The sequence below is a fragment of the Amycolatopsis anabasis genome (assembly GCF_009765355.1).
Lineage (GTDB): Bacteria > Actinomycetota > Actinomycetes > Mycobacteriales > Pseudonocardiaceae > Amycolatopsis > Amycolatopsis anabasis.
Window position 1 is genome coordinate 1 of record NZ_VTHK01000047.1, and the last position, 57,671, is coordinate 57,671.

A 57,671-nucleotide genomic window follows, 5' to 3' on the forward strand; every position below is an offset into this window, starting at 1 on the left:
ATCTCCCCACGGGCATCCACCGTGATCTTCTGCGACAGATCACCCTTCGCCACCGCGGTCGCCACCTGCGCGATCGACCGCACCTGCGCGGTGAGGTTGCCCGCCATGAAGTTCACCGAGGTCGTCAGGTCCCGCCAGGTGCCCGCGACCCCGGGCACCTGGGCCTGCCCGCCGAGGATCCCCTCGGTGCCCACTTCCTTCGCGACGCGGGTGACCTCGTCGGCGAACGAGGAGAGCTGATCCACCATCGTGTTGATGGTGTTCTTCAACTCCAGGATCTCCCCACGGGCATCCACCGTGATCTTCTGCGACAGATCACCCTTCGCCACCGCGGTGGTCACCTGGGCGATGTTGCGCACCTGGCCGGTGAGGTTTCCGGCCATGAGGTTCACCGAAGTGGTCAGGTCCCGCCAGGTGCCGCCGACGCCGGGCACCTCGGCCTGACCGCCCAGCCGCCCCTCGTTGCCGACCTCCCGGGCGACCCGGGTGACCTCGTCCGCGAACGAGGAGAGCTGATCCACCATCGTGTTGATGGTGTTCTTCAGCTCGAGCATCTCGCCCTTGACGTCCACGGTGATCTTCTGGGACAGATCGCCCTTCGCCACAGCGGTCGCGACCTCGGCGATGTCGCGGACCTGGCCGGTCAGGTTCCCGGCCATCGCGTTCACCGAATCGGTGAGGTCCTTCCAGGTGCCGGAAACCGCGGGCACCGCGGCCTGACCGCCGAGTTTGCCGTCCGTGCCGACCTCGCGCGCGACCCGGGTGACCTCGGAGGTGAACAGGGCGAGCTGGTCCACCATGCCGTTGAACACGGCGGCCATCTCGTCCATCAGCACGTCGCCCACCTGGGGCAGCCGGGTGCTGAAATCGCCGTCGCGCACCGCCTTCAGGCCCTGCAGGAGCTGCTCCAGCGGCGCGTCACCCAGTGCCGTCGTTCGATCAGGCATCGGCGCACTCTCCTTCACTCGCCACTTCGCCCAGGGGGTCCGGTTCGGGCAGCGGGGCGCGCAACCGCGCCACCAGCGCCCGCAACCGCTGAACCGCGTCCTGCACCGCCGCGCCGAGCTCGAGCACCTGCGCCCGGTCCGGTTCGGGAATCCGCCCGGCCAGCAGCTGCAGGCGCATCCCGGTGGCGACCATGGTCTGGACCGGATCGTCGTGCAGTTCGTCGGCGATCGCCCGGCGCTCGGTCTCCCGGGTCCGCCGCTCCCCGGTCAGCTCCCGGATGAGCACGCCGAAACCGTGCGGCGCGCCCCGCTCGTCGGTCACTGCGGTGAACGCGACGGCCGCCGCGAACCGGGTGCCGTCCTTGCGGACGATCCAGTCCGCCGCTTCCGGCCCGGCCTCGATCCGCTCGGCCCAGGGCGCGCACACCGAGAAGGGGCGGCCGACGATGTCGCCGGGCGGGTACCCGGTGAGCCGCTCGGCTCCGGAGTTCCAGCTGAGGACCTTCCCGTCCGGGTCGAGCAGGCAGATCCCGTACTCGGTCAGGCCCTGCACGAGGAGCCGGTAGGTGCGATCGTCGGCGTGCACTAGTCGATCAGCCCTCTCCCTCTGGCGAGGGCGACCGCCTCGGTATCCGAATGCGCGCCCAGTTTGGCGAAGATTCGCTGAAGGTAATGCCGCACGATGGGCCGGGCCAGTTGCAGTTCCTCCGCGATGCGGTCGGTGTCCGCGCCGCCCGCGATCAGGCCGAGCACCTCGCGTTCCCGGGTGGTGAACAGCGGATCGGTCTCGCCCCGCCGGGCCGGTTGCTCGTCGCCCCCGGCCAGCAGGCTGGATTCGAACGTCATATGGCCCGCGGCGACCACCCGGATCGCCTGCACCAGATCCTCGAACATGCCGGATTTGAGCAGGAGCCCGGCGCCTCCGGCCTCGATGACCCGTGCGACGATCGCGCTGCTCGCGTCCCCGGTGAAGACCAGCACCCGGCTGCCCGGCGAGACGGCGCGCAACCGCCCGATCGCCGCGATGCCGTCACCGTCGGGCAGCCTGCGGTCCAGCAGGATCACGTCGGGGCGGTGCGTCCCGGTGGCCGCGAGGGCTTCCGCGATCGACCGGGCGCACGCGAGGAGCTTGATGTCGCGGACCTCGTCGAAGGCCAGCCGGAGCGCCTCGGCGACCATGTCGTGGTCCTCGACGAGCAGTACGCGCACCGGGTTCACCGCAAAACTGTCATCCGACGGGGGCGTCACCGCCTCATTCTTGAACCTTCCGCGTGCTCCGGCTAGCGCCATTGGCGTGCTGCAATTCCGTCGTTACGGGTGGCGGGATGATCCGGAAAAGGCAGAATGACGTTCATGTCGTTGCCTGTGGAACCGCCGGTCAAGCCGATGCTCGCGCGTGCGGTGAAGAAGATCCCGGACAGCACCGAGCTGCTGTTCGAGCCGAAATGGGACGGGTTCCGCTGCCTGGTGTTCCGCGACGGCGACGAGCTGACCCTGCAGTCGCGTTCACTCAAACCGCTGAACCGCTACTTCCCCGAGGTCCTCGACCGGCTGCGCGCGACGCTGCCCGAACGGATCGTGCTGGACGGCGAGCTGGTCGTCGGGCGCGACGGCAAGCTCGACTTCGACGCGCTCACCGAGCGGATCCACCCGGCCGACAGCCGGGTTCAGCTGCTGGCCGAGCAGACCCCGGCCAGCTACGTGGCCTTCGACGTGCTCGCCCTGGGCGATCGGTCCTTCCTGGACGAACCGACCGGCGTCCGCCGGAACCACCTGGAGAAACTCGGCTCCGAGGGCGTGCACCTCACCCCGGCCACCGGCGACCCGGAAACCGCGCGGCACTGGTTCACCCTGTTCGAGGGGGCCGGGCTGGACGGGGTGATCGGCAAACCGCTGAACGAGCCGTACTCCCCGGGCAAGCGGATCATGTTCAAGTACAAGCACTCGCGCACCGCGGACTGCGTGCTGGCCGGGCTGCGCTGGCATGTGGAAGCCCCGGACGGCGGGGCCGTCGGGTCGATCATGCTCGGGCTCTACGACGAGGCGGGCGTGCTGCACCACGTGGGCGTGGTCGGCTCGTTCCCCGCGGAGCGGCGGCGCGAACTGGCGACCGAGCTGTCCGAGCTGATCACCGACGGCGAGCATCCGTGGCTCGGCGACGCGACGGTCGAGGGCCAGCGGCTGCCCGGCGGGATCAACCGGTGGCGGTCGACCGAGCAGGCGTGGGTGCCGTTGCGGCCGGAACGGGTCGTCGAGGTCTCCTACGAGCACACCGAGGGCGGCGTTCCCACGAGGTTCCGGCACAACGCGCAGTTCGTGCGGTGGCGGCCGGACCGCGAACCGGGTTCGTGCGGCTACGCGCAGCTGGAGGAACCCGCCCGCTACGACCTGGACGCGGTCTTCCACGGCGAGGTCCGCCGCACGCGGTGACCCCCGTTCACCCGCCTCATACCCACGGCATGCGAGGGTCACGGGGTCCGTACGCAGAAAGTGAGGCCCCCGCCGTGCCCCGCCGTGGTCCCGCCCGCCGACGCGGGTGGCTCGTGCTCGCCGCCCTGGTTCCCGTCGTGCTCGCCGGGTGCACCGCGGGGCCGTCGATCCGCCCACCGGTCGTGGAGAACGACGGTCCGCCGCCGCAGCAGCAGGCAAGCGCCGGCCAGACCGCGCCGCTGCCGCCGCTGGCCGAGCCGCGGGATCCCGCGATCGAGTGGAGCGACTGCGACGAGGAGACCCGCACCCGGCTGGGTTCCCCCGGGGTGCCGGACTCGCTGCGGTTCTCCTGCGCCAAGGTGGCGTCCCGACTCGACGCGCCGGACCTGCCGGGCCGGGGCATCACCCGGATCTCGGTGCTCAAGGTGGGCACCGGCACCGTCCCGCTGGTGGTGGTCAACGACATCGACGGCGAACCCGGGACCCTGTACGCCGCCCGCCTGGCCGCGACGCTGCCGCCGCAACTGCTGGAGCGGTTCTTCCTGGTGGGAGTGGATCGCCGGGGCAGCGGGCAGTCGTCCGCGGTGAGCTGCATCCCCCAGGACATCCGGCAGCAGCTGGTCGGCCTCGACCCGGCGGCGCCGGACACCGAGCCGTTGCTGGACGCGGCCCGGAAGGCGGGCCAGCAGTGCACGATCGACCTGGCGAACCAGCAGCAGGCGCTGGACAGCTGGCGCGCCGCGGGGGATCTCGAGGAGATCCGGGACCAGCTCGGCGTGCCCAAGCTGAACGCGCTGTCCCGCGGTGAGGGATCGAAGGTGCTCACCGCGTACGAGGTCCGGTACACCGGGCAGGTCGGCCGGTTCGTGCTGGACGGGATCCCCGACCCGTCCCCGGACGCCGCCACCGCGCTGGACGGCGTCGCCGCCGGACTCCAGTCCACATTGGACGCATTCGGCGCGGACTGCGCCCGGCGCGGCTGCCCGCTCGGCGGCGACGCGCGGGCCGCGGTGACCACGCTCGCCGACCGGCTCCGCACCGCGCCGCGGGTGCTCCCGGACGGCACGACGTTCGGCCCCGCGCTGGCGATGTACGCGGTGGCGGGCGGGCTCGCCCAGCGGGACCGCTGGCCGGAACTCGCCGACGGCATCGCCGCCGCGCGCGACGGCGATCCGGCGAAGCTCGCCGCCTTCGCGACCCCGCTGTTCAGCGGCACCAAACTCACCCCGGCCCGGATCGACGGGATCATCGCGACCAAGTGCAACGACACCGCCACCCGCCTGCCCGCCGACCAGATCAACGCGGTGACCGCCGCCCTGCGGTCGAAGTACCCGGTGTTCGGCGGCCTGGTCGGGCAGCAGCTCGCGTGGTGCGGCCCGTGGCCGGTGCGCCGCGAGCCGGTGCCGCCGCTCGGCGCGGGCGGGGGGCCGCCGATCATGGTGGCCAGCACCGCGGTCGACCCGGTGACCCCGGAACAGGGCACCATCCGCTCGGCGCAGCAGTTGCCCGGCGCGGTGCGCGTCGCCTGGCAGGGCTCCGGCCACGGCGCCCTCGGCTCACCGTGCGTCGCCGAAGCGGTCCGCGCCTTCCTCGCCGACGGCAAACCCCCGGTCGACGGCCAACTCTGCCCCGCCTAGCCCCTTCCATGAGGGGACCCCTCCGGACAAATTTCGTCATGAGGGGACCCCTCCTAACAGCCGGTGTTAGGAGGGGTCCCCTCATGACACCTCGGCTCGGGGGTCAGGTCGTGGCGGCGGAAACCTTTTCCGAGGCGGCGCGCAGGGCGTCGACGCAGGCCCGGATCGCGCCGTGCTCGGCGTCCGCCCGCCACACCGCGTAGATCGTCCGCCGCAGCACCGGCCGGGTCGCCAGGATTCGCACGCCGTCGGGCACCACCTCCCGGGCCAGCCGCGGCACCAGGGCGGCGACCAGGTTCCCCGCCACCAGGGCCAGCTGGGTCGGGTACCCGGCGACCGTGCAACTCACCTGCGGCCGCATGCCCTGCCCCCGCAGGACCTGCAACAGCCATTCGTGGCAACCCGAACCCGCCGTCCAGCCCACCCACGGGATGTCGTCCACTTCGGACAGATCGACCACCTTGCGGTGCGCCAGCCGGTGGCTCACCGGCAACGCCAGATCGGCGATGTCGGAGAACAGCGCGGCCCGCGCGGTGGAATCGGGGAACGTGGTGGGCAGATCGTCCCAGCTCTCGATGACCGCCAGGTCCAGATCTCCCCCGGCGACCCGGGGCAGGGTCTGCTCGGCCTCCCCCTCGGCCAGGTTCACGGTCAGCCGCGGATGCTGCACGGCGAGGGTGGCGAGCGCCCGCGGCAGCAGCGCGTGCACGGTCGTCGGGATCGCGCCCACGTGCACCGGGCCGATGAGGTCCTCGCGCAGCAGGTCGAGATCGGCGCGGGCCGCGGCGACCTGCGCGAGGATGCGTTCGGCGTGCTCGGCGAGCACGTGCCCGGCGCTGGTGAGCCGGACCCCTCGGCCGCGCGGTTCGAGCAGCCGCTGCCCCGCCTCCCGTTCCAGCTTCGCGAGTTGCTGCGACACCCCGGACGGCGTCACGTGCAACGCGGTCGCGGCGGCCGCGACCGATCCGTGCACGGCGACCGCGTGCAGCGCGCGCATCCGCTCCAATCCGAACACGGTAGAAATGCTACCGAATCATACGCAGAAACATTCGCTTGTCGTTGACAGTCGCGCCGCCCAAGCTGGAGTGTGTGACCACGACCGAAGCTCCCGCCCAGCCTGCCACCGCACCGGCGAACCCGCTGTCCGCGCTCGCCGACCGGATCGACGCCCGCGTGCTGGCCGCCGTGGGGAGCCTGTGCATCTCGGCGTCGTCGATGTTCGTCAAGCTCTCCGGGACGAGCGCCGGGACGAGCGTGTTCTACCGGTGCCTGCTCGCCCTGCCGATCCTGATCCCGCTCGCCTGGTGGGAACGGCGGCGTGCTGCCTCGGGAATTCGGCGGCGCGTCGCGTTGCCGCTGATCGCCGGGGCGCTGCTCGGCGTGGATCTGGTGCTGTGGTGCGAAGCGATCGGCACCGTCGGCGCGGGCATCGCGACCGTGCTGGTGGCGGTGCAGGTGGTGATCGTGCCGGGCCTGGCCTTCCTGTTCTTCCGCGAACGCCCGCACGCGCGCTACCTGCTCGCGGTGCCGGTGATGCTGGGCGGGATCGTGCTGGCCGGCGGTATCGCGGACACGAACGCGTTCGGGCCGGATCCGGTCTACGGCACGGTGACCGGCGTCCTCGCGGGGGCCGCGTACGCCGGATACCTGCTGCTGTTGCGCGTCGGCACCGGTCCGGGCACGCAGGTGCACTCGGTGTGCCTGGCGACCGTGTCCGCCGGGGCGGTGGCCCTCGCGCTCGGCCTGCCGTGGCACGGGATCGACTTCGCGCCGGGCTGGCCCGCGTTCGGCTGGCTGATCGCGCTCGCCGTGGCCGGGCAGGCGGTCGGCTGGCTGCTGATCGCCGCCGCGCTGCCCCGGCTGTCCGCGAGCACCGGCGCCACCCTGCTGCTGCTCCAGCCGATCGGCGCGGTCCTGCTCGGGGTCGGCCTGCTCGGCGAGGCGCCGAGCTGGCTGCAGCTCACCGGCTGCGCCGCGGTGATCGCCGCCGTGTGCTTCGCCACCGGCCGGGCTAGGGACAGGTGAACTCGGCGAGCACCGGCCGGTGATCGGACGCCCGCGTGTCCGGGACCCCGGCCGTTGCGACGGGCCACCGGCCGGTCACGTAGTCGATCCGCTTCACCGGCGCCTCCGCCGGATAGGTGCGGCCGCCGTTCCCCGGACCGTGCGCCGCCGACCACGCGTCCGGCATGCGCGCGAACAGCGGGGCGAGTTCGGGGGCGCCGGGTTCGGCGTTGAAGTCGCCGAGCAGGAGCTGCCGGGCGCCCGGCCGGTCCGGGCCCAGGATGCGCACGGTCTCGGCGACCTGCCGCTGACGGATGGCCGGATCCGGGCGGAAATCCAGGTGGGTGACGTAAACGTGCACCGGAATGCCGCGCACGGCGAGCACGGCCTCCCCGAACCCGGGCGCGGGCTTCGGCACCGGACCCGGGTCCACTGTGGACAGCCGGGTGAGCCGGTGGTTCCCGGTGCGCAGGATCGGGTACCGGCTCAGCACGGCGACGCCGTACTGGCGGCGCCGGTCGTGGCCCGGTTCGGGGTCCAGGTCGTAGATCGGGGCGAAGAACACCGACATCCCGGTCAGCCGGGCCAGCTCCGCGGCCTGATCGGCGTACCCGCTGCGCGCGCTCCAGTGCACGTCGACTTCTTGCAGGCCAACGATTTCCGCTCGGCTCTCGGTGATCACCCGGGCCGTTCGGGCGAGATCAAGCCGCCCGTCGGCGCCGATCCCGGCGTGGATGTTGTAACTGAGCACGCGCGGCGACCGCGGCCACGAGGCCCGCGCTCCGCCGGTCAACAGGGCCGAGAACACCAGCACGACGAGCAGGACGGCACCGGATCCGCGGAAACGCCTCACGCCGGACGAGCGTAGTGGGCGCGGCGGTTACTGGCGGTAGGACTCCACCTGGTCGATCGGGCGGGCCTTCGCGGCGTTCGGGTCCTGGTTGAACTCGGCGTTCGCCCGGCGCTGCCGGAGCAGGTCCCAGCACTGGTCGAGCCGCTGCTCGAGCAGGCCGAGGCGGCCCTGCTCCTCGACGGTCAGGCCGTTGCCGACGGCTCTTTTGCGCAGCTCGCGCTCTTCCTCGACGAGTTCGTCGATGCGGCTGATGATCTCTTCGTCTGCCATGTCCCGCACGGTACGCGCTCCGGCCGGGGAATGCGGGACGGCGACGGGGACGTTGGGATGGGTGGCAGATCGCCCGCGAAAGGACGCCATGAGCACTCTCGAGCTGACCAAGGACAACTTCGACGAGATCGTTTCCGGCAACGATTTCGTCGTGATCGACTTCTGGGCAGGCTGGTGCGGGCCGTGCCGGATGTTCGCGCCGGTCTTCGAGGAGGTCTCGGAACGGCACGACGACGTGGTCTTCGCGACCGTGGACACCGAGAGCCAGCAGGAGCTGGCCGCCGCGTTCGAGGTCCGGTCGATCCCGACGCTGGCGATCATCCGGGACCAGGTGCTGGTCTACGCCCAGTCCGGCGCGCTGCCCGAGCCCGCGCTGGAAAGCCTGCTGACCCAGGCGAAGGAACTCGACATGGAGCAGGTCCGCGCCGAGGCGACCTGACCGCTTCCGGGCAGGCGGTCAGGGGGCGAGCAGGGCGGTGAACCGGGCGAGGGCTTCGTCGGTGCGCCGCACGTCGCCGGAGAGGAACCGGTCCAGCAGCAGCCCGCGCAGGGTCGCGACGACCAGCGTCGCGGCCGCCGGGTCGAGCCGGTCCGGGCGAGCCTGGTCGCCGAAGAAGTCCAGCCAATCGGTGACCAGGGCGCGGCCACCGTCCGCATACGCCTCCGGATGCGTCAACGCGTGCGCCTGCACCTCGAAGAACAGCCGCAGATACGGCGTGTTCTCCGCATCCGTCAACCACTCCCAGATGGCACCCAGCATGCCCGCCCGGGACGCGTCTTCCACGGTGTCCAGGTACTCCGCGAGCTGCGCCGACAGCCGCCGCCGCGCCTCGGCGAGCACCTCGGAGACCAGCTTCTCCTTGCTGCCGAAGTCGTAGAGCAGCATGCGCGTGCTGGTCCCCAGGGCGGCGGCGAGGGGCCGCAGGCTGAGCCCGGACAGCCCCTGGCCCAGCACGTAGTCGGTGGCCTTCGCCAGCGTCACCGCGCGGCGCCCGGGTTCCGGCGGCCTGGCCATGGCACTCTCCTCGACAATCAGATCTCGACAAGTGGACCCCCACCTGCCACCCTATTACTGACACAGTTGTTTCATTAACGGGGGTGGGGGACCATGATCGATGTGCCGGTGGACCGCTCGACCCGCCGGATGCGCGTCATCCTGGGCGTGGACGCCGTCTGGGAGGTCGTGCTGGCCGCCGCGCACCTCGCGATCCCGTGGGGACCGCTGGGGCTGCCCCCGGCCAGACCGTGGTGGCTGTTCGTGACGATCGGCGTCGGCTCCCTGGCCTTCGCGCTGGTGCTGGCCGCGGCCGCGCGCGGGCGGGACACCGTCGCGGTCTGCGTCGCCGCCGCGATCGGCAACGCGCTGACCGCGCTGGCTTTCCTGATCGTGCTGGTGTTCCTGCCGAACCTGCACTTCGCCTGGTTCGTCGGGGTGGCGGTCACGGCGGTCTGCTGCGCCGCCTTCGCCGCACTCGAATGGCAGGCCCTGAGCTAGGCGAGTTGTTCCCGACTGGGCAGTGGTCGTAGGCGATCGGGTGGCGGGCTCGCCGGTGGCGCTTCGGCCGAATGGGCTTCGTCGCGCATGCGAGTGCGGTGGACACTTTGGGAAGGAGTGCCCTCGTTACGTGGGCAAGTACCGCAATTCGCCGCCGAATTGACGTGGTGCTGGGGCCTGCCTGTGGGGCGAGGGAACCGGGCGCTGGGGGGGCGTGAGTGTTCAGACACCGCCAGGATTGGGGACTCACTCGTCCAGGTGTCAGTGCCCGTCTGAGAACTCGCTCCGCGAGTTACCCGGCGCAAGTTCCAGTTTCAGACGTCTCTGTCAGGACGCGCCCGGCTGGGCTGCACGCGTTTCGGCTCGCCTGGCATCTTCGGGTAGTCCGGCGGATACGGCATGTCGCCCAGCCCGTGCTCCCGTTCGTCGCGGGCGTACCACTCGAGCGCGGTCTCCAGCCCGAACGCCTGCTCGTCCATCGCCGCGTGCGGATCCCCGTGCTCGGCGAACCAGTCCGGCACGGTCAGCACGTCGAAGTCGTCGGGCTGCACCTCGCCGAGCTGTTCCCAGGTCAGCGGCGTGGACACGGTGGCCCGCGCGGTGCCGCGGACCGACCAGGTCGAGGCGACGGTCCGGTCCCGGGCGGCCTGGTTGTAGTCCAGGAAGACCCGGCCGTTCCGTTCCTCCTTCCACCAGGCGATGGTCGCCTTCTCCGGCAGGCGGCGCTCGACCTCCCGCCCGAGCGCGATCACCGCGTGGCGGAAGTCGATGAAGTCCCATTCCGGCCGGATCCGCACCAGCACGTGGATGCCGCGGCCGCCCGAGGTCTTCGGATAACCGGTCAGCCCCGCGTCGGCGAGCACCGCGCGGACCGTCCCGGCCACCTCGACCGCGTCCGCGTACCCGGTCGAATCGGACGGGTCGATGTCGATGCGCAGTTCGTCCGGGTGATCGACCCGGGGCCGCCGCACCGGCCAGGGGTGGAAGTCCAGCGTGCCCAGATTGGCCGCCCAGGCGAACACCGCGGGTTCGGTCGGGCAGACCTCCTCGGCCTTGCGTCCCGACGGGAACGTGATCTCGACCTTGTCCACCCAGTCCGGGGCGCCCTTGGGCACGCGCTTGGCGTAGAAGAACTCGCCCGCCACGCCGTCCACGAACCGCTTCAGCGTGGTCGGCCGCTCACCGATCGCCCGCAGCAGCGGTTCGCCGACCGCGATGTAGTACTCGACCACCTGCCGCTTGGTGATCCCGCGCTCGGGGAAGTACACCTTGTCCGGACTGGACACCCGGACCGTGCGCTCGCCTACCCGGTATTCGACCGCTTCGCCGTGTTTGGGCACGAAGTCACCCTAGCGCGCGGCCGGTCGCCGGCCGGGCAACCTTGATCGCGGCCCGGCTCGCGCGTCACCCGGATCCCCGGGTGCCTTACCGTGGAACGTGTGTCTCGCCGGACCAAACTGATCGTCGCGCTCGCGTTGCTCACCGTGCTCGTGGTGGCGGCGTTCGTCCTGCCGGTGCCCAGCCCGGCCGAGTTGCGCGACTGGGCGTCGGACGCCGGGCCCGCGACCGCCGTGGTCTTCCTGGCCGCCTACTCGGTGCTCACCGTGGCGCCGATCCCACGCACCGTGTTCAACCTCGCCGCGGGGCTGCTGCTGGGAAATCCGGTGGGCATTCTGGTGGCGATCGTGGCGACGGGGATCTCCGGCGCGCTCGGTTTCGGGCTGGCCCGGTTGCTCGGCCGCGATCTGGTCGCCCGGCACCTGCACCGCACCTCGGTCCGCGCGGTGAACGAACACCTGTCCGGCGGCGGGGTGCTCGCCGTCGCCTCGCTGCGCCTCATCCCGCTCGTTCCGTTCGCGCCGCTGGGCTACTGCTGCGGCGTCTCCAGTTTGCGGCTGCCGCCGTACCTGCTCGGCACCGTGCTCGGCAGCCTGCCCGGCACGATCGCGGTCGTGGTCCTCGGCGACGCCCTCACCGGCACCACACCGCCCGCCCTGCTCGCCTGTTACGCCGGATTCGCACTGGTCGGCGCGATCGGGTTGTACCGGGTCATCCGTAAAGCCGGACTACGGCCTGGAGAACCGGCCGCCGCGGAGTCCTGACAGGCGCGGCGACCGGCGACCGCGATCCCGCGCCCGCTACACTCGTCCGGGTGCGCGAGGGGAGTTCGCGCGCGGGTCTTGCCAACGAATGCGGGTAGTTTCGTCAGGAGTAGGCGTCATCGACACCGGTCAGCTGATCGCAGGGCATTATCGCCTTGTCGAGCACATTGGAACGGGCGCCATGGGCGTCGTCTGGCGTGCCATCGACGAGCGCCTGGAACGGTCCGTGGCCGTCAAGCAGATCCTGGCGCAGCCCGGGCTCTCCCCCGCCGAACGCGACAACGTCCGCCAGCGCGCCATGCGGGAAGCCAAGAACGCAGCGCGTTTCCAGCACCCCAACGCGATCGTGGTGTTCGACATCGCCGAGCACGAGGGCGATCCGTGCCTGGTGATGGAGTACCTGCCCTCGCGCAGCCTGTCCGCGGTGCTGGCCGAGCGGCCCACCCTGGACCTGCCGCACGTGGCCAGCATCGGCAAGCAGGTCGCGTCCGCGCTCGTGGTCGCGCACCGGGCCGGGATCGTGCACCGCGACATCAAACCGGGCAACATCCTCATCGACGAGAACGGCACCGCGAAGATCACCGACTTCGGGATCTCCCGGGCGGCGGGTGACCTCACTCTCACCCAGACCGGCCTGATCGGCGGCACGCCCGCGTACCTCGCGCCGGAACTAGCCCGGGGTTCGGATCCCACTCCCGCGTCCGATGTGTTCTCGCTCGGCGCCACGCTGTACCACGCGCTCGAAGGCCAGCCGCCGTACGGCAACAGCGCCAACCAGCTCGCCCTGCTGTACACCGCGGCGAACGGACAGGTGATCCCGCCGAAGCAGGCCGGTCAGGCGACCGCGCTGCTGATGAGCCTGCTGCGCAGCGAGCCGGAGGAAAGACCGAGCATGCTCGAGGCCCGCCAGCGGCTGGCCTCGCTCGCCTACGACCACCCGAGTTCACCGGGGACCCTGGCCTCCCCGCCGCTCTACCAGCCGGGCCGCCAGCCCGCCGCGGTCGACTCCGCACCGGCCGAGCCGCCGCCGTGGAAGCGCACCGAGAACAACGGCGCGGCCACCCCGCCGCCGCGGACGCCGACCGCGGCCTTCGTGCCCTCCGCGGCGAAGAGCGCCGCCCCGGCACCGGCGGCGAAGAGTTCGAACGGCATGGACGGGAAGCGCAAGGCCATCCTGGGCGGTTCGGTGGCGGCGGTGGTGGCCGTCGTAGCCGTGGTGGTGTTCCTGATCCTGAACTCCTCCGGGGGCGGCGACACCCCGCCCCAGGAGACGACCGGCCCGTCTTACTCGGCCGCCCCATCCCAGTCGCAGAGCAGTCCGAGCAGCAAGCCGCCCGCCGCGCTGGGGAAGACCCCGAGCAGCGGTTCGGTGATCCCGTGGGGGGCCGCGGGACAGACGGTCGAGAAGTTCTACGACCTGCCCCAGAGCGCGTCCGCCTCGTGGAACCTGCTCACCCCGGCGGCACAGCAGGTGTACGGCAGCTTTGCGGAATTCCAGCAGTACTGGTCGGCGCGCCCGGTGGATGGCTTCCGGGGCATCGCGGCGGCCAACAACAGCAACAATCCGGACGGCTCGGTCGATATGCGGCTCGCCAGCCTGACCTACGGCGGTCAGACCAAGCAGGTGATCCTGCGCGTGATCGACGCCGGGGGCGGCAAGCTGCTCATCGACAGCGACACCAAGTAATTACGCCAGCAGGCGCGCATGCCTTACCGTGGTTCCATGGCCGATATCGGACGTTCCGGACCCGGTCGAAACCCGCGCTTCGACGACGACCTGATCGGGCTCGATCCCAACGATCCGGAGGCCCGGGCTTTCGCCGAGCACCTGGACCGCATGCAGAAGTGTGAACCGACGTTCACCGTCGAGGCGTCCATCAGCGGGGTGGCCGATTTCGCCGACTCCAGCAACCGCCTGGGCGGCATCCGCTGGTGGGGTGCCGCGCTGCTGGTGGTGCTCATCCTGGTCGGCGTGATCGTCGCCTCGTGGGACATCGTGGTGCGCGCTTTGGAGTGGCTCGCCGAGTAGCGTGGGACGTATGAAACCCGGCATGAAGCCCGTTACCGGGGCGACACCGCGCGTGGTGAAGTCCGAGCAGGAGTGGCGGGAGCAGCTAGGCCCGAAGGAGTACGCCGTCCTCCGGCAGGCCGCCACCGAACGGCCCTTCACCGGCGAGTACAACGACACCAAGACCGAAGGCGTCTACGAGTGCCGCGCCTGCGGCACCGAACTCTTCCGGAGCCAGGAGAAGTTCGAAAGCCACTGCGGCTGGCCGTCGTTCTTCGATCCGGCCGACTCCGATGCCGTGCTGCTGCGCGAGGACCGCACCATGGGCATGGTGCGCATCGAGGTGCTGTGCGCGAACTGCCACAGCCACCTCGGCCACGTCTTCGAGGGCGAGGGCTATCCGACGCCCACCGACCAGCGGTACTGCATCAACTCGATCGCGCTCAAACTGGTGCCCAAGCCGTAATCCGAACCGGCCCGAACCGCCTCTTTCCGCCGCTAGCCTGGCGAAGCAACTCAGCGGGGGCGGAGGTCGTGGCGATGGACCAGCCCGGGGACCTGGCCGACCCGGTCTTCCTGGTGGTCTACGGCATCCTGCTCGCCCTGCCGGTGGTGCTCGGCGTGCTGTGGTCGCGGTTCCTGCTGCGCGCTCCCCGCGCGGACACGCCCCGATCCCCCACGCCGTACCAGCTCGCCTACCTCGCGGGCGACTCGGAACGGGTCGCGGACACGGCACTCGCCGCGGCCCTGGCGAACGAGCAGGTGCGGCTGGACCCTGCGGGTGTGCTGTCCGCGACGACCCGCCCGGCGACCGGGCCGTTCGAGCGCCATGTGCAGTCGTGCGCACGGCACGGGGTCACCCCGTACGTGATCAAACTGCTCCTCGTCCGCTCGGAACCGATGCGAGCCCTGAAACGGGACCTCGTCGGGCGCGGCCTGCTCGTCGACGCGGGCCCGTGGCGGCGCGTCTGCTGGACGGTTTACGCCTGTTACGCCGTCGTGTTCCTCTTCGGCCTGACTCAGACCAGCACCGGGGTGCCGATCGGGGACCTGGCCGCGGTCCTCGTCCTGGCCGCCGTGGCCGCGATCGTGGCGCTGGCGTGGGCGACCGGAACCGGGCCCACCCGCCCGAGCCGGGCCGGGAAGCGGCTGCTGCGGCAGGCCCGGCGAGACGAGCCCGCGGACACGGCCACCCGGGTCGCCCTCGGCGGGCTCACCCGGCATCCGGAGCCCGCGACGGGACGTGCCCTCGCGTGGCCGTCCCGGTCGTGCGCACGCGCGGAGCATCGCGATGGATGAGGCCGTGCTCGTGGGGCGCCCGGGTGGGGAACCCGCCTACCGAAATGGGGAACTCGGCAGACCGGAACGGGGAACTCGCACGTCCGAAACGGGGGACTCGCGTTGGCGGCGGTGCGCGAGTCGCGCGGGTTACCAGGCGGCGGGGTCCGTGCCGGGGCGGTGCGAGCCGTGTGTCCATTGTGGATTGGCGGCGGGGAGGGTGCCGGGGACGCGGACGTGGGTGAGCGTGCCGAACTGGCTCTCGGTCTGCGTCAGCAGGTCGGTTATGTCCGCTTCGGCGTGTCCGGGATCCTTGCGCCCCAAGGAGTCCAGCCACTGGCCGGTGCGGGCGAGGGCGAGCCGGGCGTGCCAGCTGCCGCCTTCGGTGGCGCGGCGGCGGAGCGCGGTCATCGCCACCGCGGCGGCGAGCCAGCCGGTGGCGTGGTCGAGGGCCTGCACCGGCAACGCCCGCGGCTCGTCGACGCCCGCCACCCGCGCGCCCTCGTCGGCGATCCCGGTGGCCATCTGCACCAGGCTGTCGAATCCGCGCCGCCGGGCCCACGGGCCCGCCCAGCCGTACGCGTTCAGGTCCACGACCACGATCCCGGGCCGCGCCGCCGCCAGTTCCGCGGGGCCGAAACCTCGGCGGGCCAAGGAATCCGGGCGGAAGGACTGGATGAGCACGTCCGCCTGCGCGATCAGTTCCCAGAGCCGGTCCCGGCCGGATTCGGTGCGCAGGTCCACGAAGGCCGAGCGCTTCCCCATGCCGGTGTCGACCACCAGCGGGGCGACGGTCGGCAGGTGCGCGGCCCCGATGTGCAGCACGTCCGCGCCGTGCGCGGCCAGGGTCCGGCCGGCGACCGGCCCGGCGATCACGTGGGTCAGCTCCAGCACCCGGACCCCGCCCAGCGGCCGATCGGCGCCGGGCAGGTCCCGGGGCGGCGCCGAACCGATCGGGGTGAGTTCCGCCAGCGGAAGCCCGGCGAGCGCCGCGCCCGGCGGACTCGCGAGCCAGTCCGCCCGGCTCCGCATGGCCGCGGCCGCGCCGCCCGCCGCGATGACGGCTTCCTGGACGTCCCAGGAATCACGGCCTGCGACGGCTTCGGCCACCGCCGCCTTGTCCTCGGGCACCCCGAGCGCGCGGGCCACCGCGGTCGCGTGGTGCGGGTAGTTGCAGTGCAGCCGCACCCAGCCGTCGGCGGCCCGGTAGTCGCCCGACACCGACGACCACACCGATCCCGGTGACCCACCGTCCACGCGCAGGTACCGTTCGCTGCCGAACGCGGCCGCGGCGTGCCGCGCGTCCACCGACACCACCCCGGGGTCGATTCCCCGCAGCCGCAACAGTTCCGCCGCCGCGAGCGTGGTCGCCGCGACGCTCGCCGAGGCCGCGGCGGCCACCCGGAACGGCCCCGGCAGCACGGACTCGTTCCCGGTGACGGCGACCACTCCCGGATCGAGCGCCTCCCCGGTCAACGACCCCCACAATCCGGCAAGCTCGCTGTCGATCTTCATGACTTCACGCTATCCCCGCCCCGCCTTAGTACGCTCTCACGCCATGGGGTGCGCCACACACGACGACGATCACACGCCGTGGTGGCCCCGCACCCCCGCTCCGCCCCTGGCGTACCCGGTGCCAGACTGCGAACCGCCCTCGTAGACCGTCGCTACAGGAGCATCGATGTTGTTGCAGGCCGTCGCCCCGCCGGGACCGCTCACGCTGGTCCCCGGTCGCAGCCTGGACGGCCAGTTGCGGCGCCAGGCACACGACTACCCCGGTCTGCCCGGTGACCTCGGGCAGCTCCTGACCGAGCTGAACGCCCGGACGGACGGGATCGCGGCGACGATCCGCCCGGCGCGCGCCGAGGGCGGCGACCCGAGCCTGCAGCTCTACGCGCCGAGCTACCTCGTCCAGCTGTTCCCGACCCGGCGGGGCGACGCCTACACGCTCGGCTCGATCTCCCCGCTGCGGCTGTACGACTACCACCGCCTCACCCAGGGTTACCTCCTGCTGCGCCCGGCCGGCTGGCGGATGGCGCCGGAGGCCGGACCGCTCCCCGCGGGTTCGGACGCGCACTGGTCCGCCGTCGCGGCCGCCTGGCAGCGGCTCACCGAGCAGATCGCCAACCGGGCGGCGCCCGCCGCCGCGAACACGGCTTTCCCGGACACCCTGGACCGCCTGATCGACGCGACCGAGCGGATCACCGCGGACGCCGCCGCCGCGACCCCGCCGTTCCCCTACCGCGAGGTCCGCGCCCCCGGCGCGCCGAGGACGTACGAGTTCCAGGTCACCGGCGACCGCATGCCCGGGCACGGCACGTTCGTCCGGGTGCGCGGCGAGCGCGGCCGGGTCACCGCGGTCACCGGTGGCTGGGCCACGGTCCGGTTCGACCTGCCGGTCGACTGGAAAAGCCTGCCCCCGCAAGGCGAGCTGGCGGTGACCCCGGACGACGCCGTGTTCGCGCGGCAACGGGACGCGGTCGAACCGCTGCGCACCGGGGCCGCCGCCGGAAGCCCGCTGTCCCTGCTCGCGGGCGGCCAGGTGCGGGCGATCCCGCCGATCCCCGACGAACCCGCCGAGCACCTGGACAGCGACCAGCTCAACGCGTTCCGCAAGGCGCTGGCCGTACCGGACCTGCTGCTGGTGCTCGGGCCGCCCGGCACCGGCAAGACCCGCACGATCGGTCAGCTCGTCCGGGCCAACGCGCGCGGCCGGGGCCGGGTGCTGCTCACCGCGCGCACGGAGCAAGCCGTGGACGACATAGTGTCCCGCCTGCCGCGCGAGCAGGTGGCCGTCCGGATCGGCACCGAGGGCAAGGTGACCGCCGAGGGCGAACCGCGGCTGCTGGAACGCCGGGCGGCGGAACTGCGCGAGGGGATCCTCAAGACCACCGAACGGTCGCTCGCCGCGTTCGAGGACATCGAGGTCACCGCGGGCTGGGCCCGCGAACTGGAGACCCGGACCGACACCCTGCTCCAGCTGGTCGCCGAGGAGGGCCGGGCCCGCGCCGAACTGCTCGCGGCGCGGCGCGCGGCCGGTGGCGCGGTCCAGGCCCGGCTGGACGAGCTCGCGGCGCGCTCCCGCCAGAACGAGCAGGCCCTGGGCCTCAGCCTGGCCCGGGTGGAGCGGCTCACCCAGCGCTGCCAGGCGGCCCGCACGAACGCCGAGCGGCCGGGGCTCGGCCCGGTGTACCGCATGGTGGCCCAGCTCGAGGACCGGCGGCTCGCGGCCGAACGCCGCAACGGTGAGCGCCTGCATTCCTCGGGGGTGCGGATCCGGGCCGAACTGGACGCCGCCACGCGGGAACTGGAGGCGGTCACCCGCGACGCCCCGGCGGTGCGGGTGGTGCACGACGCGATCATCGAGATCGTCCGGCGCCGCGACGAAGCCCGGATCGGCGCGCTCAAGGCGGCGCGTGCGGTGCACACCGCGGTCAACGGGATGGACACCCCGCCGCCGGTCGCCGAGGGCGCCGATCTGTCGGCCACGGCGCGCGATCTGACCGCCCTGCGCGACTGGGTGCGGCAGCGGATGCCGCTGCTCGCGGCGCGCGCGAAACTGCTCACCGACTGGCGCGCCGAGGTTTCCGGGCCGTCGCGGCGGCTGCATCCCGAGCTGATCCGGTACGCGGACGTGGTCGCCACGACCGCCACCGACGCCGCGTCCCGGCCCGAACTGTCCGAAGTGGACTTCGATCTGTCCGTGGTGGACGAGGCCGGGCAGCTCGGGCTGACCGAGGTGCTGGTGCCGCTGACCCGGGCCCGCCGCGGCGTGCTGGTGGGCGATCCGCAACAGCTCCCGCCCCTCCCGGAGGCCGAATCGGCGGCCTGGGGCCCGCACGCCGAGGACCCGGAACTGCGGCGGTTGCTGGCGAAGAGCGCCTTCACCTTGTTCGCGGAGGCGCTCCCGGCGAGCCACCTCGTCCGGCTCACCCGGCAGCGGCGGATGCCCGCGGTGATCGCCGATTTCGTCTCGGCGGCCTTCTACGACCTCAAGCTGCGCACCGATGTCGTGCGCTCGCACCGCGATCCGCTGTTCGGCAGCCCGCTGGCCTTCATCGACACCGCCGAACTCCCACCGGCCAAGCGGTACGAACAGGACGCGGGCGATCGCGAACGGTTCCGCCAGCGCGGTTTCACCAACCTGGCCGAGGCGAAGGTGCTCGCCGAGCTCGCCGCCTTCTACCACCGGCGGCGGGCCGAATGGGCGCTGCTCGTCCCCTATCGCGCGCAGGTCGACCGGATCGGCGCGATCCTGACCCGGCTCACCGGCGACCCGGCGGCGGTAAGGTCCAATGTGGACACCGTGGATTCCTTCTCCGGCGGGGAACGCGACGTGATCCTCTACGGCTTCACCCGGGCCAACGCCGAGGGCGCGGTCGGTTTCCTCGGCGAGCTCCGCCGGGTGAACGCGGCGATCACCCGGGCCCGCCACCAGCTCGTGCTGGCCGGTGACCTGAGCACGTTGACCGGTGCGGACGACGAGGGTTTCCGCGCGCTGGCGAAATCCCTGCGCGACTACGTCGCCGAGCGCGGCGAGCTCCGCGGTTACGTGGAGATCCGGGACCGGCTGGCCGAATCCGGTGCGGAGATGGATCACGTATGACCGGCCTGATCCCGTACCCGGTGGAACGCGCGCTCGAGGACGCGGCATACGCGCAGGGGATCGCGCCCACCCGGATCTTCGCGCTGCTGCTCCCGGTCTGGCGGATCGAATTCCGGGCCACGATCACCGAAGCGGCGCCCTACGCACTCGTCGACCGGTACCTCGAGCGCGGGATCGCCGAAGCCGGGCTGAACACCACCGCCGAGCTGGCCGGGTTCTTCGCCCTGGACGAACCGCTGGTCGACCGCGCGCTACGCGCCCTGGTCGCGGCCGGGCACGTCACCGAGTCGAGCGGGCGGTTCGCGCTGACCGCGCTCGGCGAGCGGTCGCTGCGCGATCAGGTGCGGTACGTGGTCACCCCGGGCGCCCGCCGCGAGCTGTACTTCGACGGCTTCGGCTCGCGCCCGCTGCCCCGGGCCTACTACGATCGGAAGGCGGTGACCCTGCTCGACCAGGACGGCCTCGCCGCGGCCCTGGCTCGCCGGGACGGCCCGCGGTTCCAGCCGCTGCCGGTGCTGCGAAGTTTCCGCCCGGAGGTCCTCACCGAACTCAACGCCCATCCCGAACGCGAGCGCTACCACCTGCCCGCGCGGATCGACCAGCCGGAAGGCCTCGGCCAGGCGATCGCGCACCTGCCGCTGTACGTCGTGCGCGGGACCGGGGCGGACGGGCGCGCCCGCCACCTCGCGTACTCCCAGCTCGGCCCGCGGGCCGATGCGGACCTCACCGCGCTGTGCGAACAGACCCCGGAAATCGTGGCCGCGTGCGAGAACGAGGAACGCGACGCCCTGCGGGACGCCGATCAGCGGTGGATCCACGACTGGTTGAGCCGGCACGACCTCGAGCGGCACCGCCCGGTCGCGCTGCCCGGCGGCGCCTGGCGGGTCACGCTGCCCGGCGCGAGCTTCGGCGGCGCGGTGCCGATCGGCAAACTCGGCTCGTTCGTGGTACGAGGCAGCAACGTCTGCCACGTCTGGTGCACCGACGAGCAGGTTCGCCGCCGCGCGCTGCTGCAACGCATCGACCACTACCTCGGCACGCGGTCCCGGGTCGAACCGGCGGACGTCCTGGACCACATCGCGCGCGTCGCCCGGCAGCTCGAACTCGGCGCGATGAACATCGCGACGCTGCACCAGATCGCCATGAAGAACGGCAAACCGGAACTGGCCGCCGCCCTCACCCGCCTCGACACCTGACGTCGTGCGATACCGGGTTACGGGAGGTTGGTGATGAGTTCGGCGGGCGGGACGCGGGTGCCGGTGTAGAACGGGATCTCCTCGCGGACGTGCAGCCGCGCCTCGGTGCCGCGCAGGTGCCGCATCAGGTCGACGATCCGGTGCAGCTCGTCGGCTTCGAAGGCCAGGATCCACTCGTAGTCGCCGAGCGCGAACGAGGCCACCGTGTTCGCCCGCACGTCCGGGTAGTCGCGGGCCTCCCTGCCGTGGTCGGCGAGCATCTTGCGCCGCTCGTCGTCCGGCAGCAGGTACCACTCGTAGGACCGCACGAACGGGTACACGCAGATGTACTTGCGCGCTTCCTCCCCCGCCAGGAAGGCCGGGATGTGGCTCTTGTTGAACTCGGCCGGCCGGTGCAGCGCGACCTGGCTCCACACCGGAGCGGACGCGCGGCCCAGCGGCGTGCGGCGGAACCCGGTGTAGGCCGCCTGGACCTGTTCGATCTCCTCGGCGTGCCACCAGATCAGGTAGTCGGCGTCGGCCCGCAATCCGGCCACGTCGTACACGCCGCGGACGACGACCCCCTTGCTCTCCAGGGCATCGAGGTACTCGACGGTCTCCCGCACGGCGGGACCGCGATCCTCGCCGAGCCGCCCCGGTTCGACCCGGAACACCGACCAGGCGGTGTAGCGAATGGTGTCGTTGAGCTCGTTGTAATTCAGCCGTGCCATATCGCCATCCTCCCACCCGCGCGACCGGACGGGCCACGAGGTGGAAGCTCTCTTTGGGACGAATGGAGCACGTTTTGGGACTGGTGCGCCAGTTTCTCACCCATTAACCCAGGCGGCGGTTCCTCACGTGGTTCCGGTCACGCTACGTTGCGCGACACATCACTTACTTGGGGGAGGTCGCAATGCCCGTCCCGTATGGCAGAACCCTGGGTAGATCCACCGTCCTCGGCGTCGCCGCCGCGCTGGTCGCGGCGAGCGTGAGCACCTCCGCGGTGGCCGCGCCCGCCACCGCTCCACCACCGGGGGCCGGGAAGCAGGCGGTCACCCTGATCACCGGCGACCGGGTGTTCCTCGAAGCGGGCCGCCCGTCCGGCTACCTGCGGGCCGGTCCGGGGCGCGACGGAGTCGGCTTCACGACCTTCTCCGCGCGCGGCCACAACTACGTGGTGCCCGCCGACGCCGGGCCGCTGGTCGCCAAGGGCGTGCTCGACGTGCGCCTGTTCGACATCACCGAGTTGCTCGCCGCCGGGTACGGCGACGCGAGCCGGAACACCCTGCCCCTCATCGTGACCTACTCCGGCGCCGCGCCCCGCGCGCTGAGCGGCCACGTCACGCGCGAGCTGCCGAGCATCGGCGGGGCCGCGGTGACCGCGGACAAGGGTTCGGCGACCGCGCTGTGGGCGGGGATCACCCAACCCGGCCCATCCGCCACCACCTTCGGCGCGGGCGTGCGAAAGGTCTGGCTGGACGGAAAACGGAAGTCCACTTTGGACCGAAGCGTGGCGCAGATCGGCGCGCCGGCCGCGTGGCAGGCCGGGTACACCGGGGCGGGCACCAAGGTCGCGGTGCTGGACACCGGCGTCGACCAGACCCATCCGGACCTGGCCGACCGGGAAGTCGCGGAAAAGAACTTCTCCGAGGCGCCGGATGCCGTCGACCGGTTCGGCCACGGCACGCACGTCGCCTCGATCGTCGCCGGGACCGGCGCGAAATCCGGCGGCAAGTACCGCGGCGTGGCCCACGGCGCGAAGATCCTGGACGGCAAGGTCCTCGACGACAACGGCTTCGGCAACGAGTCCGGGATCATCGCCGGGCTGCAGTGGGCGGCCGAACAGGGCGCGAACGTGGCCAACCTGAGCCTGGGCGGCGGGGACACCCCGCAACTCGATCCGCTGGAAGAGGCGGTCAATTCGCTGTCCGCCAAGTACCGCACCCTGTTCGTCATCGCGGCCGGGAACTCCGGGCCGGGCAAGGCATCCGTGAATTCCCCGGGCAGTGCCGACGCGGCGCTCACCGTCGGCGCGGTGGATCGGGAGAACAAGATCGCGCCGTTCTCCAGCCGGGGCCCGCGCATCGGCGACGGCGCGGTCAAACCGGACATCACCGCACCCGGCGTGGGCATCGTGGCCGCGCTGCACTCGGTCGGCACGATCGGCGAACCGGTCGAGCCCGGGTACACGGCGCTGTCCGGCACCTCGATGGCCACCCCGCACGTCGCCGGGGCCGCGGCCCTGCTGGCGCAGCAGCATCCCGACCTTTCCGGTCAGCAGCTCAAATCCCTGCTGACCGCCTCGGCGACGCCGACTCCCGGGCTCACCGCCTTCGACCAGGGCTCCGGCCGGGTCGATTCGGCGAAGGCGCTCGGCCAGGTGCTGACCAGCGAGCCGACCAGCGTGAGCCTCGGCATCCAGCAGTGGCCGCACGACGACGACCAGGCGGTGGCCAAGGAGGTCACCTACGCCAACCCCGGCCAGGAACCGGTGACGTTCACCCTGGGCATCGACGCGATCGGCCCGGACGGAAAGCCCGCACCGGCAGGGCTGTTCGCGGTGTCCCCGGCCTCGATCACGGTGCCCGCGGGTGGCAAGGCGACCGCGACGGTCACCGGTGACACCCGGGCCGCCCACCTCGACGGCGTGTACAGCGGAACGCTGACCGCCACCGCGGGCGAAGCCACCGTGCGAACCCCGCTGGCGATCGACCGCGAGGTGGAGAGCTACGACCTCACCCTGAACACCCTCGACCGCCGGGGAGCGCCGACCGCCAACGGTTTCACCACACTGGTCAATGTGGACACCGGCGAGTTCCTCATGCCGCGCGGGGACAACGGAAGCGCCAAGATCCGCGTGCCGAAGGGCCGGTACGTCCTGCAGGGCACCGTGGTCGCGGCGCCCGGCACGCCGCCGGCCTTCGACGTGCTCAGCTACCCGAACCTGACCGTCGACGGCGATGTCACCATCGACCTCGACGCGCGGCTGGCCAAACCGGTCCAGGTCACCCCGCCGAACAAGGACGCGCGGCTGTCGCTCGGCGAACTGTCGTTCCAGCGGAACCTCGGCGACCGAACGTTCTCGATCGGGTTCGTCCTGCTCGGCGGGAGCCTCACCGGGCTGGCGAGCGCGCACCTCGGCCCCGATCTGCCCCCGGCCGCGCTGACCGCCCAGGTCAACACGCAGTGGACCGCGGGCACCGAGTTCTTCGGCCTCGCGTGGTTCCGCTACGGCTCGCTGTTCACCGGGTTCACCCGGGACGTCGGACCGGGTGACGTGGCGACCGTACGGGCCGATTTCGGCCCGATCCGGGCGGAGCGGACGGGTTACTCGGGAGCGGCGCCCTCGCCGCACCTGCAGAACTCCTTCGCCTGGGGGTCCTTGCCGCGGGTCGAAATGCCCGGTACCCGCACGGAGTACTACAACGGCGAAGGCGCCGACTGGAACCGCATGCTGTTCGTCGCCGACGACAAGACCTTCGGGCTGGACGCGGTCGTCTCGTCCCCGCCGAAGACCTACGATCCCGGCCGTACCTACGCGGAATCCTTCCACCGCGCGGTCTTTGGCCCGGTGCTCCCGGTCTCCCACGCGACCGGTGGCTGGGTGTTCCGGGACTCCGACGTGGTGGTCGCGAACACCCCGCTCTTCGGTGACGGCGGCGGCAACTCCGGGCAGTCCGTTGTGGACAGCGGGTACACGCGGCTGTACCGCGACGGGAAACTGCTGGGGGAGAGCAAATCCGCCGGGTACGGCCGGTTCGAGGTCCCCGGCGGTAACGCGGAGTACCGCCTGGCCACCGAGGGCGTGCGCGGCGGTTTCGACCTGAGCAGCCGGGTTTCCGCGGTCTGGACGTTCCGGTCCGGCACCACGAACGCGGTCACCCGGTTGCCGATCTCGACGATCCGCTACTTCCCCGCGCTCGACGGCGCGAACACGGCCCCGTCTGGGACGCCGTTCGTGGTGCCGGTCGCGGTGCAGGAGCAGGGCAGCGCGGTCACCAAGGTGCCGTACCGGCTGACCGCCGAGGCGTCCTACGACGGCGGCCAGACCTGGACGCCCGCCGCGGTGCTCGGCAACGCCCAGCTCGTGCTGCAGCACCCGGCGGGCGCGACCTCGGTTTCCTTGCGCGCCAAGGCGACCGACGGCAACGGCAACACCGTGGAGCAGACGATCGTCAACGCCTACCGACTGCGGTAACCAAGCGGCGCGCGGCGGCGTCGGCGGTCCCGACGCACGCGGGAATCCCGACGCCGTGCAGCGTGGCCCCGGCGATCTCCAATCCGGGCACCTCGGCCACCGCCCGTTCGACGCGGGCGATCCGGTCGAGGTGCCCGGCCGCGTACTGCGGCAGACCACCGCCCCACCGGGTGACCAGGGTGTCGACCGGTGCGGTGGTGATCCCGGTCAGCTCGGCGAGGTCGGCCCGGACGAGCCGTACCAGTTCGTTGTCCTCGGCTCGCAAGGCCGCGGCCTCGCCGAAGCGCCCGATCGAACCGCGGATCAGCACCGGCGCACCGGGCTCCGCGTAATGCGCCCACTTGCGGGCGGAGAAGGTGAACGCCTTGGCGGACAACGGTTTTCCGGAGTCCACGCGCTCACCGGCGCCGATCAGCACGCCCGAGGCGTCCGGGAGTTCGGTGCCCGGCGGCAGGGCCAGCGCGACCACCGCCATCGACGCCAGTTCCACCTCGCCGAAGGCCGCGGCGGCCGCGGGCAGCACGCCCTCGAGCAGTTTGCGGGCCGCCGGCGCGGGCACGGCGAGCAGCACCGCGTCCACGTCGAGCACGGCATCCTCGGGCGCGTGCGCCGCCGCGGCCGCGCCGAGTTCCAGCCGCCAGCGGTTCTCCAGCCGCCGCAGCGAGCGCACCGGCACGCCGAGCCGGAGCTCGGCCTTCGCGGCCTCGGCGAGCCGATCGGCCAGACCGCCCAGCCCGCCGCGCAGCGTCCCGAACACCGGCGCGGTCCCCGGCGAAGGCGAAGCGGGCAGCAGGGACGCGGCCGCCTCGGTCAGCGAACTGGGCCGTTTCTCCAGCGCCGACGCCAGTCCCGGCAGGGTCGCGCGCAGGCCCAGCCCATCCGCTCCCCCGGCGTAGACGCCACCGAGCAACGGATCCACCAGGCGGTCGACCAGTTCGTCACCGAACCGCGAGCGCAGCAGCGGACCGAGTTCGAGATCGCCCCCGGGCAGCGAAACCGGCGGCAGTTCGCGTTCGGCGAGCAGCGCGGCCTTCCCCTCGTCCGAGAGCACCTCCGCGACCGCGGCCAGCCCGGCCGCGGAGGCCGGGATGCCCATGACCGTGCCGCCGGGCAGCCCGGCCGAGGTGTTCCCGGCCCGGACCGTCGCCCGGGCGCGGGTGGGATGCGTCAGCAGCTCGCCGAGCCCGAGCTCCTCGACCAGTGCGACGGCCTCGGGGCGGCGGGCGAGGAACGCCTCGGCGCCGACGTCGTACGGCCGCCCGGCCAGTTCGGCCGTGCGCAGCTTGCCGCCGAGGGAACCGGTCGATTCGACGACCGTGATGGTGGCCGTGTCGCCGAGCAGCGTGCGCAGCCGGTACGCGGCGGTGAGGCCGGAGATCCCGCCGCCGACCACGGCGACGGTGGTCACGGCCGGAGCTCGTGCACCAGTTCGACGACCCGGGTCAGCACCTCCGGATCGGTCTCCGGCAGCACGCCGTGGCCCAGGTTGAAGATGTGCCCGGCCGCGGCGCGGCCCTCGTCGGCGATGCGCCGGACCTCGGCCTCGATCACCGGCCAGGACGCGGCCAGCAGCGCCGGATCCAGGTTGCCCTGCACGACCGGGGGCTGGGCGTCCGGCGCGGACAGGCGCCGCACGGCCTCGTCCAGCGGCACCCGCCAGTCCACGCCGACCACGTCGGCGCCCGCGTCCCGCATCGCGGTGAGCAGCTCGCCGGTGCCCACGCCGAAGTGGATCCGCGGCACGCCGTACTCCGCGACCCCGGCCAGCACCCGGGACGAATGCGGCAGCACGAATTCCCGGTAGTCCTTCGGCGACAGCGCACCGGCCCACGAGTCGAACAGCTGGACGGCGTCCACCCCGGCGTCCAGCTGCGCGCGCAGGAAGGTGAGCGTGCTGTCGGCGAGGCGCCCGGCCAGCGCGTGCCACACCTCGGGCGCGGAGTGCATGAGCGCCTTGGTGTGCTCGTGGTTGCGGCTCGGGCCGCCCTCGACGAGGTAGGACGCGAGCGTGAACGGCGCACCGGCGAACCCGATCAGCGGGGTGTCGCCGAGCCGCTCGACCAGCAGCCGCACGCCCTCGGCCACCGGGGCGACCTGGGCCGGATCCAGTTCGGGCAACGCGGCGACGGCCTCGGCGTCGCGCACCGGCGAGGCGACCACCGGGCCGGTCCCGGGCACGATGTCGATGTCCACGCCCGCGGCCTTGAGCGGCACCACGATGTCGCTGAACAGGATGGCCGCGTCGACCCCGTGCCGGCGGACCGGCTGCAGGGTGATCTCGGCGAGCGTCTCCGGGTCGAAGCACGCCCGCAGCATCGGCACGCCTTCGCGCAGCGCGCGGTACTCCGGGAGGGACCGCCCCGCCTGGCGCATGAACCACACCGGCAGCCGGGCCGGCCGCCCGCCTCGGGCGGCGACGAGCAGCGGCGCTTCGGACAGGTCGCGGCGGGCACTCACGGTGCGCGCCTGGGCAGTGGTAGGCATCCACATCATCGTGCCACGGGCCGTTGTAAGGGCTCCCTTCGGCGCGTCTTGCGCCCGTAAGGGCCCCTTTCCGCCTTACAGTCGAGATCGTGACCGCGATGACGCATGCGCCCGACCTGTTCCGCGAAGCCGTCGCGGCGCTGCAATCGGTGCGGCCTCGGCCGGAGATCGTCATGGAGGCGGTGCGGCCTCCACAACGCCTCGCGCCGTGGTCGTACGCCCTGAGCTGTGAGACCACCGGTCCAGCGGACGTGCTCGCCTCCGGCCGGCTCGTCCTGCTGCACGATCCGGAGGGCCAGGAGGGCTGGGACGGCGTGCTTCGGCTGGTCGTCTACGTGCGCGCGGAACTGGACAAGGAACTGGCGACCGATCCCTTCCTGCCCGCGGTGGGCTGGTCCTGGCTGACCGACGCGCTCGAGGCGTCCGGCGCCTCCTGGACCGCGCTGGGCGGCACGGTCACCGAGACCTCCTCGGCACGGTTCGGCGACATCGCCGGGCCGCCGCGAACCGACGATCTCGAGCTGCGGGCGTCCTGGACGCCGACCGACGCCGAGCTGCGGCCGCACGGTGAGGCGTTCTGCCAGGTGATGTCGAGCGTGGCCGGCCTGCCGCCGGTGGGTGTCACGCTCTTCGGGCAGCGCCAGACCTCCTAGCCGCCGCCTGGCCCGTTCCCTCGCTCGAGGACGGCCACATACGCGTAACGATTTCAGCACGCGGCCCGGCTCGGGGCCGGAAGACGCGGGAGATCACCACTATCGTGAGGCCCTCGCCGTCACCCTGCGCAACCCCCTCGTTCTCGCCGCCCCGGATCCGTGCCGGGATCCGCCACCGGGACCCGCGCGATACCGTTCCGGCCCCGTGGAGGGTTGGTACGGAATCGGTACACCCCGTGAAAAAGCCACCTTTTCGACCAACCGGACGCTTCCCGGTGAGCCGCCGCGAGGCCGGCTCGGCCACTTGCACGCCGCGTCTGCACGGTCACTCGGCGGTTGTCAATCTGAGTTCATCGTGTTCGTACGGCGATGCGTTAGCCACCAGCCGTGTACTAGCCCGATCGTGTGACAACGATGTCCCGGAGTAACTACCCAATCGAGATAGATACCCGTTCGATCCCCCCGCTGACCCTCTCGGGCGGCTAGAGTGCCTTCGACGACACCACTTTCGGTCTAAAGCTGGCGCGGCTGATTGGCCGAAAGTCCCGGTGCCGGTCGGGGGGCACGACCGACTCCAGGGAGGTAGTGACGTGGCTGCCGTCGGCTTATCTCAGGCCGTCAGATCCACGCCAGCCGGCGAGCATGGTTCCGCACCCGCGGGAAGAGCTTTTTTCGGTGCTGGTGGTCGATGACCACCCGCTGCTGAGGGAGGCGATTGCCGCACGACTCGCACAAATGGGCGCGGGCACCGTACACGAGGCCGCCACGGTGGCCGAGGCGAGAGCACGGGCAACGGCCACCGGGCCGTGTGACCTGGCGATTCTCGATCTCGGTCTGCCGGATGGCAGCGGTATCGAGCTGGTTACGGAACTCCGTAGCCATGGCTGGCCTCGCGTCGTGGTGCTCGCATCGTCCGACGACCCGTACGCGGTGCGGTCGGCGTTCCAGGCCGGTGCTCAGGCATACCTGCTCAAATCCGCGTCGCCGGTGGTGGTCACCGACGGCGTGCGCAGGGTGCTCGAGGGCGGCGTGTACGCAGACCCCAGCGTGGCTCCGGTCCTGGCCACCGGCACCAGGGTTGCCGGCACCGACAACACCCCGCGCGAGCTTTCCGCGCGCGAGGTGGAGGTGCTGCAGCTCGTCGCCGATGGCCAGTCCAACAAGGAGATCGGGGAGGAACTTTCCCTCTCCGCGCTCACGGTGAAGTCGCACCTGTCCCGGATCGGGCGCAAGCTCGGCACCGGTGACCGGGCCCAGATGGTGGCGTTGGCGATGCGCGCAGGCGTTATTCGCTGACGGAGAAATCGGTCCCGCGGGACGGGCGCACCAGGCGCGGTGCGCCCGTCCCGTAGGGTCAGCTCTCGTGGAAATCGCAGATAGAGGCCTCGAGGAGGCACCTGAGCCGTCCGCGCCCGTTCTGCTGACCGAACCCGCGGACGGTACGCCACCGGTCATCGCCGACCCCGAGGCGCTGGCGGACGCCTGCCGGCGGATCGCGGGCGGCACCGGCGCGATCGCGGTCGACACCGAGCGCGCATCCGGCTACCGGTACTGGCCCAAGGCCTATCTGGTGCAGCTGCGCCGCGAGGGCGCCGGCACCTTCCTGGTGGACCCGATCGCGCTCGAAGGCGAACTCGGCCCGCTGGCCGAGGTGCTGAACGACGCCGAATGGGTGCTGCACGCCGCCTCGCAGGACCTGCCGTGCCTGACCGAGCTCGACCTGCGCCCGGCGAGCCTGTTCGACACCGAACTCGCCGGTCGGCTGGCGGGTTATGAGCGGGTCGCACTGGGCACTTTGGTCGAACTGTTGCTCGGATACCAGCTGGAAAAGGGGCATAGCGCGGCGGACTGGTCCAAACGGCCGCTGCCGCTGGACTGGTTGAACTACGCGGCCCTCGACGTCGAACTCCTGATCCCCCTGCGCGAGAAGCTGGAGGCCGAACTGGCCGCCCAGGGCAAGCTGGACTGGGCCCGGGAGGAGTTCGAGGCCGTCCGCACCGCCGGGCCACCCCCGCCGCGCGCCGAACCGTGGCGCCGCACCTCCGGCATCCACAAGATCCGCACCGCGCGCGGACTGGCCGCGGTCCGCGAACTCTGGCTGGCGCGCGACGAACTCGCCCGCAAACGGGACCGGGCGCCCAGCCGGGTGCTGCCGGACAGCGCGATCGTCAACGCCGTGCTCGCCGAACCGCGCACGGTCGCCGAACTGCAGGCACTCCCCGTCTTCGGCGGGCGGGTGCAGCGCAAGTACACGAGCAACTGGCTGCGGCACCTGCAGGCCGCGCGGGCGTTGCCCCGCGACCAGTTGCCCAACCCGTCCCAGCAGAACGACGGGCCGCCCCCGCCGAACCGGTGGGGGGACAAGGACCCGGACGCGGCCGCCCGCCTGTCCGCCGCCCGGACGGCGCTGAACCGGATCGCCGAGCACCACCACCTGCCGGTGGAGAACCTGCTGCTGCCGGACCTGGTCCGGCGCACCTGCTGGCGTCCCCCGGAGGACCGCGGGGAAGCGGGCGTGGCGGAGGTCCTGCGCGCGGGCGGCGCCCGGCCCTGGCAGATCGAACTCACCGCCGCCGAACTCTCCCAAGCCCTGCACGCCACCGCCTCGTAGCGGCCCCCGGGGCACCGCCGTTTCATGAGGGGACCCCTCCAGACAAAATTCGTCTGGAGGGGTCCCCTCATGACAGCTGGCGGGAGGTGAGCGGCGGAGGGATCGCCTGGAAGTGTGCGGTCGCCCACTCGACGGGGCCACACCCCTGGTTACCGACGGGTAACAAGGGCTATCGTGCGGACAGTGGCCGGTCTCTGCCGATCGGCCGATCTCCCAGGTGTTTCAAACTCAGTGAGGAGCATTCGTGGCCGCACCAGCAACACCGCTCGCGCCGAACGCGCGTGCGGTGCGCAACGTGGCCTTCGTCGAAGGGGTGCGCACCCCGTTCGGCAAGGCTGGCGACAAGGGCATCTACGCCGGAACCCGAGCCGATGACCTGGTCGTCAAGGTCATCCGGGAGCTGCTGCGCCGGCACCCCGAGCTCCCGCCGGAGCGGATCGACGACGTGGCCATCGCCGCCACCACCCAGACCGGCGACCAGGGGCTGACCATCGGCCGCACCGCGGCGCTGCTCGCCGGGCTGCCCAAATCGGTGCCCGGTTTCGCGATCGACCGGATGTGCGCGGGCGCCATGACCGCGGTCACCTCGGTCGCGGGCGGCATCGGGTTCGGCGCGTACGACATCGCGATCGCCGGGGGCGTCGAGCACATGGGCCGCCACCCGATGGGCGAGGGCGTCGACCCCAACCCGCGGATCGTCGCCGACAAGCTGGTCGACCCGACCGCGCTGGTGATGGGCCAGACCGCGGAGAACGTGCACGACCGCTACCCGGAGATCACCAAGGCCCGCACCGACGCCTACGCCGCGCAGAGCCAGGAGCGCTACGCCGACGCGGTCAAGGCCGGGAAGATCGGCCCCGAGCTGGTGCCGGTGGCCACCCGGCACGCGGAGCTGGGCTGGGGCCTGGCCACCGAGGACGAACCGCCCCGCCCGGGCACCACGGTCGAGCAGCTCGCCACGCTGAAGACCCCGTTCCGCCCGCACGGGCGGGTCACCGCGGGCAACGCGGCGGGCCTGAACGACGGCGCGACCGGCGCCATTCTGGCCGACGAGGCGACCGCCCGCGAGCTGGGCCTGCCGATCGGCATGCGCCTGGTGGGCTACGCGTTCGCCGGGGTCGAGCCCGAGGTGATGGGCATCGGCCCGGTGCCGGCCACCGAGAAGGTGCTCGCCCGCACCGGTCTGTCCATTTCGGACATCGGCCTGTTCGAGATCAACGAGGCGTTCGCCGTGCAGGTGCTGGCCTTCCTGGACCACTTCGGCATCGACGCCGCCGATCCGCGGGTCAACCCGTGGGGTGGCGCGATCGCGTGCGGTCACCCGCTCGCCTCCTCCGGGGTGCGGCTGATGACCCAGCTGTCCCGCCAGTTCGCCGAGCGGCCGGACGTCCGCTACGGCATCACCACGATGTGCATCGGCATCGGCATGGGTGGCACGGTGATCTGGGAGAACCCGGCTTACGAGGGTGGTAAGTGACATGACGATTTCCGTTGAGCAGGCCAAGGCCGCCTTCCCGGACGAGGTCGTGACCAAGGCGGTCACCCGCCTGATTTCGGTACCGGGCCTGGACAAGCAGGTCGCACTGATCACTTTGGACGACGGCCACGACCACACCCGGCCGTCGACCTTCGGGCCGCAGGGCCTGGTGAGCCTGAACGCGGCACTGGACGAGGCGTTCGCGGCCGAGCCCGCCGCGATCGCGGTGACCGGCAAGCCGTTCATCTTCGCCGTCGGCGCCGACCTTTCCGGGGTCGAGCAGATCTCCGACCCCGAGCTGGCCACCCAGATCGCGCAGACCGGGCACGACGTGTTCCGCCGCCTGACCGAGTCGAAGATCCCGACCTTCGGGTTCGTCAACGGCGCGGTGATGGGCGGCGGGCTGGAACTGGCGCTGTCCTGCCACTACCGGACGCTGTCGGAGAACACCGCCGCCATCGCGCTCCCCGAGGTGTTCCTCGGCCTGTTCCCGGGCTGGGGCGGCACGCAGTTGCTGCCGAACCTGATCGGCCCGGACGCCGCGGTCACCGTGATCTTCGAGAACGCGCTGAACCAGAACAAGATGCTCAAGCCCGCGCAGGCCGCGGAACTGGGCATCGTGGACGAGGTGTTCGGCTCCGCCGACTACCTGGAGCAGTCGTTGCTGTGGCTGGCGAAGGTCGTGCGCGGGGAGATCACCCCGGAGCGCAAGGAGATCGACCGGGGCGCGGGCTGGGACGCCGCGGTCGCGCGCGCGAAGTCCATTGTGGACGGCAAGACCAAGGGCGCGTCGCCGGGCGCGGCCAAGGCGGTCGAGCTGCTGGAACTGGCCCGCGCCAACGATCTCGATGCCGGATACGCGGCGGAGACCACCGCACTGGCCGAGATCCTGATGACCGACACGCTGCGCGCCGGGCTGTACTCGTTCAACCTGGTGAACAAGCGGGCCAAGCGCCCGGCCGGGGCGCCGGACAAGTCCTTGGCGCGCAAGGTGAACAAGGTCGGCATCGTCGGCGCGGGCCTGATGGCCAGCCAGCTGGCCCTGCTGTTCGTGCGCAGGCTCAAGGTGCCGGTGGTGCTCACCGACATCGACCAGGCGCGCGTGGACAAGGGTGTGTCCTATGTGCACGGTGAGATCGACAAGCTGCTGGGCAAGAAGCGGCTTTCCCCGGACGAGGGGAACCGGCTGAAGGCCCTGGTCTCCGGCTCGCTGGACAAGGCCGCGTTCGCCGACGCGGACTTCGTCATCGAGGCGGTGTTCGAGGAGCTCGGCGTCAAGCAGCAGGTGTTCGCCGAGGTCGAGGAGCACGTGAGCCCGGAGGCGATCCTGGCCACGAACACCTCGTCGCTGTCGATCACCGAGATGGCGGCGAAGCTGAAGCACCCGGAACGGGTCGTCGGCTTCCACTTCTTCAACCCGGTCGCGGTGCTGCCGCTGCTGGAGATCGTGCGCGGTGAGCGGACCGACGACGCGAGCCTGGCCACCGCGTTCGCGGTCGGCAAGCAGCTGAAGAAGTCCAGCGTGCTGGTGAAGGACGCGCCCGCGTTCGTGGTGAACCGGCTGCTCACCCGCTTCCTGGGCGAGGTGCTGGCTTCGGTGGACGAGGGCACCCCGTTCGAGGTGGCCGATCGCGCGCTGAACCCGCTCGGGCTGCCGATGTCCCCGCTGACGCTGCTGCAGCTGGTCGGCCCCGCGGTGGCCCTGCACGTCGCGGAGACCATGCACGCGGCGTTCCCGGACCGGTTCGGGGTCAGCGAGAACCTGGCGAAGTTCGTCAAGGCGGGCAAGACCGCGGTGTGGGCCTACGACGACAAGGGCAACGCGTCGGTCGACCCGGAGGTCGCCGAGCTGTGGCAGCGCGGTGACCGGCCCTCGACCGAGGAGCAGGTCCGCGACCGCGCCCTGACCGCGCTGGCCCAGGAGGTCCGGATCATGCTCGACGAGGGCGTGGTCGCCGAGGCGCAGGACATCGACCTGTGCCTGATCCTCGGCGCCGGGTGGCCGTTCTGGCTCGGCGGCATCACCCCGTTCCTGGACCGGACCGGCGTGTCGGAGCAGACCAACGGCAAGCCGTTCCTCGCCCCGGGCGTGGCCAGCGTCCCGGCCGCGTAACCCGATTTCGCTGCGGGGTCGTGAGTGGCTAGAACCGCGCAGGTCCTAGCCACTCACGACCCGACCACGCCGGGTCAAGCCAAGGAAGGCCGACCACGCGTGCGGCTCGACCTCGATGTGTCCGGCCTCCCTGTTCTTCGAGTCGCGAACCTTGACAACGCGGCCAAGGGAGACCTCCACACAGTTGTGCGCCCCCTCGCTCCTCCGCGGTTTCCTCCAGGACGCCTCCATCGCTCCTCCGGTATTACTCGATTTGCTCGATGCGCCTACGGAGGATCGTGACAGATCGGCGCTCGTCCGCGGCCAACGCCCAGATATCGCGGAACCCGTGCTCGTACGTATCCACCTCGCCGGACTCGTGGATGTACGTGGCGTTCGTTAGGCCCTCGGTGTACACGCGTCGGAGGCTGGGAGCACCAAGGCGAAGGATCGAGAACCCAACGCCCATCGCCCGATGCGCTCCTACGGCGAACGGAAGAACCCGGACCGAGACGTTCGACAACTTGCCGATTTCAAGCAGGTGTTTGAGTTGATCGCGGAGGACTTCTGGCCCGCCAACCAACCGATGCAGGCTGGCCTCGCCCAGCAGGATTCGGACAGTCGGCGCCTTGGGGCGAGTGAGGATGGCACCGCGAGCGACTCGATCAGATAGCCGCTCGTCCACCTGCCCAGACGCCGAGGTCTCGAGCACGGCTCTCGCATAGTCCTCGGTCTGCGCTGAAGCGAGAATCAGCTCGGCATCGTAGTAGTCGATCTCCTTAGAGGCGCGCTCCAACGTGACGTATGTCTGAGCGAAATCCGCGACCCGAGCCGAGGATTCACGCTTGCGGGCCGCATCAGCCAGCAAGTGCATGGTTTCCCGCTCACCGTCACGCAGGTGGTACATGTCGGCGAGTCGATCAATCTCCGCCGCGACAGGCACCCGTGTGCCTGCTTCTACTCGACTCACTTTGCCCGCGTACCAGCGAAGCTCCTGCTCCACGGTGCTCGGTTTCAATCCGACGGCTTCGCGATGGCCGCGGAGCAGCTCTCCCAACTCGAACCTCTGTGGATTTTGCGTAGCCACGAACCGACCCTTTCCTGTGTCCAGCTAACTGGCTGTCGATTCTATTTGTGTCTGTCCAATTGTCTGTCAAATAGCACCCTATCAGGGGATTTGTGGTCTTACGATCAAACGATCACTGCTAAATGGACATGTCCAGTTGTATGGTGCTGTTGGGTCGCAGCTACTTTCTTGGTTCCTCCGGAACCCTGATGCGCCGGTAGCCACGACCCAACAGGCGGCAGGGTTCCGACTCCTCGGTTCCCTGCCGTCCCTCCGGAACTGGGAGTGGATCAATGAGCTGGCGAATCGACGCGGACGGCACGGTCGAGACCGACGAGGGTGACGTGTTCACCAGCGAGCCCCCGCATGGTCGGCACGCACTACGCCTGCCGGACTGCTACCGCCCAGTGATCGGCGGAGTGCGCCACCGCACCGAGTTCCGCGCCCGGCCCCCGGCGGGCGAGTGGGTGACCGCGTTGTGCGGCCTGCTCTACCAGGTCACCGCCCGCCCCGCCGCTGATCCGATCTACGAATGTCACGCCTGCGACGAAGAAGCCGAGGAACAAGCCATGGCCTACCAGCCGGAGACCGCGAACCCGTACACCGACCAACTCGACACTCTCATCGGCGAACTCATCCGCATGCGCAGAAACCGCGGCCTCACCCAACGCGACGTCGCCGCCTACCTCGGCTGCGACGCGCCCACCATTTGCCGCCTGGAAAAACGCGAGCGCGAATTCACCGCTCGCGCCCTCCAAGGCTATGCGTGCGCCCTCGGTTACCGGATCGTCATGGTCATCTCACCGCTCGGCTGACCAGGTGGGCCGTGCGGTCAGCCGAAATCCACCGTCGCCGCGTAGTCCTCGAAGGAGCGCGCCGGGCGGCCGAGGGCACGCGGCACGCCGTCTTCCACGGGCTCGTCTTCGCCCCGTCGGATCGTGTCGAACAGTTCGCCGAGGTGCTTCACGAGCGCCGGGTGGAACCCCGCACCCACCTGGGCGGCGTCGAACTCCTCGAGCGTCACCTCGGTGAAGCGCAGGTCCCGCCCGCTCGACTTCGCGAGGATCCCGACCGCTTCGGCGAACGTGAGCGACCGCGGTCCGGTCAGTTCGTAGATCTGCCCGGCGTGCCGGGAACCGGTCAGCGCGGCCACGGCCACGTCGGCGATGTCGCGGGCGTCGATGAACGGTTCCCGCCCCTGCCCCACCGGCAACGCGAGTTGCCCGGCGAGCAGCGGATCGCGGAAGAACCCCTCGTCGAAGTTCTGGTCGAACCAGGCGGGCCGCAGGATCGTCCAGTCCACAGTGGACTCGCGGACGGCTCGTTCGGCGATCAGCTGCGACTCGCCGAACGCCTCGATCCCCCGGCCGGACAGCAGCACGATCCGGCGCACCCCGCGGGCCACGATCCGGGGCACGAACCGCTGGACCGGGGTGAGGTCATCCTCGGGCGGCACCAGGTAAAGCGAATCCGCCCCCTCGATGTCCCAAGTGGACTCGTCGGCCCAGTCGAACCGCACGTCCGCGGAACGCGAGGCGGCGAGCACCGGATGTCCGGCGTCGCGCAGCAGGGAGACCACCCGGCGGCCGGTCTTTCCGGTCGCGCCCAGAACCAGGATTGATTTCGTCATGGCGCCCAGTCAACCGCCGCAAGCCTGGACGATCCATCATCGATCCGCTCGTCCACATGTCCATTCGTCTACACTGGCCGCGTGGATGCCTTCGCCGATCTGGTTCGCGGAGTGCGCGCGAACGGCGCGCTGTTCGGCCAGTCGATCCAGTCGCCGCCCTGGTCGATCAACTTCACGCACGCGGCCGAACTGACCCTGTGCACGCTGCTCAGCGGCGCGGGCTGGATCGTGCCCGCCGAGGGCCCGGCGGTCCGGATCCGGGTGGGCGACATCGCCGTCGTCCGCGGGCCCGAGCCGTTCGTGATCGCCGACGAACCGGACCGGGCGCCCGCGGTCACCGTCCACGGCGCGGACCTCTGCACCAGCACGAGCACCGGCGGGAACCTGGTCGAGGACGTCCGGCTGGGGCCGCGGACCTGGGGCGAGGACCCGGCGGGCGGGACGAACCTGGTGATCGGCGCGTACCAGGCACCCGGGGACGTGTGCCAGCGGCTGCTCGGCGTGCTGCCCCCGGTCCTCGTGGTGCCCGGGGACACCGGGCCGTGCGTCGAACTGGAACTGGTCGCCGCCGAGGTGACCGGCGATCAGCCCGGCCAGCAGGTCGTGCTGGACCGCCTGCTGGACCTGCTGCTGGTGTGCACGCTCCGCGCGTGGTTCGCCCGCCCCGAGGCCGATCCGCCCGCCTGGTACCGCGCGCTCGGCGATCCGGTGGTCGGCGCGGTGCTGCGCGCGATGCACGACGAACCCGCGCGGCCGTGGACCGTCGACGGCCTCGCGCGCCGGGCCGGGGTTTCCCGCGCCGCGCTGGCCCGCCGGTTCACCGAACTGGTCGGCGAACCCCCGCTGACCTACCTCACCGGCTGGCGCATGACGCTGGCCGCCGATCTGCTCCGGCGCGGCGACGGGACCGTCGCCTCGGTGGCGAGCCGGGTCGGCTACGCGGACGGGTTCGCGTTCAGCGCGGCGTTCAAACGCGTGCGCGGGCTGAGCCCGACCGCGTACCGCGCCGAGAAAGCCGGGTGACCGGGGCGCTCAGCCGAGCCGGTCCGGGTCCGGGCCGAGCCGCCGCCCCTGTTCGAGGGTGGCGATCCCGGCGATGTCCTGGCTGTCCAGTTCGAAGTCGAAGAGGTCGATGTTCTCGGCGATCCGCCGGGGCGTGACCGATTTCGGGATGACCGCGTGCCCCATTTCGAGGTGCCAGCGCAGCACCACCTGGGCCGGTGTCCGGCCGTGTTTGCGGGCCACGGTCTGGATCACCTCGGTGCCGAACAGGTCCGGGCCCAGGCCGAGCGGCCGCCATGCCTCGGTGACGATCCCGTGCTTCTCGTGGAAGCCCCGGAGCTCGGCCTGCTGCAGGTGCGGATGCAGTTCGACCTGGTTGACCGCCGGGACCACCTCGGTCTCGGCCAGCAGCCGGCGCAGGTGCGGGATCTGGAAGTTCGACACGCCGATCGCGCGCGCCCGGCCGTCGGCGAGGATCTTCTCCAGCGCCCGCCAGGTCTCGACGTACCGGTCCTGGCCCGGTTGCGGCCAGTGGATCAGGTACAGATCGACGTAGTCCAGGCGCAGTTCGGCGAGGCTCGTGTCGAACGCGCGCAGGGCGCGGTCGTGTCCGTGCTCGGTGTTCCACAGTTTGGTGGTGACGAACAGCTCCTCGCGCGGCAGCCCGCTGGCGCGCACGGCCGCGCCCACCCCGCGTTCGTTGGCGTACAGGGTGGCGGTGTCGACGGCGCGGTAACCGGCCTCGAAGGCGGTGTGCACGGCGCGTTCGACCTCGCCGTCGGGAATCTGGTACACGCCGAATCCGAGCACCGGCATCCGGACGTCGTTGTTCAAGCGGAGTGCGGGGACCATGTTCGAACGGTAACGCGTCAGGCCCGCGGCAGCCGCACGGTGACGGACAGGCCCCCGCCGACCACCGGTTCCGCGGCGACCGAACCGCCGTGCGCCTCGACCGCCGCGCGCACGATGGACAACCCCAGCCCGGCGCCCGACCGGGCGGTGCGCGCCACCCCGGCCCGGCGGAACGGTTCGAACAGTTCGGACACGGTCGCCGGGTCGATCAGCCCGCCCGAGGACCGGACCCGCAGCACCGAATCGTGCGGCCCGGACTGGGTGAGCACCTCGATCCAGCCGCCGTCGACGTTGTGCCGGACCGCGTTCTCCAGCAGGTTCCCGGCCACGCGTTCCAGCAGGGCCGGGTCCCCGGGCACGAGCGCGGGCGCGGTGTGGAACTCGGTGCGCAGGGCGCGGTTCGCGGCCTCGGCCCGCGCCGCGCGCCACGCGCTCTCGACCACCGCGGCCAGGTCGACCGGCTCGTTCATCACCAGCCCGGCACCGTCGGTGCGGGCGAGCAGCAGCAGGGAGCCGACCAGCCGCTCGGCCCGTTCGGTGGCGTCCCGGACGACCGCGGCCATCCGGCGCAGCTCGGCCTCGTCGGCGTTCTCGTCCGACAGCGTGACGTCCAGTTCGGTGCGGATCACCGACAGCGGCGTGCGGAGTTCGTGGCTGGCGTTCGCGACGAAGTGCCGCTGCGCCTCGAACGCGGCCTGGAGCCGGTCCAGCATGGCGTCGAAGGTGCGCGCGAGTTCGGCGAGCTCGTCCTTGGAGTTCAGCTCGCCGATGCGCTCGCCCATCGACTCCACGGACAGGCGCCGCGCGGTCCCGGTGATCTCGCGCAGCGGCAGCAGGACCCGCGAGGTGAGCGTCCAGGCCAGGACCGCGGTGGCCACGACCACGCAGCAGAACGCGACCGCGCCGGCGAGCAGCACCTTGTCGAGCGCGTGTTCCCGCAGGTGCTCGGCGAGCACCGAGCCGTCGACGTAGACGCCGTCGACCTCCACCGGCACTCCGCCCGGCATCCGCGGTACCGCGGCCACCGAGTCGCTCACCAGCGTCCACGCGAGCCACAGCAGGATCAGGCTCACCCCCGCGGCCAGCAGGGTGGCGAGCAGCGTGATCCGGGCGCGCAGGCTGCGCACTGGCGTCAGCCCGGCGGCGCGGCTCACCCTTGTCGAGTACCGGTGTCCGGCACCCGGTATCCCGATCCCACCACGGTCTCGATGATCCCAGGTTCGCCGAGCTTCTTGCGCAGGGTCATCACGGTGACCCGCACGGTCGTGGTGAACGGGTCCGCGTTCTCGTCCCACACGCGTTCGAGCAGCTCCTCGCTGCTCACGACCGAGCCGTTCGCGGACATCAGCACCTCGAGCACGCCGAACTCCTTGCGGGTCAGCTCGATCGGGCCGGTGCCGCGGCGCACGGTCCGCTTGGCCGGATCGAGCTGGACGTCCCCCGCCACGAGCAGCGGCGGCGCGGCCGGGGTGGCCCGGCGGCCCAGCGCCCGCACCCGCGCGACGAGTTCGGGGAAGGCGAACGGTTTGGCCAGGTAATCGTCGGCACCGAGGGACAGGCCCTCCACCCGATCGGAGACGGCTCCGCTCGCGGTGAGCATCAGGACCCTGGTCAGCTCACCCGACGAGACGATCTCCCGGCACAGGTCGTCCCCGGGCATCCCCGGCAGGTCGCGGTCCAGCAGCACCACGTCGTACCGGGTGACGGTCGCCTTCTCGTGGCCGTCGTCGCCGTTCAGCGCGACGTCGACCGCCATCCCCTCGCGGCGCAGTCCGCGCGCGATCGCCTCGGCGAGGGGTTCTTCGTCTTCGACTACCAGAATCCGCACGTCGACAACCGTGCCACAGTTTCCTGAGAGCGACCTGTACGGACTCGGCCCCGGTCGGGTGTCGAATTCGCGGATCGCCGTTCGTCCTGGTAGGGACGCCGAGGAAAGGTGGCGAAGGCATGCGGTACATGTTGCTGGTCTACGGCTGCGCGCGGCACCCGGAGGGCAGTGCCGAACTGGACGCGAAGCGGACGGCGGTGGCCGAGTTCGAGGAGCTGTGCGAGGAGCGGGGCGTGTTCCTGGCGGCGGACCCGCTGCACGGCACCGAGACGGCGACCACGGTCCGGGTGCGGGACGGCGAGACCATGGTGGTCGACGGGCCGTTCGCGGAGACCAGGGAGCAGCTCGGCGGCTACTACCTGCTGGACTGCCGCGATCTCGACGAGGCCATGGAACTGGCGGCCCGGTGCCCGATGGCGGCCGAGGGGTCGATCGAGATCCGGCCGGTCCTGGAACGCGCCTAGTGGGTTCGCCGGTCGAACGGGTGTTCCGCGACGAGCGGGCCCGGATGCTGGCCGCGCTGGTCCGGGCCTTCGGCGACTTCGAACTGGCCGAGGACGCCCTGTCCGAGGCGTGCGAGATCGCGCTGCGCCGCTGGCCCGGGGACGGGATCCCGCGGGACCCGGCCGCCTGGCTGGTCACCGTGGCCCGCAACCGCGCGCGCGACCGGCTGCGCCGCGAACGCCTCGCGGCCGGGAAGACCCGGGAACTGGGGCAGGCGGAGGTGGTGGCGGTGGACGCCGGCGAAGAACTGGCCCGGCTCGGGGACGACCGGCTCAGCCTCCTGTTCACCTGCTGCCACCCCGCGCTGGCCCGGCCGGCCCAGGTGGCGCTCACCCTGCAGGCGGTGGGCGGGATGACCGCGGACCGGATCGCCCGGGCGTTCCTGGTCACCGAATCGACCATGGCCCAGCGGCTGGTGCGGGCCAAGCGCAAGATCCGGCACGCGGGAATCCGGTTCGAGGTGCCGCCGGACGCGCGCCTGCCGGACCGGCTCGGCGTGGTGCTGACCGTGCTGTACCTGATCTTCACCGAGGGCTACGCGGAAACCCCGGTGCGCGCCGAACTGTGCGCGGAGGCGATCCGGCTGGGCAAGCTCCTGGCGGTGCTGATGCCGGACGAACCCGAGGTGACCGGGCTGGTCGCCCTGATGCTGCTGCAGCATTCCCGGCGGCACGCCCGGTTCGGCCCGGACGGCGAACTGGTCCTGCTGGCGGACCAGGACCGCGGCCGCTGGGACTCCGGCGACATCGCCGAGGCCCTGCCCCTGGTCGAACGTTCCCTGCGCCGGGGCCGGATCGGGCCGTACCAGCTGCAGGCGGCGATCGCGGCGACCCACGCGCAGGCGCGGACCCCGGCGGAAACGGACTGGGCGGAGATCGTCGCGCTGTACCGGGAGCTGTTCCGGCTGGCGCCGTCGCCGGTGGTGGCCCTGAACTCGGCGGTGGCCGTGGCGATGTGCGAGGGCCCGGCCGCGGGCCTGGCGCTGATCGACCGGCTCGCCGGGCTGGAGCGGTACCACCTCTTCCACGCCGCCCGGGCGGACCTGCTCCGCCGCCTGGGCCGCACGGGCGAAGCCGCCGAGGCGTACCGCCGCGCCCTCCCGCTCACCACCAACCCCGCCGAACAACGCTTCCTCCGCACCCGCCTCGACTCCCTCCCCTGATCCCGAAAGTGCGCGACGAGGGCACTCTTGCCCAAAGGGCCGCCTCCGCGGGAGCCCGGTGCCCCCGCTGGGGTTTTCTCAGCGTGTGGCGTGGTGCCGTGCTCGTGGGCTGCCCGGATGTCGGGCCGCCTACCGAAATGGGGAACTCGGTGTGCCGAAACGGGGGACTCGCACGTCCGAAACGAGGGACTCGCGCCAGCGGGTCCCCGTCTGCCGCGAGTTCCCCGTTCCGGGAGTAGGCGAGCAGCACTGCGGCCTTCGGCGCGTCCCGCGTGCCCCAATGCGGCATTCGCAACCTTCAACGCCCCCAAAGCCACATTGGTGACCTCGAGCCCCTGTGTCGAGTCGGGCGGGGGTCGTTCGTCCTTGGTCGAGAACACCGGTTCGACCGAGGAGGCATCACCGATGAACGACATCATGGACCGCTACCGCCGGAGCCAGGACGGTTTCGACCGCGTGCTGGCAGGCGTCCCCGCCGACGCCTGGGACCACCCGTCGGCCTGCGCGGACTGGACCATCGCCGACGTGACCGGCCACGTGATCTGGGGCCAGCACCTGGTCCGCCACTGGGCCCGGGGCGAGGAGTACACCGAAGTCACCGGCGCACCCGGAACGCCGCATCCCGCGCCGATGGCGGGCGCCGATCCGGTGGCCGCCTGGCGAGCGGCGCGGGAGCGGTCCCTGGCGACCCTCGACGCGGACGCCCTCCGGCGGCCGGTCGACACGCGGGCGTTGGGCACGATCCCGCTCGAGGAGTTCCTCGAGGCGCTGGTCACCGACTTCCTCGCGCACACCTGGGACATCGGGCATCCCCTCGGCCAGGACATCCGCCTCGACCCCGAGCTGGTCGCCGGTTCGTTCGCCTGGGCCCGCACGCGCCCGCTCCGCGCGCCCGGTGGCCTGGGCCCCGAGCTGACCCCGCCGCCCGGCGCCGACGAGCAGACCCGCTACCTCGCCTTCCTCGGCCGTCGCGCCTAGGACCAGCGAAGGGCGAACCAGAGTTCCATCCGGGTCTCCGGATCGGCCAGGTCGACGCCCAGCACGCGTTCCACCTGGCCGATCCGGTGCCGCACGCTGTTGCGGTGCACGCCGAGCGCCGCCGCCGTGCGATCCCAGCCGCCGTGGTTGGCCAGCCAGGTCCGCAGGGTTTCCACGAGCGGTTCGCCCCGGCCGAGCGCGCGCAGCGGGGCGAGGGTCCGCGCGGCGAACTCGGCGGCGACCGCCGGATCGACCACTGTGGACAGTCCGGCACCGGCAGCCACCGGGCGTTCCAGCGCGGCCGCGCGCGTCAGCAGAGCGTCCACTTCGGACACCGTTTCGCCCAGTCGCTCGGCGGGCGCCGGGCTTCCGGCCACCACCAGCCACCCCGAGGAACGCAGGGCGTCCAGTTCCGGTGTGCCGCGGGCGATCGCGGTGAACCGGGGGCCGGGCGCCATCGCCACCAGCGGTGTGTCCAGGCGGGCGCGCAACCAGTCGTAGCCGGATTCGGCCGCGGCCGGTCCCCGCCGGAACGGCACCCCGGCAAGCAACCGGTACTCCCCGGGTCCGAGCAGCCGGGCGACGATCTCGCCGGGCACCGGGCGCCCGATCAGCAGCCCGGTGACCGCCGCGCCGAGCGCACCGGTTTCGGCGCCGTCGCCGCCGACCAGCCCGAGCAAGGCGGCGCCGACCGCGATGATCGCCCGGTCGGTCCCGTCGAACCGCCGCCTGCGCCCGACCACGAGCAGGTGCGACGCGGTGGCCTGCGGGTACACCGGCTGCGCGACCACGAACGTGCCGTCGGCGAGTTCGGTGGTCGCGCTGCGGATGCCGGTGCCCGCGCGCAGCCGGGCGAGCAGTTCGCGCACCTGCTCCGGCCACACCCGGGGCGCCCCGTGCCAGGCCACCGGCCGATCGTCCGCGCCCACCAGGCACATCCAGCCGGACAACCGTTCGGCCAGCCGCGTGGCGAGTTCGTCGAGGCCGCCGGAGGCCGCGCGGGTCAGCGCCTCGCGCGCCTCGGTGACCCGCCGCTGTTCCCGGTGACTCGCCTCGTCGAGCGCCACCGAAACCGCGCGGCTGATCGCCAGGAACGGCGTGCCGACCGGGACCACGAGCAGCGGCAGCCCGTGCCGCGCGCAGGCGCGGCGCAACGACTCCGGAAGCTCTTCGTGCAGGGGCGGGGTCACCCCGAACCCGAGCGCGGTGATCCCGGCGGCGCGCAGGCCGCCGACATAGCGATCCACCTCGCGCTGCCCGTCCGGCAGGTTCACGCCCGCGGTGAGCAGCAGCTCGTCGCCGAGCAGGTAGGGCGCCGGATCGCGCAGCTCGCTCACGTGCGCCCAGCGGACCGGCAGGTCGAGCGCGCCGGGCCGCAGGGTTTCGGCGACCACTTCCACGGCCAGCTCGGCGTTGTCGACGACGGCCCGTAACGGGACGTTGACAATCGTGGCCATCGACTCGGGTTGATTGGTCATTTCATCCAGAGACTACGTCACATTGGGCCAAACCATCCCATTCAAATCAAACGGCAGGCGAACCTACGGTTGCCCGAACAGCCCCGTTCGAGGAGGAACACCGTGGCCGGTGACTACGCGGTGATCGCGCTCTACATCGCAGGCATGATCGCGATCGGCTGGTTCGGCCTGCGCCTGGCCAAGACCAAGAGCGACTACCTGGTCGCGGGCCGGAGACTCGGCTGGTTCATGTACTCGGGCACGATGTCGGCGGTGGTGCTCGGCGGCGCGTCGACCGTCGGCGGCGTCAAACTCGGCTACACCTACGGCATCTCCGGCGCCTGGCTGGTGATCGCCATCGGCCTCGGCATCCTGGTGCTGCACGCGCTGTTCGCCCGCCGCCTGGTGAAGCTCAAGGTCTACACCGTCGGCGAGATGCTCGACCTGCGCTACGGCGGTTCGACCACCACCATCTCCGGGGTGGTCATGTGGGCGTACACGCTGATGCTCACGGTCACCTCGACCCTGGCCTTCGCGACGATCTTCAAGGTCCTGTTCGACCTGCCCAGCCTCGCCGGGATCGTGATCGGCGGTTCGATCGTGGTGCTGTACTCGGTGCTGGGCGGGATGTGGTCGATCACGCTCACCGACATCGCCCAGTTCGTGATCAAGACGATCGGCATCCTGTTCGTCCTGCTGCCGGTGGCGCTCAGCTCGGCCGGTGGGTTCGGCGGGATGGCCGACCGGCTGGACGCGAGCTTCTTCGACTTCGGCAGCATCGGCGGCGCGACGATCGTCACCTACCTGGTGACCTACAGCTTCGGCCTGCTGATCGGGCAGGACATCTGGCAGCGCGTGTTCACCGCGCGCACGCCGAAGGTGGCGACCGCGGGCGGGATCATCTCCGGCGTCTACTGCCTGGCCTACGGCGTCGCGGGCGCGCTGATCGGCACCGCGGCCAAGGCCCTCTACCCGCAGCTGGCCAGCGCGCAGGACGCGTTCGCCACGATCGTCGAGGACCTGCTGCCGACCGGGCTGCGCGGGCTGGTGCTCGCCGCCGCGCTGTCCGCCCTGATGTCCACCTCGAGCGGCGCGCTCATCGCGTGCTCCACGGTGACCACCGCCGATCTGCTGGCCAAGTTCCGCCCGAACCGGACTGTCTCTTCGCGACTGTCCGAAGTGAACGCCAACCGGCTGACCACGCTGCTGCTCGGCGTGCTGGCGATCGCCATCGCGATGATCGTGGACGACGTGGTGTCCGCGCTGACGGTCGCCTACAACGTGCTGGTCGGCGGCTTGCTGGTGGCCATCCTCGGCGCGCTGTTCTGGCGCCGCGGCACCCGGGCGGGCGCGCTGGCCTCGATGAGCGTCGGCTCGGTGGTCGTCATCGTGTCCATGATCTTCGAGGGCCTGGACGCGAACGAACCGATCTACTACGGGCTCGGCGCGAGCCTGCTCGCCTACGTCGTGGTCAGCCTGGCGACCCCGCGCACGCCGGACGCCGTACTGCGCACCTGGACCAGCCGCCTGAGCGGCGGCAGCGAAGAACCGAACCCCGCCGAACCGGTTTCGGCGTAACGAGAAAGGCAGGAGCCAGTGACCGCACAGTCCCCGATCGGACCCGTCGACTCGTCGAAGGTGCCCCGGTTCGCCGGGTTCGCCACCTTCGCCCGGCTGCCGCGTGCCGATCAGGTCGACCGCGCCGACGTGGCCGTGGCCGGGGTTCCGTTCGACGCCGGGGTTTCCTACCGGCCCGGCGCGCGGTTCGGCCCGGCGGCCGTGCGCGAAGCCAGCCGCCTGCTCCGCCCGTACCACCCGGAACTGGACGTGTCCCCGTTCGCCGCGACCCAGGTGGTGGACGCCGGGGACATCGCGATCAACCCGTTCAACATCGGCGAGGCCATCGAAACCCTGCAGCACGAGGCCGAGGCGCTGACCGCGGACGGCACGAAACTGGTCACCGTCGGCGGCGACCACACCATCGCGCTGCCCCTGCTGCGCGCCGCCGCCCGGAAGCACGGGCCGGTCGCGCTGCTGCACTTCGACGCGCACCTGGACACCTGGGACACCTACTTCGGCGAGCCCTACACGCACGGCACCCCGTTCCGCCGCGCGTCCGAGGAAGGCATCCTGGACACCAGCGCACTGTCTCATGTGGGCACTCGAGGGCCGTTGTACGGCAAGCGGGATCTCGAAGAGGACCGGCGGCTCGGCTTCGGGATCGTCACCTCGGGCGACGTGCTGCGGCGCGGTGTCGCGGAGACCGTGGACGCGCTGCGGCAGCGGATCGGCGATCGGCCGCTGTACGTCTCGGTGGACATCGACGTGCTGGACCCGGCGCACGCGCCCGGCACCGGCACCCCCGAGGCGGGCGGGATGACCAGCCGCGAACTGCTGGAGATCCTGCGCGGCCTCGCCGGATGCAACCTGATCGGCGCGGACGTGGTCGAACTGGCCCCGGCCTACGACCACGCCGAGATCACCGCGATCGCCGCCTCGCACGTCGCCTACGACCTGGTCAGCCTGCTCGCCCTGGACGGATCGAAGTGAGCCGGATCGGCGGCGATCTGGTCGTCGAGACGCTGCGCGCGCTCGGCGCGGACACCGTGTTCGGGCTGCCGGGCCAGCACGCGCTCGGCCTGTTCGAGGCGCTGCGCCGCGCGCCGGACCTGCGACTGATCGGCTCGCGCGTGGAGAACAACCTCGCGTTCGCCGCGGACGGCCACGCGCGGGCCCGGCTCGGCGCGGATCCGCACGGCCCGGTCCCGGTCACCCCGATGATCGTCTCGACCGGACCGGGCGCGCTGCTGACCTTGGCTTCGCTGCAGGAATCCCGGGCCGCCTCGGTGCCGGTGCTCGGCATCTCCAGCCAGATCCCGGCGGCCGGGCTCGGCGGCGGGCGGCACGGCTACCTGCACGAACTGCCCGACCAGTCGGCCAGCTTCCGGGAAGTCGTCAAATCGGTGCACGTGGTCCGCACGGCGAGCCAGATCCCGACGGCCCTGCGGGCGGCCTGGGAAGCCGCGGCCACCGCGCCGTTCGGGCCGGTCTGGGTGGAGATCCCGCAGGACGTCCTGCTCGCCCCGGCCGCGCTGCCGCCGATCACCTCGGCCACCGCCGCACCCGCTCCCCTGGCCCCGCTGCCCGAGCTGATCGCCGAAGCCGCCCGGCTCCTGGACGCGGCGGAGAACCCGGTGATCCTCGCCGGTGGCGGCGTCGCGCGGGCGGGTGCGCACGCGGAACTCGTTGCGTGTGCGGAGAAACTGCGCGCCCCGGTGCTGTCCACGTTCGGCGCCAAGGGGGTGTTCGGCTGGGACCATCCGCTGTCCGGCCAGTCCTGGCTGGAGGACTGGCATTCCACCGAGTTCCTCGCCGACGCCGACGTGTTGCTGGTCCTGGGTTCCGGGCTCGGCGAGCTGACCAGCAACTACCACCGGTTCGCCCCGCGCGGCCGGATGATCCAGGTCGAAGCGGATGTGGGAAAGCTGGAAGCCAACCATCCGGCGCTCGGCATCCACGCCGACGCCCGGCGCGCCCTGGCCGCCCTGACCGGCGAGGTGACCGCGCGTCCGGCCGACGGTCGCGCCGAAGCGAAGGTCGCCGCGTTGCTGGACCGCGTGCGGACCCGGCTCGACGGCCAGGATCTGGCACTGGAACGCCGGGTACTCGCCGACGTGCGCGCCGCGCTACCGGAGGGCACGCCGAGCTTCTGGGACATGACCATCCTCGGTTACTGGGCCTGGTCGGCCTGGAACGCCGACGGCGCGCCGATGCACACCGCGCAGGGCGCGGGCGGGCTCGGGTACGGGCTGCCCGGCGCGCTCGGCGCCGCCGCGGCGACCGGCGGGCCGGTGCTCGCGGTCTCCGGCGACGGCGGCGCCATGTACGGCCTGGGCGAGCTGGCGACCGCCGTGCAGCACGGGCTGAACGTCACCTGGCTGATCGTGGACGACGGCGGGTACGGGATCCTGCGCGAATACCTCACCGGCGCGTTCGGCGAGACCACCTCGACCGAACTCGCCCGCCCCGATTTCGTCGCGCTGGCCAAGGCCTTCGGCGTGCCCGCGACTTTGTCCACAGTAGACACCATCGGCGCCGACCTGGCGGCCGCGCTGCGCGAGCCGGGGCCGAACGTCGTGGTACTGCCCGCCCTGCTGCGCATGTTCGCACCGACCCACCTGGAGCACTGACGTGACGGTACGCAATTTCGTCGACGGCCGGGAATCCGCCGCGGCCGGTGATCGCACGCTTCCGCTGACCGATCCCGCCACCGGCGAGATCACCGGGCACAGCGTCCTGTCCGAGGAGTCCGATGTGGACGCCGCGCTGACCGCGGCGCACCGGGCTTTCGGTTCGTGGCGCCGCACCACGCCCGCGCAGCGCCAGCACGCGCTGCTGAAGATCGCGGACGCGCTGGAGAACCACGCCGGGGAGTTCGCCGACGCGGAAATCGCCGAGACCGGGAAGATCCGCCGCGTGCTGCTGGACGAGGAGATCCCGGAGAGCGTGAGCGCACTGCGCTTCTTCGCGGGCGCGGCGCGGCTGCTGGAAGGCTCCGCGGCCGGGGAGTACCTGCCGGGCCACACCTCGATGATCCGGCGCGAGCCGATCGGCGTCTGCGCGCAGATCGCGCCGTGGAACTACCCGCTGATGATGGCCGTGTGGAAGATCGCGCCCGCGCTCGCCGCCGGGAACACCGTGGTCCTCAAACCCGCGGAGACCACGCCCAGCACGGCCGTGCTGCTGGCGAAGCACGCGGCCGAGTTCCTCCCCGGTGGCGTGTTCAACGTGCTCTGCGGCGACCGGGACACCGGGCGGGCGCTGGTGCGGCACCCGGTCACCGAACTGGTGTCGATCACCGGGTCCACCCGGGCCGGGATCGACGTGGCGACGGTCGCCGCCGCCGATCTCAAGCGCACGCACCTGGAACTCGGCGGGAACGCGCCGCTGCTGGTGTTCGACGACGTGGACCTCGCCGAGGCCGCGGAAGGCATCGCGGGCGCCGCGTTCTACAACGCGGGCCAGGACTGCACCGCGGGCAGCCGGGTGCTCGTGCACACCGCGATCCACGACGACTTCGTCGCGGAGCTGACGAAGGCCGCCGCGCGGTACCGGCCGGGCGCCGATTTCGGCCCGTTGAACAACGCGGCCCAGTTCGACCGGGTGCGCGGGCTGGTCGACCGGTTGCCGCCGCACGCCGCGGTCGCGTGCGGCGGCACACCCACCGGCGAGCGGGGATTCTTCTTCTCCCCCACGGTGATCACCGGTCTGCGCCAGGACGACGAGATCGTCCGCGAGGAGATCTTCGGGCCGGTGATCACGGTCCAGACCTTCGGCGACGAGGCCGAGGCGCTGGCGCTGGCCAACGGGGTGCCCTACGGCCTCGCTTCCTCGGTGTGGACCCGGGACCACGCCCGCGCGGTGCGGGTCTCGGCCGCCCTGGACTTCGGTTGCGTCTGGGTCAACACGCACGGCCCGCTGGCCGCCGAGATGCCGCACGGCGGCTTCGGCCATTCCGGGCACGGCAAGGATCTCTCCGCGTACTCGTTCGCCGAGTACACCCGCGTCAAGCACGTGATGACCCGCCGCTAAGGAGTCCACTGTGGCCAGTGTCCCACGCGTGACCGAGGTCGAAACCCACGGCATCGCGCCGATTCCGCCCGCCGAGCAGACTTCGCGGCCCCGCGATCTGTTCCGGCTGGCCTTCGGCGGGGCGAACACGTTCGCCACCATCATCCTGGGCACGCTGCCGATCGCGTACGGGCTGAGCTTCTGGGCGGCCGTCGCGGCGACCGCGACCGGGGTCGTCGTCGGCGCGTGCGTGCTCTCCCCGATGGCGTTGTTCGGGCCGCGGACCCGGACCAACAACGCGGTGTCCTCGGGTGCGCATTTCGGCGTGGTGGGCCGGTGCGTCGGCTCGTTCCTGTCCCTGCTCACCGCGATCACGTTCTTCTCGATCTCGGTGTGGGTGAGCGGGGACGCGGTGGCCGGTGCGGCGCGACGGCTGTTCGGCGTCGACGGCGGCGCGGTGCTGCGCGGGGTGGCCTACGGCGTGATCGCGGTGACCACGCTCGTGGTGTGCGTGTACGGGTACCGGTTCATGCTGTTGATCAACCGGATCGCGGTGGTGCTCGGCACCGCGATCATGCTGCTGGGCGTCGTGGCCTACGGCGGCCGCTTCGACGCGGGTTTCGCGGGCACCGGGAACTACGTGCTCGGTTCGTTCTGGCCGACCTGGATCCTGGCCGCGCTGACCGTGCTGGCGAACCCGATATCGTTCGGCGCGTTCCTCGGTGACTGGTCCCGGTACATCCCGGCCGCCCATCGGCCCCGCAGCCTGCTCGCCGCGCCGTTCCTGGCGCAGCTGGCGACCCTGCTGCCGTTCGGGTTCGGCATCGCCACCGCGACCCTGGTCGCCGATCCGGGCGACTACATCGCCGGGCTGACCGGGATTTCCCCGCTCTGGTACGCGGTTCCGCTGATCGTGGTCGCGCTGATCGGCGGCCTGTCCACCGGGACGACCGCGCTGTACGGCACCGGCCTGGACTTCAGCTCGATCTTCGTGCGGCTGTCCCGGGTGCGGGCGACCCTGCTCATCGGGACGTTGTCGGTCGCGTTCATCTTCGTCGGCAACTTCGCGCTCGACATGGTCAGCAGCATCAACGCGTTCGCCACCCTGATCGTGCTGTGCACGTCACCGTGGATGGTGATCATGATGATCGGTTACTGGACCCGGCGCGGTTTCTACGACGCAGACGATCTGCAGGTGTTCAACCAGCGCCGCAAGGGCGGCCGGTACTGGTTCACCCGCGGCGTGAACTGGCGCGCGATGGCGGCCTGGCTCCCGGCGACGGCACTGGGCCTGCTCACCGCGAACACCCCGATGATCGCCGGACCGCTGCGGGACATCGCCGGTGGCGTGGACGTGAGCCTGCCGTGCACCCTGCTCACCGCCGCGATCCTCTACCCCGTGCTGATCACGGTCTTCCCGGAACCCCGCGCGGCTTTCGGTCCCGAAGGCCCCCGCTGGGTCCCGGCCGGACGCGAGGAGCACGTTCAGGTCAGCGCGACGGTCGACCAGGCGGCCTGACGCTCGGCCTCGGTCGCCCGGTTCAACTTGCCCAGCCGGAACCGGGCGACCATCAGGCAGGCGAGATAGCCGAAATACCCGGCGACCGCGCAGAACCCGAGCAATCCCGGATGCCACCACGGCACGCTGGTCAGCACCAGGCAGCAGAACACCACCCAGAGCTTGCCGAGCACCACGGGCCGCGCCAGGCGGTCGTGGCGCAGCAGGGTCACCGCGGCGGTGCGCATCCCGTCCGGGAAGGTTCGCACGGTCCGGCGGGCCAGCAGCAGCCAGGCCGCACCGGCGACGATCGCCGACGCCGCGACGTGCGCGACCGCACCGGCCCACACTCCGTCGGCGCGCCCGGCGACGATCGCGCCGGACATGGCCAGCAGCAGCAGGCCGAGCACCGTCCACCGCAGCCGCATCAGGTACACCCACACCGCGAGCGGCAGGTTGTAGGCGGCCACTGTGGACTGCGGCGCGAGTTGCAGCACCGAGGCGAACCCGCGGATCGCGCGCGCCGGGCGGCGCCGCCGCAGATCGGCCAGCGCGAGCCCGTGCAGTGCGTCCACATTGGATGGATCCAGCCGGGTGGCGGTCCGCAATGGATCGCGCGCCCGGCCCGCCAGCCGCCAGGATCCCTTGCTGAGCATGACGATTCCGAGCACCGCGTGCGCTTCCGGGCTGTCCGGCGCCAGCGCGCGGGCCCGCCGTGCGTGGTACAGCGCGCGTTCGTACTCCCGCTTGCCGATCGCGAGCAGGCGCGCGATCACGATATGCGCCTCGACGTGGTCCGGTTCGAGCGCCAGGACCCGCCCGGCCACCTCGACCGCTTCGGCGTCCCGGTCCATCACGGCGAGGATGCGCGCCTGCGAGGCGAGCACGTCGGCCGTGTCGCACCCGGCGCCGATCGCCTGCCGCACGGCGTCGAGCGCTTCGGGGCAGTTCCCCGCCTGCAGTTCGGTCAGCGCGAGCAAATGCCACCACAGCCCGGATTCCGGGTCCCGCGCGAGCTCCGCGGCGAGTTCGGCGCGGGCGCGGTCGAGCCGGTTCAGCTCCAGCAGCGCGACGATCCGCCGCGCCGGGTCCGCCGGGTCCGGTCTGCCGCTCACAGCAGCCTGTTTCGCTTCAGGTAGGCGAGCAGGTCGTCGTACGTACCGTCCTGGTTGGCGTACATCGCGACATTGCGCGCGGTGGCGAACCAGGCGCCGGTGGACGGGGCGACCTCGCCGACGGCGGCCAGCAGATCGGGCATGCCGATCATCCGCACCTCCCCGCTCTCCACGGACGAGATCAGCGCCCGTTCCGCCGCGGTTTCGCAGATGTGCGCCAGATCCGCGCCGGACATGCCTTCGGTGCGCTTGGCGAGCGCGCTCAGGTTGATCCCGGCGACCGGCCGGTCCCGCAGGTGGTACTCGAAGATCGCCCGGCGCGCGGGTTCGTCCGGCGGCAGCACGAGCACCGTGCGATCGAACCGCCCAGGCCGGCGCAGCGCGACATCGACGTCCCACGGCGTGTTGGTCGCGGCGAGCACGAAGACCCCGTCATTGCCCTCCGAAACCCCGTCCAGCTCGGCGAGCAGCTGGTTCACCACGTTGCGCACCCCGCCGCCCCGCAACTGCGACCGCTTCTGCCCCACGCCGTCCAGCTCGTCGAAGAACAGCACGCACGGCGCGTTGAGCCGCGCCCGCGCGAACACGTCGTGCACGTTGCGCTCGGACTTGCCCAGCCACATGTCCAGCACCTCGTTGAGGCCCACGGACAGGAACTTCGCCCCGAGTTCCCCGGCCACCGCCTTGGCCAGGAAGGTCTTGCCGCACCCCGGCGGGCCGTACAGCAGCAGCCCGCCGCGCAGGCTCTTCCCGTACAGCTCGCGGAGCTTCGGATTGCGCATCGGCGCGAGGAACGCGGCGTTGAGCCGCTTCTTGACCTCGGCCATCCCGCCCACGTCGTCGAGCCGGACGCTCGAGCGCTCCACGTCGAGCATCAGCTGCTCGGTGTCGGCCTCGCCGGACACCGGCTCCTCCACGAACTTCGGGGGAACGACGTCGGCGAGCTGGGATTCCGCGGCCGACCAGTTGAACGGTTCTTCGGCGGGCTTCGGGGGCGCGGGCGCGCCCAGCGCGCGGGCCATCAGGGCGGCCGCTGCCTGGTTCGCCGGTTCGGCCGCGAGCGCGGTGGCGATGTGGCCGACCGCCTCCTCGCGCACGCCGCGCCCCAGGAGCAACTCCGCGAGATGCAGGCGCAGCGGGATGTCCGCCGGCGCCGACTCCACCGCCGCCCGCAGGCTGTCGAGTACCGGATCCGGGGTGTCCACCGCCAGACGATAACCCACCCGCCCCCGGAACACTTGTGGATCACCACGTTCTCCCCCACCCGGCGGGATACCGAAGTTCCCCCAATGTGGCTTTCGGGGCACTGGATGTACCCAATGCGGCTTTCGGGGCACTGGATGTACCCAATGCGGCTTTCGGGGCGTTGAAGGTACCGAAAGCCGCATTGGGGGACGACCGGTGAGTCAGTCCTGGGCGGGTTGGGGGCGGGTGGGTTCCGGGGTGGGGTCGCGCTGCGGGTCGGGGAGGAGGTTGGCGACCCATTCGGTGACCTTGCGCGCGACGTCCTGCGCGGTCAGGCCGACCTCGGCGAGCACCTCGTCCCGGGAACCGTGGTCCAGGAAACGCTGCGGCACCGCGAGGTCACGCAGCGGCACCGCACAGTTGGCGTCGCGGAACGCGGCGGCGAGCGCGGAGCCGAAACCGCCGTGCCGCCCGCTGTCCTCGACGGTGACCACGAGCTTGTGCTGCTCGGCGAGCGCGACCAGTTCGCCCGGAACCGGCAGCACCCAGCGCGGATCGACCACGGTCACCCCGATGCCCTGATCGGCGAGCCGGTTCGCGACGGCCAGCCCGAGCGGGGCGAACGCGCCGACCGCGGCCAGGAGCACGTCGGCCTCGGATTCCGCCGCCGGGCGGCGGAGCACGTCGACCGGGCCGATCCGTTCGACGGCGGGAACGGACTCCGCCACGCTGCCCTTGGAGAAGCGGAGCACGGTCGGGCCGTCGGAGACGGCCACGGCCTCGCGCAGTTCTTCGCGGAGAGTCCCGGCGTCGCGGGGGGCGGCCACCCGGATGCCGGGCACCATGCCCAGCAGGGAGAGGTCCCACATGCCGTGGTGGCTGGGCCCGTCCGGACCGGTGATCCCGGCGCGGTCCAGCACCACGGTCACCGGCTGGCGGTGCAGCGCGACATCCATCAGCAGCTGGTCGAACGCGCGGTTCAGGAACGTCGAGTAGACCGCGACCACCGGGTGCATCCCGCCCATGGCGAGCCCGGCGGCCGAGGTCATCGCGTGCTGCTCGGCGATGCCCACGTCGAACCAGCGCTCCGGGAACTTGTCCGCGAACTTGTCCAGTCCGGTCGACCGCAGCATCGCCGCGGTGATCGCGACGACGTCCGGGCGCTCGTCCCCGATCGCGGCCAGTTCGGCGCCGAAGACCGAGGTCCAGCTCAGCCCCTTGGGCTTGGGCAGCCCGGTGTCCGGGTCGATCGGATCGGTCTGGTGCATCTGGTCGGCCTCGTGGTTCACCGCGGGCGGGTAACCGTGGCCCTTCTCGGTGACCGCGTGCACGATGACCGGCCCGCCGAACGACTTCGCGCTGTGCAGCGCCTTCTCCAGCGCGGCGATGTCGTGGCCGTCGACCGGGCCGAGGTACTTCAGGCCGAGGTCGGAGAACATCACCTGCGGGCTGAGCGCGTCCTTGATGCCCGCCTTCGCGGCGTGCAGGGCGGCGTAGATCGGCTTGCCCACCACCGGGGTGTGCTTGAGCAGTTCCCGGCCGCCGTCCAGGAACCGCTCGTAGCCGGGCTGCAGGCGCAGCGACGCGAGGTGCTCGGCGAGGCCGCCGATCGTCGGCGAGTACGAACGGCCGTTGTCGTTGACCACGATCACCACCGGCCGGTGCGGTTCGGCGGCGATGTTGTTCAGCGCCTCCCAGCACATCCCGCCGGTCAGCGCGCCGTCCCCGACGACCGCGACCGCGTGGCGGCCGCCGCCGGAGAGCTGGAAGGCCTTGGCCAAGCCGTCCACATAGGACAGAGCGGTCGACGCGTGACTGTTCTCCACCAGGTCGTGCTCGCTCTCCCCGCGCGCGGGATAACCGGACACCCCGCCCTGCTGGCGGAGCCGGTCGAAACCGTCCGCGCGCCCGGTGACGATCTTGTGCACGTAGCTCTGGTGGCCGACGTCGTAGACGATGGCGTCGGTCGGCGAGTCGAACACCCGGTGCAGCGCGAGGGTCAGTTCGACCACGCCCAGGTTCGGTCCGAGGTGCCCGCCCGCCCGGCGGACCCTGTCGACGAGGAACTCCCGGATCTCCTCGGCCAGCCGCACGAGCTGGTCGTGATCCATGCGTTTCACATCGGCCGGTCCGTGCACGGACTCCAGCAATGTCACGTTCCACCTCACCTGTTCCGCCTCGGCCATCTTCCCGCGTGCTCGTCCGACCAGTCTAGGAGAGGGGACGAGCGCCACCCGGTTCCGTCCGAGGACCTCGCCGACCTGCGGTGAATCTTCCACGCGTCGGCCGAACGGACGCATCGGCTGCCCCTGACGGCCCCGCCGAACTCGTGACCAGCAGGTAACACATAGTGTTCAATTTTGCGAAACTTCTTCGTCATAACCTTCGTATGTGATCTGGGTCTCACTTGTTTCTTCAGGGGTAGCCAGCCAGTCCGTGACTGCTCGTAACCTTTCCCCCGAACGAGTGGGGAAGTTGGTGAATAACCACTCGCAGTGCGTCGAACCGAATAGCGAAGTCATCCGGGGGTGACACTCAGCAGTGCCATACATCCAGCCGACCGTGGTAGACACACCGAAGGCGGAACCCGATCAGGCCGGCAACGACGCCAGCGAGACCATCCCGAACGCCCGTCCCGTCCCTTCCCCCTACACACCGAACGAACACTGGCATCAGCACACGCTGAAGATCCTGAGCAGGCCGAGAACCCAGCGCAGACCGCCGAACGTCGCCGTGGTCAGATTCGTCGAAGCGCCCCGCATCGAATCCCGCTTCGGCCGCCGTGGCCTCGACCGCGTCCTCGAGCAGATCGCCTGGCTGCTGCGCACCGAACTGTCCGATCAGGAGCGCGTCACCGTCGACGAGCACGGCGCCCTGATCCTCACCCTGCGCGGCGCGCCGGAGTGGCAGGTCCGCGGCCGCCTGGCCGGCCTGTCCACCCGGCTCGCCCGGCTCCCGGTCCGCCTGGGCTACGAACACCTCAAGGTCACCCCGGTGATCGGCTGGGCCGACGCCGCCGACCGCCCGGTGAGCATGGATCCGCACATCCTGCGCGCCCGCGCGGCCGAGGCCGCCGAGCTGGCGATCGGTCAGGTCGATCTGATCCCGCGCAAGTGGACCGACCAGTCGAAGCCGCAGAAGAAGCGGTCGACCGGTCCGCTGCGCACCACGCTGCAGTCGCTGGCGACCGTCCTGATCGGAATCGTGGCGCCGTTCCTGGGCATGGTGCTGCTCTACGGCCAGGGCGTCGACCCCGGCACGGTCGCCTACCTGCTGGTCACCGGCTCCCTGGTGACCACCGCGGCGATCATCTGGGTGGAGAACCTGTTCGCCCTGGAACCGGAGCGCCCGCCCGCCGAGCCCGCCACGCCGGAACCGGCGGCCTCGGCGATCATCCCGGCGTACCTGCCCAATGAAGCGGCCACCATCGTCGACACCCTGCGCGCGTTCCTGGACCAGAAGTACGACGGGCCGCTGCAGGTGATCCTGGCCTACAACACCCC

51 protein-coding genes (1 of these 51 running past the window's edge) are annotated in these 57,671 nt (G+C 71.6%); 29 read left to right on the forward strand and 22 right to left on the reverse strand.

Translation table 11 applies throughout. The annotated features are described in order from the left end of the window. The 3 genes from FXO23_RS38900 to FXO23_RS38910 form a co-directional block, all read right to left on the reverse strand. Positions 1-947 (reverse strand): HAMP domain-containing protein (locus FXO23_RS38900; protein ID WP_158891815.1); only part of this gene is annotated, 947 nt, incomplete at its 3' end. Then, positions 940-1,533: a histidine kinase gene (locus FXO23_RS38905; protein ID WP_158891817.1), complete on the reverse strand. Its 594-nt coding sequence runs from the start codon at positions 1,531-1,533 to the stop codon at positions 940-942. The genes FXO23_RS38905 and FXO23_RS38900, both read right to left, overlap by 8 nt. Continuing rightward, the gene (locus FXO23_RS38910) at positions 1,533-2,165 is read right to left on the reverse strand and encodes a response regulator transcription factor (RefSeq protein ID WP_246258284.1); all 633 of its coding nucleotides are present in this window, start codon (positions 2,163-2,165) and stop codon (positions 1,533-1,535) included. The genes FXO23_RS38905 and FXO23_RS38910 overlap by 1 nt, the downstream gene beginning before the upstream one ends. A 135-nt stretch (positions 2,166-2,300) precedes the next feature. Here FXO23_RS38910 and FXO23_RS38915 point away from each other — a divergent pair, with 135 nt between their 5' ends. Both FXO23_RS38915 and FXO23_RS38920 read left to right on the forward strand, forming a co-directional pair. Continuing rightward, positions 2,301-3,377, forward strand: a complete 1,077-nt coding sequence (locus tag FXO23_RS38915; RefSeq protein ID WP_179956996.1) for an ATP-dependent DNA ligase — start codon at positions 2,301-2,303, stop codon at positions 3,375-3,377. 74 nt (positions 3,378-3,451) lie between these two features. After that, the gene (locus FXO23_RS38920) at positions 3,452-5,014 is read left to right on the forward strand and encodes an alpha/beta hydrolase (protein WP_246258285.1); all 1,563 of its coding nucleotides are present in this window, start codon (positions 3,452-3,454) and stop codon (positions 5,012-5,014) included. A gap of 103 nt (positions 5,015-5,117) precedes the next feature. On the opposite strand, the gene FXO23_RS38925 is transcribed toward FXO23_RS38920, so the two are convergent. After that, on the reverse strand, positions 5,118-6,029 hold the full coding sequence (locus FXO23_RS38925; RefSeq protein WP_158891825.1) for a LysR family transcriptional regulator: 912 nt from the start codon (positions 6,027-6,029) through the stop codon (positions 5,118-5,120). A gap of 74 nt (positions 6,030-6,103) precedes the next feature. Between FXO23_RS38925 and FXO23_RS38930 the strand changes: the two genes are divergently transcribed. Next, positions 6,104-7,039: a DMT family transporter gene (locus FXO23_RS38930; RefSeq protein ID WP_158891827.1), complete on the forward strand. Its 936-nt coding sequence runs from the start codon at positions 6,104-6,106 to the stop codon at positions 7,037-7,039. On the opposite strand, the gene FXO23_RS38935 is transcribed toward FXO23_RS38930, so the two are convergent. Together FXO23_RS38935 and FXO23_RS38940 are read right to left on the reverse strand one after the other, a co-directional pair. Next, on the reverse strand, positions 7,026-7,871 hold the full coding sequence (locus FXO23_RS38935) for an endonuclease/exonuclease/phosphatase family protein (protein ID WP_158891829.1): 846 nt from the start codon (positions 7,869-7,871) through the stop codon (positions 7,026-7,028). The two genes, FXO23_RS38930 and FXO23_RS38935, sit on opposite strands and share 14 nt — an antisense overlap. 27 nt (positions 7,872-7,898) lie before the next feature. Continuing rightward, the gene (locus FXO23_RS38940) at positions 7,899-8,141 is read right to left on the reverse strand and encodes a DUF2630 family protein (RefSeq protein ID WP_158891831.1); all 243 of its coding nucleotides are present in this window, start codon (positions 8,139-8,141) and stop codon (positions 7,899-7,901) included. Between the two features lie 88 nt (positions 8,142-8,229). On the opposite strand from FXO23_RS38940, the gene trxA reads away from it, so the two are divergent. Further along, a complete protein-coding gene (gene trxA, locus FXO23_RS38945; protein WP_158891833.1) occupies positions 8,230-8,580 on the forward strand; it encodes a thioredoxin in 351 nt (116 codons plus the stop codon). A gap of 18 nt (positions 8,581-8,598) precedes the next feature. Here the strand turns inward: trxA and FXO23_RS38950 are convergent, their stop codons facing one another. Beyond that, positions 8,599-9,156, reverse strand: a complete 558-nt coding sequence (locus FXO23_RS38950) for a TetR/AcrR family transcriptional regulator (RefSeq protein WP_158891835.1) — start codon at positions 9,154-9,156, stop codon at positions 8,599-8,601. A 93-nt stretch (positions 9,157-9,249) separates the two neighbouring features. Here FXO23_RS38950 and FXO23_RS38955 point away from each other — a divergent pair, with 93 nt between their 5' ends. After that, positions 9,250-9,636 (forward strand): hypothetical protein, encoded by a 387-nt coding sequence (locus tag FXO23_RS38955; RefSeq protein ID WP_158891837.1) that lies wholly within the window; start codon positions 9,250-9,252, stop codon positions 9,634-9,636. 314 nt (positions 9,637-9,950) lie between these two features. Here FXO23_RS38955 and FXO23_RS38960 read toward each other — a convergent pair whose 3' ends face one another. Next, complete coding sequence (locus FXO23_RS38960; RefSeq protein ID WP_158891839.1) at positions 9,951-10,976, reverse strand: DNA polymerase domain-containing protein; 1,026 nt, start codon at positions 10,974-10,976, stop codon at positions 9,951-9,953. Positions 10,977-11,075: 99 nt separating this feature from the next. Between FXO23_RS38960 and FXO23_RS38965 the strand changes: the two genes are divergently transcribed. From FXO23_RS38965 to FXO23_RS38985, 5 genes are all read left to right on the forward strand, one after another. After that, positions 11,076-11,738: a TVP38/TMEM64 family protein gene (locus tag FXO23_RS38965; RefSeq protein ID WP_158891841.1), complete on the forward strand. Its 663-nt coding sequence runs from the start codon at positions 11,076-11,078 to the stop codon at positions 11,736-11,738. Between the two features lie 88 nt (positions 11,739-11,826). Next, positions 11,827-13,425 (forward strand): serine/threonine-protein kinase, encoded by a 1,599-nt coding sequence (locus FXO23_RS38970; protein ID WP_158891843.1) that lies wholly within the window; start codon positions 11,827-11,829, stop codon positions 13,423-13,425. A 36-nt stretch (positions 13,426-13,461) separates the two neighbouring features. Then, positions 13,462-13,767, forward strand: a complete 306-nt coding sequence (locus tag FXO23_RS38975; RefSeq protein ID WP_179956997.1) for a hypothetical protein — start codon at positions 13,462-13,464, stop codon at positions 13,765-13,767. Positions 13,768-13,789: 22 nt separating this feature from the next. After that, a complete protein-coding gene (msrB, locus tag FXO23_RS38980) occupies positions 13,790-14,212 on the forward strand; it encodes a peptide-methionine (R)-S-oxide reductase MsrB (RefSeq protein WP_158891847.1) in 423 nt (140 codons plus the stop codon). A gap of 74 nt (positions 14,213-14,286) precedes the next feature. Then, positions 14,287-15,045, forward strand: coding sequence for a TIGR04222 domain-containing membrane protein (locus tag FXO23_RS38985; protein ID WP_158891849.1), 759 nt, complete (start codon positions 14,287-14,289; stop codon positions 15,043-15,045). 129 nt (positions 15,046-15,174) lie between these two features. Here FXO23_RS38985 and FXO23_RS38990 read toward each other — a convergent pair whose 3' ends face one another. After that, positions 15,175-16,539 carry a CoA transferase gene (locus FXO23_RS38990; protein WP_158891851.1) on the reverse strand — a complete coding sequence of 455 codons (1,365 nt, stop codon included), beginning with the start codon at positions 16,537-16,539 and terminating at the stop codon, positions 15,175-15,177. 166 nt (positions 16,540-16,705) lie between these two features. On the opposite strand from FXO23_RS38990, the gene FXO23_RS38995 reads away from it, so the two are divergent. Together FXO23_RS38995 and FXO23_RS39000 are read left to right on the forward strand one after the other, a co-directional pair. Beyond that, positions 16,706-19,630 carry a DEAD/DEAH box helicase gene (locus FXO23_RS38995; RefSeq protein ID WP_158891853.1) on the forward strand — a complete coding sequence of 975 codons (2,925 nt, stop codon included), beginning with the start codon at positions 16,706-16,708 and terminating at the stop codon, positions 19,628-19,630. Further along, on the forward strand, positions 19,627-20,826 hold the full coding sequence (locus FXO23_RS39000) for a hypothetical protein (RefSeq protein WP_158891855.1): 1,200 nt from the start codon (positions 19,627-19,629) through the stop codon (positions 20,824-20,826). Before FXO23_RS38995 ends, FXO23_RS39000 begins: the two co-directional genes overlap by 4 nt. Before the next feature lie 17 nt (positions 20,827-20,843). On the opposite strand, the gene hemQ is transcribed toward FXO23_RS39000, so the two are convergent. Further along, the gene (hemQ, locus tag FXO23_RS39005) at positions 20,844-21,536 is read right to left on the reverse strand and encodes a hydrogen peroxide-dependent heme synthase (RefSeq protein WP_158891857.1); all 693 of its coding nucleotides are present in this window, start codon (positions 21,534-21,536) and stop codon (positions 20,844-20,846) included. A 182-nt stretch (positions 21,537-21,718) separates the two neighbouring features. On the opposite strand from hemQ, the gene FXO23_RS39010 reads away from it, so the two are divergent. Then, positions 21,719-25,003 carry a S8 family serine peptidase gene (locus FXO23_RS39010; protein ID WP_158891859.1) on the forward strand — a complete coding sequence of 1,095 codons (3,285 nt, stop codon included), beginning with the start codon at positions 21,719-21,721 and terminating at the stop codon, positions 25,001-25,003. Here FXO23_RS39010 and hemG read toward each other — a convergent pair. Then, positions 24,981-26,411, reverse strand: coding sequence for a protoporphyrinogen oxidase (gene hemG / locus FXO23_RS39015; RefSeq protein ID WP_158891861.1), 1,431 nt, complete (start codon positions 26,409-26,411; stop codon positions 24,981-24,983). The genes FXO23_RS39010 and hemG overlap by 23 nt on opposite strands. Then, positions 26,408-27,487, reverse strand: a complete 1,080-nt coding sequence (hemE, locus tag FXO23_RS39020; protein WP_179956998.1) for a uroporphyrinogen decarboxylase — start codon at positions 27,485-27,487, stop codon at positions 26,408-26,410. The genes hemG and hemE overlap by 4 nt, the downstream gene beginning before the upstream one ends. 89 nt (positions 27,488-27,576) lie before the next feature. On the opposite strand from hemE, the gene FXO23_RS39025 reads away from it, so the two are divergent. From FXO23_RS39025 to FXO23_RS39045, 5 genes are all read left to right on the forward strand, one after another. Then, positions 27,577-28,140 (forward strand): DUF3000 domain-containing protein, encoded by a 564-nt coding sequence (locus tag FXO23_RS39025; protein WP_179956999.1) that lies wholly within the window; start codon positions 27,577-27,579, stop codon positions 28,138-28,140. Between the two features lie 642 nt (positions 28,141-28,782). After that, entirely contained in the window at positions 28,783-29,436 is a 654-nt protein-coding gene (locus FXO23_RS39030; RefSeq protein WP_158891942.1) for a response regulator, read from the forward strand. A gap of 67 nt (positions 29,437-29,503) precedes the next feature. Continuing rightward, positions 29,504-30,751, forward strand: a complete 1,248-nt coding sequence (locus tag FXO23_RS39035; RefSeq protein WP_179957000.1) for a ribonuclease D — start codon at positions 29,504-29,506, stop codon at positions 30,749-30,751. A gap of 286 nt (positions 30,752-31,037) precedes the next feature. Then, the gene (locus tag FXO23_RS39040) at positions 31,038-32,228 is read left to right on the forward strand and encodes a thiolase family protein (RefSeq protein ID WP_158891946.1); all 1,191 of its coding nucleotides are present in this window, start codon (positions 31,038-31,040) and stop codon (positions 32,226-32,228) included. A gap of 1 nt (position 32,229) precedes the next feature. Beyond that, positions 32,230-34,341: a 3-hydroxyacyl-CoA dehydrogenase NAD-binding domain-containing protein gene (locus FXO23_RS39045; protein WP_158891863.1), complete on the forward strand. Its 2,112-nt coding sequence runs from the start codon at positions 32,230-32,232 to the stop codon at positions 34,339-34,341. A gap of 45 nt (positions 34,342-34,386) precedes the next feature. Here the strand turns inward: FXO23_RS39045 and FXO23_RS39050 are convergent, their stop codons facing one another. After that, positions 34,387-34,572, reverse strand: coding sequence for a DUF397 domain-containing protein (locus tag FXO23_RS39050; RefSeq protein ID WP_158891865.1), 186 nt, complete (start codon positions 34,570-34,572; stop codon positions 34,387-34,389). 13 nt (positions 34,573-34,585) lie between these two features. Continuing rightward, entirely contained in the window at positions 34,586-35,407 is an 822-nt protein-coding gene (locus FXO23_RS39055) for a helix-turn-helix domain-containing protein (RefSeq protein WP_158891867.1), read from the reverse strand. A gap of 272 nt (positions 35,408-35,679) precedes the next feature. On the opposite strand from FXO23_RS39055, the gene FXO23_RS39060 reads away from it, so the two are divergent. Next, positions 35,680-36,201: a helix-turn-helix domain-containing protein gene (locus tag FXO23_RS39060; RefSeq protein WP_158891869.1), complete on the forward strand. Its 522-nt coding sequence runs from the start codon at positions 35,680-35,682 to the stop codon at positions 36,199-36,201. Positions 36,202-36,218: 17 nt separating this feature from the next. Here the strand turns inward: FXO23_RS39060 and FXO23_RS39065 are convergent, their stop codons facing one another. After that, positions 36,219-37,016, reverse strand: a complete 798-nt coding sequence (locus tag FXO23_RS39065; RefSeq protein ID WP_158891871.1) for an NAD(P)H-binding protein — start codon at positions 37,014-37,016, stop codon at positions 36,219-36,221. Between the two features lie 81 nt (positions 37,017-37,097). Between FXO23_RS39065 and FXO23_RS39070 the strand changes: the two genes are divergently transcribed. Beyond that, a complete protein-coding gene (locus tag FXO23_RS39070; RefSeq protein ID WP_158891873.1) occupies positions 37,098-38,039 on the forward strand; it encodes an AraC family transcriptional regulator in 942 nt (313 codons plus the stop codon). A gap of 9 nt (positions 38,040-38,048) precedes the next feature. Here the strand turns inward: FXO23_RS39070 and FXO23_RS39075 are convergent, their stop codons facing one another. Genes FXO23_RS39075 through FXO23_RS39085 form a run of 3 tightly spaced genes read right to left on the reverse strand, consistent with a single transcriptional unit; the run spans position 38,049 to position 40,698 of the window. Then, on the reverse strand, positions 38,049-38,870 hold the full coding sequence (locus tag FXO23_RS39075) for an aldo/keto reductase (RefSeq protein WP_158891875.1): 822 nt from the start codon (positions 38,868-38,870) through the stop codon (positions 38,049-38,051). A 17-nt stretch (positions 38,871-38,887) separates the two neighbouring features. Further along, positions 38,888-40,024: a sensor histidine kinase gene (locus FXO23_RS39080; RefSeq protein WP_179957001.1), complete on the reverse strand. Its 1,137-nt coding sequence runs from the start codon at positions 40,022-40,024 to the stop codon at positions 38,888-38,890. After that, positions 40,021-40,698: a response regulator transcription factor gene (locus FXO23_RS39085; protein WP_179957002.1), complete on the reverse strand. Its 678-nt coding sequence runs from the start codon at positions 40,696-40,698 to the stop codon at positions 40,021-40,023. Before FXO23_RS39085 ends, FXO23_RS39080 begins: the two co-directional genes overlap by 4 nt. Positions 40,699-40,817: 119 nt before the next feature. On the opposite strand from FXO23_RS39085, the gene FXO23_RS39090 reads away from it, so the two are divergent. The 3 genes from FXO23_RS39090 to FXO23_RS39100 all read left to right on the forward strand — a co-directional run bounded on the left by FXO23_RS39090 (position 40,818) and on the right by FXO23_RS39100 (position 43,342). Then, the gene (locus FXO23_RS39090; RefSeq protein WP_158891877.1) at positions 40,818-41,162 is read left to right on the forward strand and encodes a YciI family protein; all 345 of its coding nucleotides are present in this window, start codon (positions 40,818-40,820) and stop codon (positions 41,160-41,162) included. A 44-nt stretch (positions 41,163-41,206) separates the two neighbouring features. Further along, entirely contained in the window at positions 41,207-42,364 is a 1,158-nt protein-coding gene (locus FXO23_RS39095; RefSeq protein WP_158891952.1) for an RNA polymerase sigma factor, read from the forward strand. Between the two features lie 405 nt (positions 42,365-42,769). Further along, positions 42,770-43,342 carry a TIGR03086 family metal-binding protein gene (locus FXO23_RS39100; protein ID WP_158891879.1) on the forward strand — a complete coding sequence of 191 codons (573 nt, stop codon included), beginning with the start codon at positions 42,770-42,772 and terminating at the stop codon, positions 43,340-43,342. On the opposite strand, the gene FXO23_RS50885 is transcribed toward FXO23_RS39100, so the two are convergent. Continuing rightward, on the reverse strand, positions 43,339-44,820 hold the full coding sequence (locus FXO23_RS50885) for a PucR family transcriptional regulator (RefSeq protein ID WP_179957003.1): 1,482 nt from the start codon (positions 44,818-44,820) through the stop codon (positions 43,339-43,341). The two genes, FXO23_RS39100 and FXO23_RS50885, sit on opposite strands and share 4 nt — an antisense overlap. 102 nt (positions 44,821-44,922) lie before the next feature. On the opposite strand from FXO23_RS50885, the gene FXO23_RS39115 reads away from it, so the two are divergent. From FXO23_RS39115 to FXO23_RS39135, 5 genes are read left to right on the forward strand one after another with little or no spacing between them, the layout of a single operon-like run. Further along, the gene (locus tag FXO23_RS39115) at positions 44,923-46,377 is read left to right on the forward strand and encodes a sodium:solute symporter family protein (RefSeq protein ID WP_158891896.1); all 1,455 of its coding nucleotides are present in this window, start codon (positions 44,923-44,925) and stop codon (positions 46,375-46,377) included. Between the two features lie 18 nt (positions 46,378-46,395). Then, on the forward strand, positions 46,396-47,349 hold the full coding sequence (gene speB, locus FXO23_RS39120) for an agmatinase (RefSeq protein WP_179957004.1): 954 nt from the start codon (positions 46,396-46,398) through the stop codon (positions 47,347-47,349). Beyond that, positions 47,346-48,989 (forward strand): thiamine pyrophosphate-binding protein, encoded by a 1,644-nt coding sequence (locus FXO23_RS39125; protein WP_158891898.1) that lies wholly within the window; start codon positions 47,346-47,348, stop codon positions 48,987-48,989. Before speB ends, FXO23_RS39125 begins: the two co-directional genes overlap by 4 nt. Position 48,990: 1 nt before the next feature. Continuing rightward, on the forward strand, positions 48,991-50,391 hold the full coding sequence (locus tag FXO23_RS39130) for an aminobutyraldehyde dehydrogenase (RefSeq protein ID WP_158891900.1): 1,401 nt from the start codon (positions 48,991-48,993) through the stop codon (positions 50,389-50,391). Between the two features lie 28 nt (positions 50,392-50,419). Beyond that, positions 50,420-51,889: a purine-cytosine permease family protein gene (locus FXO23_RS39135; RefSeq protein ID WP_179957005.1), complete on the forward strand. Its 1,470-nt coding sequence runs from the start codon at positions 50,420-50,422 to the stop codon at positions 51,887-51,889. Here the strand turns inward: FXO23_RS39135 and FXO23_RS39140 are convergent. From FXO23_RS39140 to dxs, 3 genes are all read right to left on the reverse strand, one after another. Next, entirely contained in the window at positions 51,856-52,983 is a 1,128-nt protein-coding gene (locus FXO23_RS39140; RefSeq protein ID WP_158891903.1) for a tetratricopeptide repeat protein, read from the reverse strand. The genes FXO23_RS39135 and FXO23_RS39140 overlap by 34 nt on opposite strands. Then, entirely contained in the window at positions 52,980-54,188 is a 1,209-nt protein-coding gene (locus tag FXO23_RS39145) for an ATP-binding protein (RefSeq protein WP_158891905.1), read from the reverse strand. Before FXO23_RS39145 ends, FXO23_RS39140 begins: the two co-directional genes overlap by 4 nt. A 201-nt stretch (positions 54,189-54,389) precedes the next feature. Next, the gene (dxs, locus tag FXO23_RS39150; protein WP_158891907.1) at positions 54,390-56,324 is read right to left on the reverse strand and encodes a 1-deoxy-D-xylulose-5-phosphate synthase; all 1,935 of its coding nucleotides are present in this window, start codon (positions 56,322-56,324) and stop codon (positions 54,390-54,392) included. Positions 56,325-56,730: 406 nt separating this feature from the next. Here dxs and FXO23_RS39155 point away from each other — a divergent pair, with 406 nt between their 5' ends. Continuing rightward, on the forward strand, positions 56,731-57,671 hold the start of the coding sequence (locus FXO23_RS39155) for a glycosyltransferase family 2 protein (protein WP_218952286.1). Its footprint extends 1,000 nt past the window's final position; 941 of the gene's 1,941 nt are visible here — the first part of the coding sequence; the start codon lies at positions 56,731-56,733; its stop codon lies beyond the right edge, outside the window.

What these genes read in the sequence shown, in the direction of transcription:
- FXO23_RS38915 (WP_179956996.1), top strand. Translation starts at nt 2,301, where the DNA reads ATGTCGTTGCCTGTGGAACCGCCGGTCAAGCCGATGCTCGCGCGTGCG.
- FXO23_RS38940 (WP_158891831.1), bottom strand. Translation starts at nt 8,141, where the DNA reads ATGGCAGACGAAGAGATCATCAGCCGCATCGACGAACTCGTCGAGGAA.
- trxA (WP_158891833.1), top strand. Translation starts at nt 8,230, where the DNA reads ATGAGCACTCTCGAGCTGACCAAGGACAACTTCGACGAGATCGTTTCC.
- FXO23_RS38950 (WP_158891835.1), bottom strand. Translation starts at nt 9,156, where the DNA reads ATGGCCAGGCCGCCGGAACCCGGGCGCCGCGCGGTGACGCTGGCGAAG.
- FXO23_RS38955 (WP_158891837.1), top strand. Translation starts at nt 9,250, where the DNA reads ATGATCGATGTGCCGGTGGACCGCTCGACCCGCCGGATGCGCGTCATC.
- FXO23_RS38970 (WP_158891843.1), top strand. Translation starts at nt 11,827, where the DNA reads ATGCGGGTAGTTTCGTCAGGAGTAGGCGTCATCGACACCGGTCAGCTG.
- FXO23_RS38975 (WP_179956997.1), top strand. Translation starts at nt 13,462, where the DNA reads ATGGCCGATATCGGACGTTCCGGACCCGGTCGAAACCCGCGCTTCGAC.
- msrB (WP_158891847.1), top strand. Translation starts at nt 13,790, where the DNA reads ATGAAGCCCGTTACCGGGGCGACACCGCGCGTGGTGAAGTCCGAGCAG.
- FXO23_RS38985 (WP_158891849.1), top strand. Translation starts at nt 14,287, where the DNA reads ATGGACCAGCCCGGGGACCTGGCCGACCCGGTCTTCCTGGTGGTCTAC.
- FXO23_RS38990 (WP_158891851.1), bottom strand. Translation starts at nt 16,539, where the DNA reads ATGAAGATCGACAGCGAGCTTGCCGGATTGTGGGGGTCGTTGACCGGG.
- FXO23_RS38995 (WP_158891853.1), top strand. Translation starts at nt 16,706, where the DNA reads ATGTTGTTGCAGGCCGTCGCCCCGCCGGGACCGCTCACGCTGGTCCCC.
- FXO23_RS39000 (WP_158891855.1), top strand. Translation starts at nt 19,627, where the DNA reads ATGACCGGCCTGATCCCGTACCCGGTGGAACGCGCGCTCGAGGACGCG.
- hemQ (WP_158891857.1), bottom strand. Translation starts at nt 21,536, where the DNA reads ATGGCACGGCTGAATTACAACGAGCTCAACGACACCATTCGCTACACC.
- FXO23_RS39010 (WP_158891859.1), top strand. Translation starts at nt 21,719, where the DNA reads ATGCCCGTCCCGTATGGCAGAACCCTGGGTAGATCCACCGTCCTCGGC.
- hemE (WP_179956998.1), bottom strand. Translation starts at nt 27,487, where the DNA reads ATGCCTACCACTGCCCAGGCGCGCACCGTGAGTGCCCGCCGCGACCTG.
- FXO23_RS39030 (WP_158891942.1), top strand. Translation starts at nt 28,783, where the DNA reads ATGGTTCCGCACCCGCGGGAAGAGCTTTTTTCGGTGCTGGTGGTCGAT.
- FXO23_RS39045 (WP_158891863.1), top strand. Translation starts at nt 32,230, where the DNA reads ATGACGATTTCCGTTGAGCAGGCCAAGGCCGCCTTCCCGGACGAGGTC.
- FXO23_RS39050 (WP_158891865.1), bottom strand. Translation starts at nt 34,572, where the DNA reads ATGGAGGCGTCCTGGAGGAAACCGCGGAGGAGCGAGGGGGCGCACAAC.
- FXO23_RS39060 (WP_158891869.1), top strand. Translation starts at nt 35,680, where the DNA reads ATGAGCTGGCGAATCGACGCGGACGGCACGGTCGAGACCGACGAGGGT.
- FXO23_RS39065 (WP_158891871.1), bottom strand. Translation starts at nt 37,016, where the DNA reads ATGACGAAATCAATCCTGGTTCTGGGCGCGACCGGAAAGACCGGCCGC.
- FXO23_RS39075 (WP_158891875.1), bottom strand. Translation starts at nt 38,870, where the DNA reads ATGGTCCCCGCACTCCGCTTGAACAACGACGTCCGGATGCCGGTGCTC.
- FXO23_RS39090 (WP_158891877.1), top strand. Translation starts at nt 40,818, where the DNA reads ATGCGGTACATGTTGCTGGTCTACGGCTGCGCGCGGCACCCGGAGGGC.
- FXO23_RS39095 (WP_158891952.1), top strand. Translation starts at nt 41,207, where the DNA reads ATGCTGGCCGCGCTGGTCCGGGCCTTCGGCGACTTCGAACTGGCCGAG.
- FXO23_RS39100 (WP_158891879.1), top strand. Translation starts at nt 42,770, where the DNA reads ATGAACGACATCATGGACCGCTACCGCCGGAGCCAGGACGGTTTCGAC.
- FXO23_RS50885 (WP_179957003.1), bottom strand. Translation starts at nt 44,820, where the DNA reads ATGACCAATCAACCCGAGTCGATGGCCACGATTGTCAACGTCCCGTTA.